The organism is Hymenobacter sp. UYAg731, from assembly GCF_054061335.1.
In genome coordinates, this window is sequence record NZ_JBSSEC010000008.1 from 57,672 (window position 1) to 114,102 (window position 56,431).

Annotated in this window: 50 protein-coding genes (2 of these 50 only partly in view); 19 read left to right on the forward strand and 31 right to left on the reverse strand. The window is 63.1% G+C overall.

Going from position 1 to position 56,431, the window contains the following annotated elements; all coding sequences use genetic code 11:
* Positions 1–348 carry the 3' portion of a TPM domain-containing protein gene (locus tag ACVWYF_RS20900; protein ID WP_457071766.1) on the forward strand. 510 nt of this gene lie to the left of the window's left edge, so the window shows 348 of its 858 coding nt (coding positions 511–858); the start codon falls outside the window, past its left edge; it ends in the stop codon at positions 346–348.
* A gap of 193 nt (positions 349–541) precedes the next feature.
* Positions 542–721: a hypothetical protein gene (locus tag ACVWYF_RS20905; protein WP_457071768.1), complete on the forward strand. Its 180-nt coding sequence runs from the start codon at positions 542–544 to the stop codon at positions 719–721.
* Positions 722–799: 78 nt separating this feature from the next.
* On the opposite strand, the gene ACVWYF_RS20910 is transcribed toward ACVWYF_RS20905, so the two are convergent.
* The 5 genes from ACVWYF_RS20910 to ACVWYF_RS20930 all read right to left on the reverse strand — a co-directional run bounded on the left by ACVWYF_RS20910 (position 800) and on the right by ACVWYF_RS20930 (position 5,174).
* Entirely contained in the window at positions 800–1,474 is a 675-nt protein-coding gene (locus tag ACVWYF_RS20910; RefSeq protein ID WP_457071770.1) for a sterol desaturase family protein, read from the reverse strand.
* Between the two features lie 36 nt (positions 1,475–1,510).
* Positions 1,511–2,095 carry a shikimate kinase gene (locus ACVWYF_RS20915; RefSeq protein WP_457071772.1) on the reverse strand — a complete coding sequence of 195 codons (585 nt, stop codon included), beginning with the start codon at positions 2,093–2,095 and terminating at the stop codon, positions 1,511–1,513.
* A 141-nt stretch (positions 2,096–2,236) separates the two neighbouring features.
* Complete coding sequence (locus tag ACVWYF_RS20920) at positions 2,237–3,295, reverse strand: ABC transporter permease (protein ID WP_457071775.1); 1,059 nt, start codon at positions 3,293–3,295, stop codon at positions 2,237–2,239.
* Between the two features lie 3 nt (positions 3,296–3,298).
* A complete protein-coding gene (locus tag ACVWYF_RS20925; RefSeq protein ID WP_457071777.1) occupies positions 3,299–4,468 on the reverse strand; it encodes a BT_3928 family protein in 1,170 nt (389 codons plus the stop codon).
* A 169-nt stretch (positions 4,469–4,637) separates the two neighbouring features.
* On the reverse strand, positions 4,638–5,174 hold the full coding sequence (locus ACVWYF_RS20930; protein ID WP_457071779.1) for a DUF1599 domain-containing protein: 537 nt from the start codon (positions 5,172–5,174) through the stop codon (positions 4,638–4,640).
* A gap of 137 nt (positions 5,175–5,311) precedes the next feature.
* On the opposite strand from ACVWYF_RS20930, the gene folP reads away from it, so the two are divergent.
* From folP to ACVWYF_RS20945, 3 genes are all read left to right on the forward strand, one after another.
* Positions 5,312–6,187 carry a dihydropteroate synthase gene (folP, locus tag ACVWYF_RS20935; protein WP_457071781.1) on the forward strand — a complete coding sequence of 292 codons (876 nt, stop codon included), beginning with the start codon at positions 5,312–5,314 and terminating at the stop codon, positions 6,185–6,187.
* Positions 6,188–6,295: 108 nt separating this feature from the next.
* The gene (gene cdaA, locus ACVWYF_RS20940; protein WP_457071783.1) at positions 6,296–7,129 is read left to right on the forward strand and encodes a diadenylate cyclase CdaA; all 834 of its coding nucleotides are present in this window, start codon (positions 6,296–6,298) and stop codon (positions 7,127–7,129) included.
* 348 nt (positions 7,130–7,477) lie between these two features.
* Positions 7,478–11,878 carry a beta strand repeat-containing protein gene (locus ACVWYF_RS20945; protein WP_457071786.1) on the forward strand — a complete coding sequence of 1,467 codons (4,401 nt, stop codon included), beginning with the start codon at positions 7,478–7,480 and terminating at the stop codon, positions 11,876–11,878.
* Positions 11,879–11,977: 99 nt separating this feature from the next.
* Here ACVWYF_RS20945 and kbl read toward each other — a convergent pair whose 3' ends face one another.
* Positions 11,978–13,174: a glycine C-acetyltransferase gene (gene kbl / locus ACVWYF_RS20950; protein WP_457071788.1), complete on the reverse strand. Its 1,197-nt coding sequence runs from the start codon at positions 13,172–13,174 to the stop codon at positions 11,978–11,980.
* 209 nt (positions 13,175–13,383) lie between these two features.
* Here kbl and ACVWYF_RS20955 point away from each other — a divergent pair, with 209 nt between their 5' ends.
* Entirely contained in the window at positions 13,384–13,746 is a 363-nt protein-coding gene (locus ACVWYF_RS20955; RefSeq protein ID WP_457071790.1) for a hypothetical protein, read from the forward strand.
* A gap of 69 nt (positions 13,747–13,815) precedes the next feature.
* On the opposite strand, the gene ACVWYF_RS20960 is transcribed toward ACVWYF_RS20955, so the two are convergent.
* Both ACVWYF_RS20960 and ACVWYF_RS20965 read right to left on the reverse strand, forming a co-directional pair.
* On the reverse strand, positions 13,816–14,904 hold the full coding sequence (locus ACVWYF_RS20960) for a patatin-like phospholipase family protein (RefSeq protein WP_457071792.1): 1,089 nt from the start codon (positions 14,902–14,904) through the stop codon (positions 13,816–13,818).
* Between the two features lie 42 nt (positions 14,905–14,946).
* Complete coding sequence (locus ACVWYF_RS20965) at positions 14,947–15,384, reverse strand: BLUF domain-containing protein (protein WP_457071794.1); 438 nt, start codon at positions 15,382–15,384, stop codon at positions 14,947–14,949.
* 142 nt (positions 15,385–15,526) lie between these two features.
* On the opposite strand from ACVWYF_RS20965, the gene ACVWYF_RS20970 reads away from it, so the two are divergent.
* Positions 15,527–16,519, forward strand: coding sequence for an NAD-dependent epimerase/dehydratase family protein (locus tag ACVWYF_RS20970; protein ID WP_457071796.1), 993 nt, complete (start codon positions 15,527–15,529; stop codon positions 16,517–16,519).
* A gap of 61 nt (positions 16,520–16,580) precedes the next feature.
* On the opposite strand, the gene ACVWYF_RS20975 is transcribed toward ACVWYF_RS20970, so the two are convergent.
* The 4 genes from ACVWYF_RS20975 to ACVWYF_RS20990 form a co-directional block, all read right to left on the reverse strand.
* On the reverse strand, positions 16,581–17,807 hold the full coding sequence (locus ACVWYF_RS20975) for an MFS transporter (protein WP_457071798.1): 1,227 nt from the start codon (positions 17,805–17,807) through the stop codon (positions 16,581–16,583).
* A 3-nt stretch (positions 17,808–17,810) separates the two neighbouring features.
* Positions 17,811–18,626 (reverse strand): DUF475 domain-containing protein, encoded by an 816-nt coding sequence (locus ACVWYF_RS20980; RefSeq protein WP_457071800.1) that lies wholly within the window; start codon positions 18,624–18,626, stop codon positions 17,811–17,813.
* A gap of 161 nt (positions 18,627–18,787) precedes the next feature.
* On the reverse strand, positions 18,788–20,140 hold the full coding sequence (locus ACVWYF_RS20985) for a CitMHS family transporter (protein ID WP_457071802.1): 1,353 nt from the start codon (positions 20,138–20,140) through the stop codon (positions 18,788–18,790).
* Positions 20,141–20,351: 211 nt separating this feature from the next.
* On the reverse strand, positions 20,352–23,081 hold the full coding sequence (locus ACVWYF_RS20990; protein ID WP_457071804.1) for a TonB-dependent receptor: 2,730 nt from the start codon (positions 23,079–23,081) through the stop codon (positions 20,352–20,354).
* 312 nt (positions 23,082–23,393) lie between these two features.
* Here ACVWYF_RS20990 and ACVWYF_RS20995 point away from each other — a divergent pair, with 312 nt between their 5' ends.
* Both ACVWYF_RS20995 and ACVWYF_RS21000 read left to right on the forward strand, forming a co-directional pair.
* Positions 23,394–24,071 carry a response regulator transcription factor gene (locus tag ACVWYF_RS20995; RefSeq protein WP_457071806.1) on the forward strand — a complete coding sequence of 226 codons (678 nt, stop codon included), beginning with the start codon at positions 23,394–23,396 and terminating at the stop codon, positions 24,069–24,071.
* Between the two features lie 198 nt (positions 24,072–24,269).
* Positions 24,270–25,541, forward strand: a complete 1,272-nt coding sequence (locus tag ACVWYF_RS21000; RefSeq protein WP_457071808.1) for a sensor histidine kinase — start codon at positions 24,270–24,272, stop codon at positions 25,539–25,541.
* A gap of 72 nt (positions 25,542–25,613) precedes the next feature.
* Here the strand turns inward: ACVWYF_RS21000 and ACVWYF_RS21005 are convergent, their stop codons facing one another.
* The 5 genes from ACVWYF_RS21005 to ACVWYF_RS21025 form a co-directional block, all read right to left on the reverse strand.
* The gene (locus ACVWYF_RS21005; RefSeq protein ID WP_457071810.1) at positions 25,614–26,501 is read right to left on the reverse strand and encodes an alpha/beta fold hydrolase; all 888 of its coding nucleotides are present in this window, start codon (positions 26,499–26,501) and stop codon (positions 25,614–25,616) included.
* A gap of 31 nt (positions 26,502–26,532) precedes the next feature.
* Positions 26,533–28,179: a hypothetical protein gene (locus ACVWYF_RS21010; protein ID WP_457071812.1), complete on the reverse strand. Its 1,647-nt coding sequence runs from the start codon at positions 28,177–28,179 to the stop codon at positions 26,533–26,535.
* Between the two features lie 302 nt (positions 28,180–28,481).
* Positions 28,482–29,192 carry a hypothetical protein gene (locus ACVWYF_RS21015; RefSeq protein WP_457071814.1) on the reverse strand — a complete coding sequence of 237 codons (711 nt, stop codon included), beginning with the start codon at positions 29,190–29,192 and terminating at the stop codon, positions 28,482–28,484.
* Between the two features lie 84 nt (positions 29,193–29,276).
* Complete coding sequence (locus tag ACVWYF_RS21020) at positions 29,277–31,139, reverse strand: T9SS type B sorting domain-containing protein (RefSeq protein WP_457071816.1); 1,863 nt, start codon at positions 31,137–31,139, stop codon at positions 29,277–29,279.
* 67 nt (positions 31,140–31,206) lie between these two features.
* Positions 31,207–33,162 carry a T9SS type A sorting domain-containing protein gene (locus tag ACVWYF_RS21025; protein WP_457071818.1) on the reverse strand — a complete coding sequence of 652 codons (1,956 nt, stop codon included), beginning with the start codon at positions 33,160–33,162 and terminating at the stop codon, positions 31,207–31,209.
* Between the two features lie 322 nt (positions 33,163–33,484).
* Between ACVWYF_RS21025 and ACVWYF_RS21030 the strand changes: the two genes are divergently transcribed.
* Positions 33,485–34,225 carry a DUF3891 family protein gene (locus tag ACVWYF_RS21030; protein WP_457071820.1) on the forward strand — a complete coding sequence of 247 codons (741 nt, stop codon included), beginning with the start codon at positions 33,485–33,487 and terminating at the stop codon, positions 34,223–34,225.
* On the opposite strand, the gene ACVWYF_RS21035 is transcribed toward ACVWYF_RS21030, so the two are convergent.
* Positions 34,222–35,049 (reverse strand): hypothetical protein, encoded by an 828-nt coding sequence (locus ACVWYF_RS21035; protein WP_457071822.1) that lies wholly within the window; start codon positions 35,047–35,049, stop codon positions 34,222–34,224. The genes ACVWYF_RS21030 and ACVWYF_RS21035 overlap by 4 nt on opposite strands.
* A 171-nt stretch (positions 35,050–35,220) precedes the next feature.
* Here ACVWYF_RS21035 and ACVWYF_RS21040 point away from each other — a divergent pair, with 171 nt between their 5' ends.
* Complete coding sequence (locus tag ACVWYF_RS21040; protein ID WP_457071827.1) at positions 35,221–36,192, forward strand: YihY/virulence factor BrkB family protein; 972 nt, start codon at positions 35,221–35,223, stop codon at positions 36,190–36,192.
* Positions 36,193–36,255: 63 nt separating this feature from the next.
* A complete protein-coding gene (locus tag ACVWYF_RS21045) occupies positions 36,256–37,284 on the forward strand; it encodes a hypothetical protein (RefSeq protein WP_457071829.1) in 1,029 nt (342 codons plus the stop codon).
* A 76-nt stretch (positions 37,285–37,360) separates the two neighbouring features.
* Here the strand turns inward: ACVWYF_RS21045 and rlmN are convergent, their stop codons facing one another.
* A complete protein-coding gene (gene rlmN, locus ACVWYF_RS21050) occupies positions 37,361–38,440 on the reverse strand; it encodes a 23S rRNA (adenine(2503)-C(2))-methyltransferase RlmN (protein WP_457071832.1) in 1,080 nt (359 codons plus the stop codon).
* Positions 38,441–38,553: 113 nt separating this feature from the next.
* Positions 38,554–38,994 carry a thioesterase family protein gene (locus ACVWYF_RS21055; RefSeq protein ID WP_457071834.1) on the reverse strand — a complete coding sequence of 147 codons (441 nt, stop codon included), beginning with the start codon at positions 38,992–38,994 and terminating at the stop codon, positions 38,554–38,556.
* Between the two features lie 21 nt (positions 38,995–39,015).
* Between ACVWYF_RS21055 and mnmD the strand changes: the two genes are divergently transcribed.
* On the forward strand, positions 39,016–39,723 hold the full coding sequence (mnmD, locus tag ACVWYF_RS21060; RefSeq protein ID WP_457071836.1) for a tRNA (5-methylaminomethyl-2-thiouridine)(34)-methyltransferase MnmD: 708 nt from the start codon (positions 39,016–39,018) through the stop codon (positions 39,721–39,723).
* Positions 39,724–39,804: 81 nt separating this feature from the next.
* Here mnmD and ACVWYF_RS21065 read toward each other — a convergent pair whose 3' ends face one another.
* From ACVWYF_RS21065 to ACVWYF_RS21075, 3 genes are read right to left on the reverse strand one after another with little or no spacing between them, the layout of a single operon-like run.
* Positions 39,805–40,587 carry a LytR/AlgR family response regulator transcription factor gene (locus ACVWYF_RS21065; RefSeq protein ID WP_457071838.1) on the reverse strand — a complete coding sequence of 261 codons (783 nt, stop codon included), beginning with the start codon at positions 40,585–40,587 and terminating at the stop codon, positions 39,805–39,807.
* The gene (locus ACVWYF_RS21070) at positions 40,584–41,633 is read right to left on the reverse strand and encodes a sensor histidine kinase (RefSeq protein ID WP_457071841.1); all 1,050 of its coding nucleotides are present in this window, start codon (positions 41,631–41,633) and stop codon (positions 40,584–40,586) included. Before ACVWYF_RS21070 ends, ACVWYF_RS21065 begins: the two co-directional genes overlap by 4 nt.
* A 49-nt stretch (positions 41,634–41,682) precedes the next feature.
* On the reverse strand, positions 41,683–43,005 hold the full coding sequence (locus ACVWYF_RS21075; RefSeq protein ID WP_457071843.1) for an erythromycin esterase family protein: 1,323 nt from the start codon (positions 43,003–43,005) through the stop codon (positions 41,683–41,685).
* A 278-nt stretch (positions 43,006–43,283) separates the two neighbouring features.
* On the opposite strand from ACVWYF_RS21075, the gene ACVWYF_RS21080 reads away from it, so the two are divergent.
* Both ACVWYF_RS21080 and ACVWYF_RS21085 read left to right on the forward strand, forming a co-directional pair.
* Complete coding sequence (locus ACVWYF_RS21080; protein ID WP_457071845.1) at positions 43,284–44,570, forward strand: DUF2157 domain-containing protein; 1,287 nt, start codon at positions 43,284–43,286, stop codon at positions 44,568–44,570.
* Between the two features lie 21 nt (positions 44,571–44,591).
* Positions 44,592–45,140 carry a GDYXXLXY domain-containing protein gene (locus ACVWYF_RS21085; protein WP_457071847.1) on the forward strand — a complete coding sequence of 183 codons (549 nt, stop codon included), beginning with the start codon at positions 44,592–44,594 and terminating at the stop codon, positions 45,138–45,140.
* A gap of 73 nt (positions 45,141–45,213) precedes the next feature.
* Here ACVWYF_RS21085 and ACVWYF_RS21090 read toward each other — a convergent pair whose 3' ends face one another.
* The 8 genes from ACVWYF_RS21090 to pheS form a co-directional block, all read right to left on the reverse strand.
* Entirely contained in the window at positions 45,214–46,056 is an 843-nt protein-coding gene (locus ACVWYF_RS21090) for a TonB family protein (RefSeq protein ID WP_457071849.1), read from the reverse strand.
* Between the two features lie 133 nt (positions 46,057–46,189).
* Positions 46,190–46,783 carry a 5-formyltetrahydrofolate cyclo-ligase gene (locus ACVWYF_RS21095; protein WP_457071852.1) on the reverse strand — a complete coding sequence of 198 codons (594 nt, stop codon included), beginning with the start codon at positions 46,781–46,783 and terminating at the stop codon, positions 46,190–46,192.
* 34 nt (positions 46,784–46,817) lie between these two features.
* On the reverse strand, positions 46,818–47,681 hold the full coding sequence (locus ACVWYF_RS21100; RefSeq protein ID WP_457071854.1) for a carboxypeptidase-like regulatory domain-containing protein: 864 nt from the start codon (positions 47,679–47,681) through the stop codon (positions 46,818–46,820).
* Positions 47,682–47,762: 81 nt separating this feature from the next.
* Positions 47,763–49,364, reverse strand: a complete 1,602-nt coding sequence (gene bshC, locus ACVWYF_RS21105; protein WP_457071857.1) for a bacillithiol biosynthesis cysteine-adding enzyme BshC — start codon at positions 49,362–49,364, stop codon at positions 47,763–47,765.
* Between the two features lie 98 nt (positions 49,365–49,462).
* Positions 49,463–50,275 carry a hypothetical protein gene (locus tag ACVWYF_RS21110; RefSeq protein ID WP_457071859.1) on the reverse strand — a complete coding sequence of 271 codons (813 nt, stop codon included), beginning with the start codon at positions 50,273–50,275 and terminating at the stop codon, positions 49,463–49,465.
* An 18-nt stretch (positions 50,276–50,293) separates the two neighbouring features.
* Positions 50,294–51,607 (reverse strand): 30S ribosomal protein S12 methylthiotransferase RimO, encoded by a 1,314-nt coding sequence (rimO, locus tag ACVWYF_RS21115; RefSeq protein ID WP_457071861.1) that lies wholly within the window; start codon positions 51,605–51,607, stop codon positions 50,294–50,296.
* A 130-nt stretch (positions 51,608–51,737) separates the two neighbouring features.
* Complete coding sequence (locus ACVWYF_RS21120) at positions 51,738–52,895, reverse strand: acyltransferase family protein (RefSeq protein ID WP_457071863.1); 1,158 nt, start codon at positions 52,893–52,895, stop codon at positions 51,738–51,740.
* A 178-nt stretch (positions 52,896–53,073) separates the two neighbouring features.
* A complete protein-coding gene (gene pheS, locus ACVWYF_RS21125) occupies positions 53,074–54,162 on the reverse strand; it encodes a phenylalanine--tRNA ligase subunit alpha (protein ID WP_457071996.1) in 1,089 nt (362 codons plus the stop codon).
* 100 nt (positions 54,163–54,262) lie between these two features.
* Here pheS and ACVWYF_RS21130 point away from each other — a divergent pair, with 100 nt between their 5' ends.
* From ACVWYF_RS21130 to ACVWYF_RS21145, 4 genes are all read left to right on the forward strand, one after another.
* Positions 54,263–54,907, forward strand: a complete 645-nt coding sequence (locus ACVWYF_RS21130) for a hypothetical protein (protein ID WP_457071865.1) — start codon at positions 54,263–54,265, stop codon at positions 54,905–54,907.
* 272 nt (positions 54,908–55,179) lie between these two features.
* Positions 55,180–55,545 (forward strand): hypothetical protein, encoded by a 366-nt coding sequence (locus ACVWYF_RS21135; protein WP_457071867.1) that lies wholly within the window; start codon positions 55,180–55,182, stop codon positions 55,543–55,545.
* A gap of 169 nt (positions 55,546–55,714) precedes the next feature.
* Entirely contained in the window at positions 55,715–56,134 is a 420-nt protein-coding gene (locus ACVWYF_RS21140; RefSeq protein WP_457071869.1) for a hypothetical protein, read from the forward strand.
* A gap of 182 nt (positions 56,135–56,316) precedes the next feature.
* Positions 56,317–56,431: the 5' portion of a hypothetical protein gene (locus ACVWYF_RS21145; RefSeq protein ID WP_457071871.1), read on the forward strand. It continues 260 nt past the right edge of the window; 115 of the gene's 375 nt are visible here — the first part of the coding sequence; the start codon lies at positions 56,317–56,319; the stop codon falls past the right edge of the window.

Genomic DNA, 56,431 nt, shown 5'->3' on the forward strand with positions numbered 1-56,431 from the left:
GGCCTCGACCGGGGCACCGACCAGCTCATTGCCCTCGCCAAAGGCGAGTACCCCGCCGACCCCGCCGATGCCCGGCCCCAGGGCCGCGGTGATAACACGGGCTCCGGCTTTCCCTTCTGGATTATTATTCTCGTGATGGTCATCATCTTCACCATGCTGCGCAACCGGGGCGGGGGCGGCGGGCGCGGCAACCGAGGCTTCGGGGGCGGCTTTATTCCGCCCATCATCTTCGGCGGCGGCGGCTTCGGAGGTGGCGGCGGCGGTGGTTTTGGCGGCGGCGGCGGGGGCGGCTTCGGTGGCTTTGGTGGTGGCAGCAGCGGTGGCGGCGGGGCCAGCGGCAGTTGGTAAAGCCTCACTGCTCATAAGTAAGTTGAAAGCAAAACAGCCCGGTCGAGCCAGTCTCAGCCGGGCTGTTTTGCTTGAATAACCACCGTTGACGAGGGGGTGATGCTAACCTTTTTGGCGCAGGCACAGTATCAGCCCTAACCCCGTAGCCAGCGTGCTAAGCGGCTTTCACCTCCCTTCTTTATTCTTTCACGCCATGAATACTTCCCGTTTTACCCTGTTTCTGTTTCTCAGTTTCCTGGCGACTTCGCTCACTGGCTGCGCAGCCATTGGCGATATTTTCAAAGCCGGGGCCTACACGGGCATCATTGCCGTGTTTATCGTGGTAGCGCTGCTGTTCTTTATCGTGAACAAAATGCGCGGCCCACGTCCCTAATCCGACGCGTAGCAACAACAAAAAAGCGCGGCTCCTATGAAGGAGCAGCGCTTTTTTATGCCTCAGCCGGCCGAAAAGCTAGGCGCTTTTCTTGCTGGGCATGGTGCCGATGATGTGGTCCCAGAGCGTGCTGCTCACGCCAAAGGCCACTTCGTCCTGCCGGTAGTGGTGCTGGCTGTGGTGCGTCCACCATACTTTTAGGAAGTTTTTGGGTGGCGAGTACGCGTGAATGGCATAGTGTACAAACAGGTACATCGCGTAGCCAAACGTGAAGCCCGACAGCAGCCCAAACGCATAAGAGCCGAAGCTGAAGCGGAAAATGAAGAACAGCAGCGACGCCACAAATACCGTGATGATGGGCGGCATAGCCAGCCGGGTTTTATCCTTGGGGTACTCGTGATGCACGCCGTGCATGGTGTACTGGAACTTGGCCCGGCCCGCCGTAGTGGCCGGAATGTGGTACACGTAGCGGTGTACCAGATATTCCACGAACGTGAAAGCCAGCAGGCCCACCAGGAAAAGCCCCAGTGCGGCCACGCCCGTCATGAAGCCGTGCGTGAGGCCGTAATACATGCTGATAATGCCCGTGATGGCAAAAATGCCCACCGGCAGCGCGATGTGCGTGTGCGAAAGCCGCTCCAGCACCGGGTTCTGAAAGAGCTGCGCCGAGCCTTTGTGCTTGGGCCGTAGGGGGGCTGTAGTGGGTGTGGGAGCCTCGTTTACAGTCGGTTCTTCGGTGGATACTGATTGCATAGGGGTAACGAACGTCGAACGAATCAATTGACAAAATTACGATGCGGGCGGCAATGTCGCGGGCAGGGCAAAACCGGCTCCCGCCAGCTGGGCCACCACGGCCGGCAGCGTGCAGGCGGCCGAGCAGCGCAGCCGCGCTTGGGTATAAAACTGACTTCGGGCGGCAAGAGTTTCGCGCAGCCAGGCTTCGGCCCCGCCGGCAGCGGCCAGCAGGGGGCGTTTGGCTACTTCCTCGGGGGGCAGGCGGGCGGCCAGTACTTCGATGGGAACATCGAGCCAGAGCGTGGGGCCGGCGTGGTTGAGCAACGCCATATTATTGTGAAAGCAGGGGGTGCCGCCGCCCGTGGCCAGCACCAGCGGCGGCCCGGCGTGGGCCAGCGCGTCGCGCAGTACCGCCGCCTCCACAGCCCGGAAGCTGACTTCGCCATCCTCGGCAAAAATGGCGCGTACGCTACGGCCGGTGCGGGCCTCAATGGCCACATCAAGGTCCAGGAACGGGCGGTTGAAGTGAGCGGCCAGCTGGCGGCCGAGGGTGGTTTTGCCCGCGCCGGGCAGGCCCACAAGGCTCAGGTGGCCGGAGCCGCCGGGCGAAACAATAGTATCGGGGAGAAGCTGCTTCACAAGTCCTGACCTGAGGAGTTAGGGCAATTTTACAAACGGTGTACCGGCAGGGCGTGGCGCGAAGCGGTGCTTCGCGTATTCGTGCGGTTGGGGCGGCATATTGGGTGAGGGCGCGAAGCACCGCTTCGCGTCTACTGCTCGTTAACTCAGCTTCACGCGCGGGTCGAGTACGGCGTAGAGCACGTCAACCACAATATTTATCAGCACAAACAGCGCGGCTACGAATAGCGTGGCGCCCATCACCACCGGGAAATCGAGGTTTTCTACGGCCCGGAGCGTCACGGTGCCTAAGCCTTTCCAGTTGAAGATGTATTCGATGAAAAACGCGCCCGCCATGAGGGAGGCCAGCCAGCCCGATACGGCCGTGACCACCGGGTTCAGGGCGTTGCGCAGGGCGTGGTGCAGCACGGTGGCCGTGCGACTCAGGCCCTTGGCGCGGGCCGTGCGGATGTAGTCCTGGCTCAGCACATCGAGCATGCTGGAACGCGTGAGCTGCGTGATGATGGCCAGCGGCCGGATGCCCAGCGCCACCGCCGGCAGCAGCAGATTGCGCAGCACTAAGTGCCGCTCGCCCGTGAACGGGTCGGTTTCATACAGCTGCCCGGTGAGGCTTAGGCCCGTGAAGTGGCTCCAGTAAAAGCCGAAGGTGACGGCAATGAGGATGGCCGCCACGAACGACGGCACCGAAATGCCCAGCACCGACGTGCTCACCAGTACCCTATCGAGCCACGACTGGGGCCGGAGTGCCGCCACCACGCCAAAGGCCACGCCGCCCACGCTGGCAATGAGCATGGCCGCCAGCGCCAGCCACATGGTGCCGGGGAAATAATCGAGCAGAATGCGCAGCACGTCTTTATTGCTCTGGAAGGAGCGGCGCAGGTAGGGCGTTTTCAGCACCAGCGCCTTGCTACCCAGGGGCAGCACTGCGAAGCCGCCGTAGCGGGCGCGGCCGGCCGAGTCGGCGGGGTGCAGGCCGAGCGGCGAAATATCGTTGAGGTAGCCCACCAGGCGGGCGGGCAGGGGCTGGTCGAGGCCGAGGTCGGCGGTGATGGCGGCTTTGGTGGCCAGGTCGCTGCGCTGGCCGGCGAGCAGGGCGGCGGGGTCGCCGGGCAGCACGTTGAAGAGCAAAAACACCGTGCAGGCCACCCCCACCAGCACGAGCAGGCCCTGGGCTAAACGGCGGAGGATGAAGGCGAGCATAACTTACTCCTTCAGTGCTTTTTCCAGCTGCCACAGCGCTGGAATGTCGTGGTAGTGGTACTTGGCTTTCACCACGCCGTTTTGCAGCAGCATGAGGCCGGGGTTGGAGCGAATGATTGATTTGAGCACCGTGGCATCGGCGAAATAGTAGGCACCGGGCAGGTTCACGTCGTGGCGGAACGAGTCGAACTTGGCCGCGCTGGTACTCGTGATGGTGAGCGGCGTGATGCCGCGCCGCGACTTGGCGGCATCTTCCATCAGCTTGTTGATGGCCACGAACCGGTCGCGGTCCGTCTTGTTGGTGTTCTGGATGATGAGCACCAGCTTGCTGCCTTTCAGCAGCTCCTGGGTGTAGGAATTGCCATCGACGTCCGAAACCTCAAAATCGGTGATGACCGGGCTGGAGGTTTTGGGGTTCAGCGATTCCATGGCCTGGTATTTCCAGGTGGTATCGGTGGGGTAGGCGTCGAAGGTTTTGGTTTCGCCGTTGCGCGTCATGGTGTAGCGGTAGCGGGCGGGCTCGGCGGGCTTCATCAGCTTGCCGATGTCGTTGCCCACTTTGTAGGGCAGAAAATCGAAGTAGGGCAGGTGGCCCAGCGCCCGCACCCCAATGCCGATGGCAATGGCCGTGGCAAACGTCATGACCATAATCCCGAACGTGCCGGTGACGAAGGAATGCCGCAAAAACCGCTGGTGCGTGAACACCACCCCCCACAGCACCAGCAAGAACATGTCCTTGGCAAACGACGTCCAGGGCGTGAGCTTGATGAAATCGCCGAAGCAGCCGCAGTCCGTCACCTTATTGAAGGCCGCCGAATAGAAGGTGAGGAAGGCGAAGAACGTGAGCAGCCCCAGTAGCACCCAGAGCGTAATTTTCAGGTGCCAACGTAACAGCAGGGCCACGCCCAGAATGACTTCGAGCGAGCTGAGCACGATGGACAGCGTGCGCGAAAGATTCTTGAACCACAGAAAAAAGCCCTCCAGCGGCGGCACCGAAATGGCAAACACCTCGAAGTATTCTTCCAGCTTGTAAGCCGTGCCCACCGGGTCGTTCAGCTTAATCAGGCCCGAAAAAATGAACAGCGCGCCCAGCAAAAACCAGCACACGCGGGTGATGGTGCGCAACAAATGAGGGGCCGGCGCAACGGCCGGAGCAGAGCTAGTTGGAGACATAAGATAAAGGTAAGCCGGGGGCAGAACGCAGGGGCAACGTCCAAAGTTGGGGTAAAGGTCGGGCCGGCGGGGCAGAACGTCATGCAGAGCGCAGCGAAGCATCTTTACCGCAATAGTAATCTGATTACTTACTGCGGTAAAGATGCTTCGCTGCGCTCTGCATGACGTTCTACTCTTCCCCCCGCAGAATCAGCGCAAACACGGCGTAGTTCAGCATGTCGCGGTAGCTGCCTTCCACGCTCTCACTCACCAGGGCCGCCCCGCCGATGTCCTCGAGCTGCTTCACGCGGTGCAGCTTCATCAGAATCAGGTCGGTGATGCTGGCTACGCGCATTTGCCGCCAGGCTTCGCCGTAGTCGTGGTTTTTGGCCAGCAGCAGGCGGCGGTTTTCGGCGGCTTCGTGGTCGTAGGCCAGGGCCACGGCATCGGGGGCCATGTCGAGCGGTGTGTCTTTCGGCAGGTGCAGCTGCATCAGAGCAATGAGGCAGTAGTTGATGATGGCCACGAACTCCTCGTTCACATCATCGGCCACCAGCTGCACGCCGGTTTCCTGAATGGTCCGGATGCGGTTGGCTTTGATAAAAATCTGGTCCGTGACCGAGGGCAGGCGCAAAATGCGCCACGCCGTGCCATAGTCGTGGGTTTTGGCCAGAAACAGGGTGCGGCAGCGGGCCAGCAGCAGGTCGTAGTGTTCGGGAGTAGTCAAGCGGTGCGCGACAACTTAATATTGTCATCCTGAGCAGCGCGAAGGACCTTACCACGTCCGCTCTGCTTGAGTAAATGATTCCAAAAACACGCAGCCGTGATAAGGTGCTTCGTGCCTCAGCATGACAAAGTAAATCCATGCATACTCAGCATCCGTCTATTCACTCCGCCGCTCAGTCACTCCTGAGCCCCCACGGCCGCCTGCTCGATTTGCGCCGGCCGCAGGTTATGGGCATCCTCAACCTCACGCCCGACTCGTTCTTCGCCGGCAGCCGCGTGGCCTCCGAAAAAGACCTGCTGAACCGCGCCGGAGCCATGCTACAGGCCGGGGCTGCCGTGCTCGACCTCGGGGCCTACAGTACCCGCCCCGGGGCCGAGGACATATCCGAAGCCAAAGAAACCCAGCGTCTGCTGCCCGCCGTGGCGGCCCTGCGCAAAGAATTCCCGCAGGCCTTTCTCTCCGCCGATACCTTCCGGGCCGGCGTGGCCGAAGCCGCCGTGCAGGCCGGGGCCGACCTGGTGAACGATGTGGGCGGCGGTACCCTCGATGCCGCCATGATTGCCACCGTGGGCCGCCTGCGCGTGCCCTACGTGCTGATGCACCTGCGCGGCACGCCTCAAACCATGAGCAAGCTCACGCACTACGAAGATGACCTGGTGCTCACGCTGCTGCGCCACTTCCGCGCCGGCGTGGCCGCCCTGCGCACCGCCGGCGCGGTCGATGTGCTGCTCGACCCCGGCTTCGGCTTTGCCAAAACCGCTGCCCAAAGCCACGAGCTGCTGCGCCGCCTGCCCGAGCTGCGGGCGCTGGGCCTGCCCGTGCTGGCCGCCCTCTCGCGCAAACGAATGGTGTACGGCCCCCTCGGCCTCGGCCCCGAAACGGCCCTCAACGGTACCACCGCCCTGCACATGGTGGCCCTGCAAGGCGGAGCCCGGCTCTTGCGCGCTCACGACGTGGCCGAAGCCCGCCAAACCGTACAATTATTTGCCAATACCTTTCCGATGGCGGAATAAAGGCCGTAATTTGAATGCGGGAAGGCCTGCCGTGCAACGGCCGCTGCCCTGCGCGCCTCTTTTGTAGCGGGCGTGCTATTGCCCGCCCTCCCCTTTTTAGCCCCGCCCATGACCGGCCCATTCCCCATCAATTTCCTGCATTTCGGCTGGATTGACGCGGCCGATGTGTTGCTGGTGACGGTGCTGCTGTACCAGCTCTACAAGCTGTTGCGCGGCTCGGTGGCCCTGAATGTAGCACTGGGGCTGGTGTCGTTTTACCTGCTGTACTTGGTCGTGAAGGCGACGGGTATGGAGCTGCTCACCAAGATTCTGGGGCAGTTTATGAGCGTGGGCGTGCTGGCCAGCATCATCCTGTTTCAGCAGGAAATCCGGCGGTTTTTGTTGAGTGTGGGCAAGGCCACGGCCCTGGAGCGCGTGCGCGGCTGGACCTGGGGCCGCCCCGCCGAGGCCGTGCCGCTGGCCGTCGGCCCCTTCGTGGAAGCCGCCAAAAGCCTTTCCAACAAATACACCGGCGCGCTCATCTGCTTCACCCAAGCGTCTGACCTCACGCCCTTCGCCGAGTCTGGCGACCGGCTCGATGCCGAAATCAGCAAGCGCCTGCTGCTTTCCATCTTCAACAAAACCTCACCCCTGCACGACGGGGCCGTGATTGTGGCCAACGGCCGCCTGCGGGCCGCCCGCTGCATTCTGCCCGTGAGCGAGAATCCCGACGTGCCCGCCTCGCTGGGCCTGCGCCACCGCGCCGCCATCGGCCTGAGCGAAATCACCGACGCCGTGGTGCTGGTAGTAAGCGAAGAAACCGGGGCCATGAGCCTCGTGCGCCACGGCGAAGTGCATCGCAACCTGGGCACCAGCGAGCTGCGTGCCCGCCTGAACGAATGGCTCTTAGCGCCGGCCGCCAACGCCGCCAGTGCTTCGCGCAAAGCCGAAGCTGCCGCTTGATGGCCCTGCCCGGTGGCGGGGGAGGAGCAACCGGGGAAAATCATTTTATTGAGAGTTATGCCTGTGTTAATCAATGATTAACGCAGTGGTTTGGGCTGGCGTGATGCGGGTGGCAGTAGGGGGCGGATTAGGATTCTGAGCTTTTCGTTTTTACTTTTCTCGGAGCGTTCTGTGCTATGCCTCTCAGGCAGTTGCCTTTTGGTGCGATTCACCCATCGCCTTTGTCAGCCAAATCCGACTGCCGGCCAGGTCCGGAACGGTTTCGATTTGTTGCGCTACCACCCAGTTGTTTTTTCGTTCATTCCCCTTTTTCACCCCCGTATTCATCCATATTTACTCTTTTGTCTTATGCACAAAAAAATACTCCGCGAGCAGCAGGGGTTGTTGCTCCGTGCCCTGTCATCACCAAAGCGGTTCACGCGCCTGTTTGGGGCCGGGCTCCTGCTCCTGGGTGGCGTAGGGGCGCAGGCCCAAACCACCACGGTCTTCAACGAAACCTTTGAAGGCGCAACCAATAGCTTCACGCTCGTTAACGGGGCCGCGACCAACATCAACCAGTGGTTTGTGGGCACGGTGGGCGGCAACGGCCCCACCACCACGGGCACCAAGTCGGCTTACATCAGCAATGATGGGGGCGTGAGCAATGCGTACACCGTGAGCACGGCCTCGGTTTCGCACATGTACCGCGACGTGACCGTGGCCGCCGGCCAGGGCAATATCCAGTTGGGTTTCGACTGGAAAGCGGCGGGCGAAAGCACCTACGACTACATTCTGGTGCAGGTGGCCCCCACCTCGTTTACACCGGTGGCGGGCACCATTCCGGCCGGCGTGACGGTGCTGGCCCAAATCAACCTGCAAACCACCTTTGGCCGGACTACGCTCCAGCTGCCGGGCAATTTCAGCGGCAGCACCCAGCGCCTGATTTTTACCTGGCGCAACGATGGTTCGCTGGGCGCGCAGCCGCCGGCCACGATTGACAACATCACGGTGACCAGCCAGACCGCTAACCCCATCAGCGGGGCATACACCATCAACAGCGCACTGCCCACGGCGGGCACCAACTTCATCAGCTTCACCGATGCCGCTGCCCGCCTGAACCAGGACGGCGTCAACGGCCCGGTGACCCTGACGGTGACGGGCGGCCCTTACACCGAGCAGTTTCTGCTGGGTGATGTGGCTGGCGTAAGCGCCACCAACACCATTGTGGTGAACGGCGGCGGACGCACCATCCGGTACGCCTCGGCCAATACCAACCAGCGGGCAGTCGTGCAGCTCAACGGCACCGACTACACCACCATCAACAACCTGAACATTGATGCCACTGGCGGCAGCGGCACCAGCGGCACCTACGGCTACGGCGTGCTGCTGACCAATGCGGCTGATAACGACCGTGTTACCAACAACACCATCAACGCGGATATCGCCACCACGTCGAGCAACTTCGCGGGCATTGTGGTGAACGGTTCACTGGCCAGCGCTACCACCAGCGGCAACTCGGCCAACAACCTCACCATTGAGGGCAACACCGTGAACGGGGGCTATTACGGCATCACGCTGTACGGCAACAGCACGACTTCGCTGAATACGGGCAACATCGTGCGCAACAACAACGTGCGCGACTTCTATACCTACGGGATTTACTCGGGGTATCAGGACGGGGCGCAGTTCATCGGCAACGACGTGAGCCGCCCGCTGCGTACGGCGGTCAGTTCGTTCTACGGCATTTATTTGTCCGGCTCGTCGCGCAGCCAAGCCATTGAGAAAAACCGCCTGCACGACCCGTTCACGGGCAACCCGGCTTCCACCAGCACCCTGTACGGCATTTACCTGACCACTGGCACCGGGGCCACGGCCACAACCACCAACGACGTGGTGAACAACGTGCTGTACAACATCAACGGGGTGGGCACGCAGTACCTTATCTACAATTCGGGCGCTGCGTTCAGCCGCATCTACAACAACACCATCAACGCCGACGACCAGTCGGCCAACACCAGCACGACCTACGGCATCTACAACTCCGGGGCCAGCGCCGATGTGAAGAACAACGTGGTGAGCATCACCCGGCCCAGCGCAGGCACCAAATATGGCCTGTACTATTCGACGGCCCCTACCAGTAGCAACTACAACGACATTTACGTGCCCAACGGCAACGTGGGCTACTTCAGCACCGCGCTGGTCACGCTGGCCAACCTGCAGGCCGCCAACAGCAACGCGTTCGACCAGAACAGCATCTCGGCCGACCCGGTATTTGTGGGGGCTGGCACCGGCAACCTGCTGCCCAGCAACGTGCTGCTCAACAACGCCGGCACGCCGCTCACCCGCGTCACCGAGGACATCACGGGCGCGACCCGGGGCGCGGCTCCCGACCTGGGCGCTTATGAGTTTACGCCGGTAGCCGTGGATGTGGCCCCGGTGGCCCTGCTAGGCCCCGCCACGGGCACGAGCTGCTACAGCGCCGCCGAGGCCGTGATTGTGCAGATTCGCAACGCGGGTACTTCGACCCTCAACTTCGCTACTACCCCGGCCACCATTGCCGTAGTAGTGACGCTGCCCGGCGGCACCACGCAAACCTTCCCCGGCACCGTGAGCACGGGCACCCTGGCTAGCGGCGCTACCCTGAGCGTAACCCTGACCGGCACCCTGAACATGACCACGCTGGGCACGTACGCCTTTGCCGTGACGGCCACGGTGGTGGGCGATGCCAACACCTCCAACAACGTGCTGACCCCCGCCGCTACCCGCACGGTGGTAGCCCCGGTGGCCGGCGTATTGTCGCCCGCCACCTTCAATATCTGCGTGAGCGGCAGCGCTTCGCTGGCCCTAACCGGCGCTGCCAACGGCAGCATCCAGTACCAGAGCAGCACCAGCGCCACCGGTATTTTCACGGACATTGCCGGCGCTACGGCGGCCACCTACACCACGCCCGTGCTCAACAGCACCACCTACTACCGCGTGCGCAGCACCTGCAACACCAACACGACCTACAGCAATGTGGCCGCCATCTCGGTGAACAACCCCGTGATTTCGGCGGCTCCCACGCCGGTCAGCACCTGCGCGGGCGGCACGGCTACGCTGTCGGCCACGGTGCCCACGGGCATTTCGGTGCGTTACTTCACGGCGGCCACCGGCGGCACGGCCATCGGTACCGGCAACCCCTTCGTGACGCCGGCCCTCACGGCTAACACCACTTACTACGCCGAAGCCTTCGCGGGCGGCACCGAGAACGTGGGCAAAGCCCTGACGAACGGCGTGGATGGCACCAATACGGGCGGTGGTCTGTATTTCACCACCACCGGCCCCACCACCATTGCGAACGTGACGGTGTACCGCACGGCCAACGCGGCGGCCGGCACGGCCACCATTAACCTGCTGACGGGCAGCACCACCAGCACCACGGGGGCTCTGGCCACCATCACGGTGCCGGTGCCGGCCAACACCACGGCCGCCGTATCGCCCACGGTGCTCGCGCTGAATTTTGCCGTGCCCGCCGCCGGTAGCTACACCTTGTACCTGAGCTCGGCTACGCCGGCCCTGGTGCGGGACTACACTGCGGCCGCCCCGGCCACCACGTACCCCTACACCTCGCCCAGCGGCACGGTGAGCATCACGGGCGCTACGCTGTCCTCGTACTATTATTTCTTCTACAACTGGCAGATTGGCTCGGAATGCGTGGGTGCTTCGCGTACCCCGATTGCGGTGACCGTGACGCCGGGTCTGGTGGCTTCGCTGCCGGTGGCCGCCGCTAATAGCTGCGGCCGCAACCCGTACCAGCTGGCCGGCACCATTGCCGGCACGGCCACGGGCGCTACATACACCACCAGCGGCACGGGCACGTTCTCGCCCAATGCCACTACGCTCAACGCAACCTACACGCCTTCGGCCGCCGATGTAACCGCTGGTACCGTGACCCTCACGCTGACGCCCACCGGCCCCACGGCTTCGTGTACCTCGACGGGCCGCGTGGTGCTGACGCTGGTGACGCCGCCGAACGCGGCCTTCAGCTACCCCGCCGGCACGTATTGCACGGGCTCGACTACTACGGTAGCACCGGTGCTGGCCCCCGGTGCGGTGGCCGGCACGTTCTCGACCACGGGCCTGGGCCTGACGGTGAATCCGACCACGGGGGTTATCAGCTTGGCCAACGCCACCAGCGACGGTACCTACACCATCCTCAACACGGTGGCTACCTCGGGCGCGTGCAGCGGCTCGTCGTCCAGCACCACCATCACCATCAACTTCGGAGTGGTGACGCCCACGCTCACCTCCTCACCCCAGGCGGGCGGGGTGCTGCTGACTACGCCGGCCCTGGCCGGCGTTATCTACCAGTTCTTTGTCAACGGTGTGGCCGTGGCTCCCGCTGGCACTAGCAACACGCTGTCGCTCCCGGTGGGCTCGCAGAATGGCAGCTACACGGTGGTCGTGACTTCGACCTCGGGTTGCGCTTCGGCGCCGTCCAACGCGGTGGCGGTAGTGGTGACGGCTACGCAAACGGCTTCGCTCACCGGCGTGAGCCTGCTGGTGTACCCCAACCCCACGCCCAACGGCAGCCTCACGCTGGAACTGCGCGGCCCCCGTGCCACGGCCTCGCAGCTGGTGGTACTAAACTCGCTGGGCCAGGTGGTGCATACCAGCACCATTGCCGCCGGCTCGGCCTCGCTGAACCTGGCCAACTTGGCTTCGGGCGTGTACACCTTCCGGGTGAAAACGACCGAAGGCGTGCTGACCCAGCGCGTGGTACGCGAATAACGTAGCGCCTCGCGCCAAGCAAAAAGCCCCGCTGGCAGTTGCCAGCGGGGCTTTTTTGTACCTGCTAAAATGAGCTCAGTGGCTGGCTGTGCCGGACCTTTACTTCAACACCTCCAGCTCTTTGCCCACTTTGGTGAAGGCGGCAATAGCCTTGTCCAGGTGCTCGCGGGTATGGCCGGCGCTCAGCTGCACCCGGATGCGGGCCTTGCCCTGGGGCACCACGGGGTAGTAGAATCCCACCACGTAAATGCCTTCGGTGAGCATGCGGGCCGCGAATTCCTGGGCCAGCTTGGCATCGTACAGCATGACGGGCACGATGGGGTGCTCGCCGGGCGTGATGTCGAAGCCGGCGGCGGTCATCTTTTCGCGGAAGTAGGTGGTGTTCGCTTCGAGCTTATCGCGCAGCTCGGTGCTTTCCGTGAGCAGCTCCAGCACGCGGAGCGACGCGCCCACGATGGCCGGGGCCAGGGTGTTGCTGAACAGGTACGGCCGGCTGCGCTGGCGCAGCATGTCCACAATTTCCTTGCGGCCCGATGTGAAGCCGCCCATGGCCCCGCCCAGGGCCTTGCCCAGCGTGCCAGTGATGATGTCGACGCGGCCCATCACGCCGCGCATTTCGTGGGTGCCCCGGCCGGTCTTGCCCAGGAAGCCGCTGCTATGGCATTCGTCCACCATTACTAGGGCCTGGTATTTATCGGCGAGGTCGCAGATTTTGTCGAGCTGCGCGATGGTGCCATCCATCGAAAACGAGCCGTCCGTCACGATGATGCGGTGGCGCGTGCCCTTGGCCTGAGCATCCTGGAGCTGCTTTTCCAGGTCGGCCATATCGTTGTGGGCGTAGCGGTAGCGCTGGGCCTTGCACAGCCGCACCCCGTCGATGATGCTGGCGTGGTTCAGGGCATCGGAAATAATGGCGTCCTGCTCATTGAACAGCGGCTCGAACACCCCGCCGTTGGCATCGAAAGCGGCGGCGTAGAGAATGGTGTCCTCGGTGCCCAAGAACTCGGCCAGCTTGGCCTCCAGCTCCTTGTGAATATCCTGGGTGCCGCAGATGAAGCGCACCGAGCTCATGCCGTAGCCGTGCGTATCAATGGCTTCTTTGGCGGCCTTGATGACCTCGGGGTGTGAGCTCAGGCCCAGGTAGTTGTTGGCGCAGAAGTTCAGCACTTCGCCGGCTTCGTCGGTTTCAATTTCGGCCCCCTGGGGCGAGGTGATGATGCGCTCCTTCTTGAAAAGGCCGGCATCCTTGATTTCCTGGAGCTGCTGGGTGAGGTCGGGCTGGAGAGTGGCGTACATATGGTGGGAGTTGGTGTAATAAATCAAAATTACGTGCCAGAAGCCGGCCGCTACAGTTGAGCAACGGTTAGCTTGCCGGGCGGCCTGTTTAAAGCATTACGGTACGATGAGCTGAAGAACCAATTTTTTGGGGTTGGAAATGAAACCTTGAATCAATACGTTCGTTAAGCTAATAAATTTAGTTTAAATTTCCCAATAAATTTAGTTATATGAAAATCGCAGTTGATAAAGGGCAGGACAAAGGTTTCCTCCCCGACGGCCGCCACACGGTCGAAATTACCGCCATCGAAGAAGGCGTGAGCGAGCACCAGAGCGTGCCGTTTTTTGCGGCGCATATGGAAAACGAAGACGGATTTGTATCCCAGCGCTTCTATAATTCTGAGGCCGGCCACCCCATTATTCTCCAGCTGTATTCCGCCGTGGGCATCAAGCCCGAAGCCGGCAAAGACCTCGACACCAAGCAGCTGGTAGGTAAGCGCCTGTCGGTGGAAGTGGGTGACCACTCCTACGCTGACCCCGCCACCGGCAACGAGCGCAGCATCCGGCAGGCCACCGGCTTCCGCACGGCATAGTCGAACTTTTGCAACCGCAAAGCCGCTGCTTAATTCGTTGGGCAGCGGCTTTCGGCCTTACAACTGCCGCTACTTCTGCCCCATCTGCCGCGCCAGAAACGCCTGCGCCCCCTTCCTCCCGCTGTCCATCAGCTGCTTTTTCTGCGCGTCCGAAATCCGCTTGATTTTGGGGCTGAAGTTCAGGAAGTCGATGCTGATGGTGCGCTGCCAGTCGTTGGGCTGCACGGGGTTGAGGTTTTCGAGGGCCACGGTGTAGAGCGCGCCCATGTAGGTGGTGAAATCGGTGATGGCGTAGGGGGCCAGCTGCTGGCGGCCGGCGGGCGCGCCATCCAGCGGAATCTGCTCGGCGCGGTCGAGGCGCAGGCCCAGGGTTTCGGGGTTGAAGATGTGGCCGTGGGCATCGGGAAGGGCGGCCGGGACGGCGGGCAGGTAGCGCGGGTAGTCGAATAAATCGACGGGGTAGTTGGCCAGCAGGCCGCCATCGACGAGCACCTGCACGGGCTGGCCGGGCGCGGGCGTGCCGGTTATTACCTTGTTATCCGCATCGAGCAGCACCGCCCGGAAGTAGAGCGGAATGCTCATGCTGATGCGGACGGCATCGGCCACGCGCATGGTAGGCGTGGTTTCGTGGCTGAATACCTGTACACGCTGGGTGGTGAGATTGGTGCCCGTGGTGTAGAGGTCGCGGAAGCGGATGGGCTCCTGTAGGGCCAGCGCGTGCAGCTCGCCCAGGGTGAGGTGGGCATTCTGGGTTTTGCGGGCCACCAGCTCGCCGAGGTAGGTGCTGAACTCGTCGCCCCGGTACCAGCCGTACTCCTTCACCAGCCGGTGCGTGCCGCCGAAGAAGATGAACCGGCCGTCGTTGAGCCGCTGCACGGGCGTGGCATTCACCACGTCAATTATTTCCTGGGCCGAGTAGCCCACCGCCAGCAGCGCCGCCTGAATGGCCCCGGCCGAGGTGCCGCCCACCCGCGTGAGGCCGGCCAGCACGCCGCGCTGCTCCAGCTCCAGCAAGGCCCCGCCGTAGGCAATGCCCCGGATGCCGCCGCCTTCCATCACGAGGTTGCGGTAGCGCGGCGGCGCGGGTGCCTGGGCACGGGCCGCCGCGCTTCCCAGCAGCCAGATTCCAAAACACAATAGCAGCAAGCGCACCTTCATGGCCCCAAAGATACCGCCGGCCGCCAGCCGAACCCGCCGATGCTATTGGTCCTGAGCACGGCCCTGGGCGAAGTGGTGCAGCAGCTGCGCCACTTCCTGGGGCGGGTGCGGCGCGTGGCCGGGGGCCGCCGCCAGCGGCAGGAAGCCGGTGATTTTTTCCAGGGCCCGGGCATCGGCCGGGGCGTAGGCCATGCGCCAGTCGGGGAAGGCCCGCTCGGCAATGGGGCCGTAGGCGAGGGTACGCACGGCGTAGTGGCGCGGGTCGGCCTGAATGCGGGCATAGAGCTGGCTCAGGGCGGGCTCGGGGCCTTCGATTACCTGCATAAATTCGCCGTTGGCGTACAGCAGCAGGCCGCCGAGGCGGCTGCGCTCGTTGTGCAGGCGGGCTTTGCGCAGCAGCGGCGGCAGCGTCACTTCATGCACCGCCCGCGAGGCCTGGCTGCGATAAATTAAGGTGTAAAGCGTGGGTTGCGGGGGCATGGATGGGTCAAAATTGGTGTAACTAAGGCGCTCCAACACCGTTGGGGGCAAAACGGTGCCCGCGCCGGCGGTCCGGCCACGGCGGCCCCGGTATCTTTGCGGCCCAACTCCCACTCTCCCCATCTCAACCTGACCCCCGCGCATGGCCCTCACTCCCGGCGACCCTGACACTTCTGTATTACCCGGCTCGGTGCTGGTTATCGGCGCCTGCGGCCAGCTGGGCCTGGAGCTGGTGGCGGCATTGCGCCAGCGCTACGAGCCCCACCTGGTAGTGGCCGCCGACGTGCGCCCGCCCAAAAACCCGGACCTGCTGGCCGGCGGCCCCTTCGAGCTGCTCGATGTGCTCGACCGCTCGCGCCTCGACAAGCTCATCCGCCAGTATCGCCCCAAGCAGATTTATCACCTCGCCGCGCTGCTCTCCGCCACGGCGGAGAAGAATCCGCTCTTCGGCTGGCAGCTGAACATGGACGGCCTGCTCATCGTGCTCGAAGCGGCCGTGGCCCACGGCGTGGCGCAGGTGTACTGGCCCAGCTCCATTGCCGTGTTCGGCCCCGACACCCCGCGCGACAACACCCCGCAGGTCACCATCATGAACCCGAATACGGTGTACGGCATCAGCAAGCTGGCCGGCGAACAGTGGTGCGAGTGGTACCACCGCAAGCACGGCCTGGACGTGCGCAGCCTGCGCTACCCCGGCCTCATCGGCTACAAGAGCCTGCCCGGCGGCGGCACCACCGACTACGCCGTCGACATTTACCACCGCGCCGTGGCCGGCGAGAACTACGAGTGCTTCCTCGAAGAAGACACGTATTTGCCGATGATGTACATGCCCGACGCGCTGAAAGCCACCCTGGACCTAATGCACGCCCCGGCCGAGCAAATCAAAGTCCGGACCTCGTATAATTTGGGCGCAATGAGCTTCTCGCCGGCCGAAATCACGGCCAGCATCCAGCAGCACGTCCCCGGTTTCGAAGTCACCTACAAGCCCGACGGCCGCCAGCAAATCGCCAATTCCTGGCCCGCCAGCATCGACGACTCGAAGGCCCGTCAGGACTGGGGCTGGCAGCCCGATTTCGACCTCGATAAAATGACGGCCGATATGCTGCTGCATTTGAAGCAGATGCAGCCAGCGTAAGAGCTGGTTAAAAGAACGTCATGCTGAGCGCAGCCGAAGCATGACGTTCTGGTGTTCGCCGTTAAGCTCTTATCATCGGCTCTGGCAGCGCAGCCTCCCGGCCCGTCCACCAAAAGGCCAGCCCGACCAGCAGGCCCGCCGCGCCCTGCACCGCCACCGTGTGCGGCGCTCCGATGTGCCGTGCCAGCCAGCCCACCAGCAGCGCCCCCAGCGGCTGAATGCCCTGAAACGCCATCACGTAGTAGCTCAGCACCCGGCCGCGCATGTGGTCGGCCACGTTGGTCTGGATGGCCGTGTTGGTGCCCGCGATGAAGAGCATCATGCCCGTGCCGCCCAGCGTGATGAACACCAGCGCCAGCCCGAACATGGGGCTGAGGGCAAAGGCCATGACGCTGGCGCTGAACACCAGCGCCGCGTAGGTGATGAGCTGCGGCCGGCGGCCCCCCGCCGGCTGCGCGGCCAGGTAGAACGCTCCCACCAGCGAGCCCAGCCCCGAGAGGCTGTTGAGCCAGCCAAAAGTGCCCGCCGACCCGTGAAACACGTCCTGGGCAAACACCGGCAGCAGCGTGCCAAATGGCATCACGCAGAAGCTGATGCCCGCCATGAGCAGAATCTGGCGGCGCAGAATGGGGGCCTGGCGCAGGTAGGCCCAGCCCTCGCGCAGCCCTTCCCAGGCGCCGGGGCGGTGGGTCCGCACGGGGCGGGGCGCTATTCGCATGAGCAGCAGCGACGCTACCACGGCTACGAAACTCACGGCATTCACCACGAAGCACGGTCCCTCGCCGAAGCGGGCCAGCAGCAGGCCGGCCACGGCCGGCCCCACCAAGCGGGCCAGGTTCACCATGGTCGAGTTCAGGGCGATGGCGTTGGGCAGGTGGGCGCGGTCGTCCACCAGCTCCACGATGAGCGACTGCCGGGCCGGAATGTCGAAGGCATTGATGGTGCCCAGCAGCAGGCTCAGGCCGGCGACGGCCCAGGTGTGGTAGTGGCCGCTAAGCACCAGCCAGGCCAATACGCAGGCCTGCACCAGCGAGGCAATCTGGGTGATGAGCAGTACGCGGTAGCGGCTGTAGCGGTCGGCCACGGTGCCACCGTAGGGCGAGAGTAGCAGCGTGGGAATCTGGCCGCAAAACGACACCAGCCCGAGCAGAAAGGCCGAATGCGTAGCCTGGTACACCAGCCAGCCCACGGCCAGCCGCTGCATCCAAGTGCCAATGAGCGAGACGGACTGCCCGGCGTAGTACAGCCGGAAATTGCGGTGCTGTAGCGAGCGGAAAACTTCGGCCACGCCCTATGCCTGCTGTTGCTGCTGAGCGGCTTCGGCGGCTTTGGATTCGGCGATGCGGTTGCCGCCCGGCCGCTGGGGCACGTTGAACAGCAGCGACGTAGCCCACGGCACCGCGAACGATGCCACCGTGACCACGGTAATCACCACGTCGGCGGCCTCGCTTTCCAGAGCTTCGCTCAGCGGGTGGCCGGGCAGGAAGTGCGCCATCAGCGACAGCATCAGCTTGATGCCCAGGATGCCGATGACCACGAAGGCCGCCGTTTCCAGAAACGGGTATTTGCCCATGAGCAGCACGAAGCCCTGCGCCACCAGCCGCATGGCCAGAATACCGATGAACACGCCCACGCAAATCAGAATCAGGTTGTCGGTGAAAGCCACCACGGCAAATACGTTGTCGATGGAAAAGGCCAAATCCATCAGCTCAATCAGGGCCACCGTGGCCCAGAACTTGCCGAACAGGCCCAGCGTGTGGCGGTAAATCCAGCTTTTCTGCTTGTCGATGGTTTCGTCGTCGTGCGCCGGCTTGGCCTTGAAATGGTCGTAGACCAGGTACAGCAGGTAGAGCCCACCGAGCGGTTTCAAAAACCAGAACTTGATAAGAAACGAGGCAAACAGAATGCACAGTCCCCGGAAGATGTAGGCCCCGAAAATGCCGTAGCGCAGAGCCTTGTGGCGCTGGTCTTTGGGCAAATCGCCCACCATGGTGGCCAGCACGGCGGCATTGTCCACCGAAAGCAGGCTTTCGATGATGACCAGGTTGCCCACGATGGCCAGCGAGGCCAGCGGGTTTTGCAGAATTTGCTCGATGTATTGATTCACGGGCTAAAGCTAGAGAGTAGAATAAATGCCGGGGATGAGGTAGAGACGCATATTTGCGTCTTGTCGTTGAACAACCAGGCCCACGCCAAACTCCACAGACCAAACAACGCTGGTAAAACGCAGTTCAAACGCCGCCAACGACGAGACGCAAATATGCGTCTCTACAACCTAATGATGCCCAGCAGCAGCGCCACGGCCAGCATCACCAGCACCGTGCCGCCGGCCCATTTTAGGGTGAAGCGTTGGTGCGCTCCGATATCGACCCCGGCCAGGCCCACCAGCAAATACGTGGAAGGCACCAGCGGGCTCAGCAAATGCACCGGCTGGCCCAGCAGCGAGGCCTTGCCCATGCTGGCGGCCGAAATGCCAAACTGCGCCGCCGCCTTGGTGAAAAACGGCAGGATGCCGAAGTAAAATGCGTCGTTCGACATGAAGAACGTGAGCGGCGCGCTCACCAGCCCCGTCAGCACCGGGAAGTGGGGGCCGAGCGAAGGTGGCACCAGCTGCGTGAACGTCTGGGCCATAGCGTCCACCATGTGCGTGCCGTTGAGGATGCCCGTGAAAATGCCCGCCGCAAACACCATCGCCGCCACCGACAGCGCATTGCCCGCGTGGGCCGCAAACCGTTGCCGCTGCTGCGCCAGATTGGGGTAATTCAGCACGGCGGCCAGTGCGAAGGCCAGCATGAACAGTACCGGCAGCGGCAGCAGCTCACGCACCAGCGCCACCATCAGCCCGATGGTGAGCAGGGCATTTACCCAGAGTAACTTGGGCCGGCGCAGAGCTTTGTCTTCGGCCGAAATCTCGAAATCCGGGCCGTCGGGCAGGGGCTGGGGCAGGCCGGCGGCGAGGTTGAAAACCACGGCTTTTTTCTTCGCATCGGCCTCGTTGAGATGCTCCAGACCCAGCCGTTTCCGCTCGCGCTTACCGAAGCGCCAGGCCACGAAAAACACCCAGACCAGCCCCGCGCCCATGGCCGGAATCAGCGGGTTGAAAAGCTGTGTGCTGTCGAGGTGCAGCACGCTCATGGCGCGGGCCGTGGGGCCGCCCCAGGGCAGAATGTTCATCACGCCACCCACCAGCATGTTCATACAGGTCAATATCAGTGGGTTGATGCCGAGCTGGCGGTAGAGCGGCAGCATGGCCGTGACCACGATGATATAAGTAGTAGCCCCGTCGCCGTCCAGCGACACCAGCAGGGCCAGCAACGCCGTGCCGATGATGATTTTGAGCGGGTCGCCGTGGGCCACGCGCTGGATGCGGCTGATGACCGGGTCGAACAGTCCCGCGTCCGTCATCAATCCGAAATAGAGGATGGCGAACACCAGCATGATGCCCGTGGGCGCAATGTTCTTGATGCCGTCGAGCATCATCGGCCCCATCTGCGCGCCGAAGCCGGTGAGCACCGCAAACGCCACCGGCACCAGCAGCAGTGCCGTAATGGCCGAAAGACGATTCGTCATAATCAGCACCATGAAGGTGAGAATCATGGCAAAGCCAGCGAGTGCGAGCATGGTGGTGGATGGGTGGGTTGGTGGATGGGTGGATTAAAAAGAACGGTCATGCTGAGCGAAGCCGAAGCATCTCTACCGCTTCGTTGCGCGGCTCACCATCCACAAGCAACGAATTTGTCCCACCTCATTCGTTGCAGCAAACGAGTTACTAACGCGGTAGAGATGCTTCGACAAGCTCAGCATGACGTTCTGTTTTCTCTGTTCTTGCCTACTAGAAGCTGAACCGCAGCGAGGTGAAATAATACGCTCCCATGAAGCCGAACTGCGAGGTGAAGCGCGTGTAGGGCGTCTGGCCCGAGGCCGTGAGCGAGGGGAAGGCAATTTCGTCGGGGTACACGTTGAAGAGGTTGTTGGCGCCCACGGTGAAGCCCAGGCGGGGCGTGAAGCCGTAGGTGAGCGAGGCATCGGTGATGATTTTGGCCGAGAACGTCTGGTCCAGCTCGGGGGTGCTTTGGATGGCGGTGACTTCGCCGAAGCGGGTGGCGCGCACCAGGCCTTCGATTTTCTTGAACCGATAGTTGGCCGAGCCGATGAACTTGGAGCGCGGCTGGGCTTTTTCAATCAGGCCAATCATCACGCGGTCGACGAGCGGCACGCCGAGGTTGACGAGCGAAGCCGGGGTGCGGACTTCGCCCTGCACGGTGGTTTCGTTGAGGGCCATGGCCAGGTTGACGCCCATTTCCTGGTCGCGGTCCATCTTTTTGCGGTAGCTGGCCACCACGTCGAGGCCGCGGGTGCGGGTGTCGAGGGCGTTGGAGAAGAACTGCACTTGGGCGTAGCCGGAGCCGGCGAAGGTCGATTTTAGCGCCGGGCTGGCGGCATCGAGCTGGCCCGAAATCACCACCCGGTCGGTGATATCAATCTGGTAGGCATCGGCCGTGAACACGAGGTCGGGCGTGACCTGGGCGGTGAAGCCGAGGTTGTAGTCGAGCGTGGTTTCGGCCTTGAGCTGGCTCACGCCCAGCTTCTGCACGTAAGGGTTGTCGTTGCGCAGGTGGGCAATGGGGTAGGAATCGAACACGCCGTTGAGCGTCAGCCACTGGGCGTCGGCGTAGTTGGAGTAGTAGAGTTGGTGCATGGATGGCGCCCGGAAGCCCCGGTTGAGCGAGCCGCGCACCGAAAACAGGTCCGTGAACTTGTAGCGCGTCGAGAGCTTGCCGCTCACGTTCGAGCCAAAATCGGAGTAGCGCTCGAAACGGCCAGCCACGCCCACCAGGAATTTATCGGTGATGTCGCTCAGCACGTCCACGTACACGCCCACGTTGTTGCGGGTGCGGTCCACGGCGTTCACGGCCGCGATGCCCTCGCGGCCGCTGCTGCCCACGTCGGGGTTGTTGAGGGTGACGGGGCCTTTTTTCCAGGAGGCTTCGTCGCCGGCCAGCAGCTGGTAGTTTTCCACCCGGAACTCGCCGCCGTAGCTAAAGCTGAACGATTTCAGCCCGCCGATTTCGAACGATTTCGATACGTTCACATCTGCCAGGGCCTGCCCGAATTTGAAAGTGCCCGCGTAGAACTCGGTGGGCGAAGCGCTGCCGTACGAGGGGTTTACCGTGTGGTTGGCGTAGGTCTTGATGGTGTTCTGGCCGCCGCCGAGGCTGAAATCGAGGTTCCAGCCGCTGGCCGTTTTGCGGCGCAGGCCTACCGTGGAGGCGAGGTCGTGTACCTGGGCCGGGAACACGGGGTTGTAGCCGTTCGGGAACAGCGAGAGCACCGCCCGCGCCTTGTTGCTGGGGTTGCGGTAGAAGCCGTAAGCCGTGATGTCCTTATACGAATACCCGCCGAAGGAATACAGGCGCCAGTTTTCGCCCAGCGCCACCTCGCCGTTGTAAAAAAACTGGCCCATGGTGTTCTTGGCCGTGCCGTAAGTCGTAACGTGGCGGTTGAAGCCGTTCTGGGCCACCAAAACATCGTCAGTGGCTTGGTTCGAGTTGTAGACCCGGCCGTTGTAGTCGCCCGAGCGGTCGGTGGGGTTGTTGTGGTGGCCCTGCGCGGTCAGGTTCAGGAAGCCGTCGCGCTTGCCCACGGGCAGGCCCAGGTTCAGGCCAGTATCGTAGGTCGCCCCGTCGCCCTTGTCGGTGATGCCGTAGTTGCCAGTCACCACGCCGCCGCGCGGGTTTTTCTTCAGCACAATGTTGATGATGCCCGCAATGGCGTCGGAGCCGTATTGGGCCGCCGCGCCGTCGCGCAGAATCTCCACCCGCTCGATGGCCGCCGTCGGGATGGCGTTCAAATCGGTGCCCACCGAGCCGCGGCCCACCACGTTGTTAACGTTCAGAGCGGACGACTGGTGGCGGCGCTTGCCGTTCACGAGCACCAGCGTCTGGTCGGGGCCGAGGCCGCGCAGGGTGGCCGGGTCCACGTACGAAGTCACGTTGCTGATGGCGTGCTTGGTGGAGTTGAACGAGGGCGCGGTGAAGTGAATCATCTGGCCCAATTCCGTCTGGCCGGTTTTGGTGATTTCCTTGGCCGTGAGCACGTCCACGGGCACGGGCAGGTCCACGTTGGTGCGGGCCTCGGAGGCGCGGTTGCCCACCACAATCACGTCGGCCGTGGTGTGGGTGGCGGTTTTCATGGGCACGTTCAGGGTGTTGGCCCCGGCGGGCACGGGCATTTCGCGCAGCTCGTAGCCCACGTAGGAAATCACCAGCACGTCGCCATCGTCCACGTCCAGCTTGAAGCCGCCGTCGGCATCGGTCGTGGTGCCGCGGTTGGTGCCTTTAATGGCCACCGACGCAAAGGCCAGCGGCTTCTGGTCGTTGCCATCGAGAATGCGGCCGGTGAGGGGCCGCCGGGCCAGCGGCGCGGAATCGTTCATGGCGTTGGCCACGAAAGCAGCCGGCGAAGCGGCGGCGGCCGGGCCGGACACCGCGCAGGCAGCCAGCAGCAGCGCCGCGCCCGCCGTCCGGGCCGAAAGGGGAGAGGAGGGTAAGTTTCGCTTCATGGGAATTTTGAGAAAGAGGGGATGGATTCGCAATTGATGCAGCGAAGTAGCGCGGCGATTTAGAATACATTTGGAAGATTTGGCGTTTTGTGAAAAATAAGTGAGTGGGCGCTTACTTATTTGATTGGGTTGTCGCCATAGAGGGTGAAAAAGAACGTCATGCTGAGCGCAGTCGAAGCATCTCTACCGCGCCACTAACCCAATTGACAGGATTTACTATTGCGGTAGAGATGCTTCGACTGCGCTCAGCATGACGTTCTTTGATTTGGTAATCCATCCCGCTTTCCCTACCTGACCTGTACCGACCGCCCCATGAAACTGCTGCTCGTTGAAGACGAACCGGCCCTGCTGGCCAGCGTGGTGAGCTACCTGCAAGCCCAGCACTACGTGTGCGAAACGGCCACCACCTACGCCCAGGCGCAGGAAAAAATGCTGCTCCACGATTACGAGTGCATCGTGCTCGACCTCACCCTGCCCGGCGGCGATGGACTCGAACTGCTCCGCGAGCTGCAGCGCCACCATAAGGCGGCCGGCGTCATCATCACCAGCGCCCGCGCCGGGGTCGATGACCGCATCACCGGCCTGGAGCTGGGGGCCGACGACTACCTGCCCAAGCCCTTCTACCTGCCCGAGCTCAGCGCCCGCATCGCGGCGCTGGTGCGACGCCGCCACTACCAGGGCACCAACTTATTGCAAGCCGGCGAGCTGAATGTGGACGTGCCCGCCCGCCGCGCCGCTGTGGCCGGCAAGCCATTGACCTTGACTCGTACTGAGTTCGACCTGCTGCTTCTGCTACTGGCGAATCAAGGGCGCGTCATCACCAAAGGGGCCATTGCCGAGCATCTCTCCGGCGACGCGGCCGAGCAGTTCGATACGTTTGAAAACGTGTATGCCCACGTCAAAAACCTCAAGCGCAAGCTCACCGAGGCGGGGGCGCCGAACTACATTCGGATGGTTTACGGGCTGGGGTATCGGTTTGAGCCGAACTGAGGGCAGAACAACAACTCCCCTCCTTATCTAAGGAGAGGATATTTTAGCGTAGCTAAAATTGGGGTGGTTTGATTCGTTGAACGACTCGCGCCTGGTTCGTTTGGGTGTCGTTCAACAACGCAACCACCCCCGTTCGAGCCCTTGGCTCGAACATCCCCTCCTCGTCTGAGGAGGGGAGTTTGATATTCAATGCTCCCAATGAAGCTCCTGGCCCGCACCACCGTTTACTTTCTCATCTACGCCAGCGTGGTGGCGGCGGCGGGCACGTTCGTGTACTTCCATTTCATCCGCAAAATCTATTACGGTTACGTGGACCGGACCCTGAGCCGGCGCAAGCTGCGTGTGGATAACGACCTGCGCCTATACCTGCGCTCGCCGGCCGATTTGGCCTTCTGGCACCGGCTCGACCACAACGTGGAATTTGTGCCCCTGGCCGCGCCGGGGCCGCCGGCTGCCTTCAGCGTGCGGATGATGTATAACCAGCTGGTTAAAAAGACCGTGCCCTACCGGCAGCTGGCCGCGTCGGTGATGTTTCAGGGGCGGCCCTACCGGCTGGAGTTGCGCACCACCATGCTCGATAGCCAGGAGCTGCTGGCGCGCATCGGGCAGGCGGGGGCGCTGTTGTTTGGGGCGCTGCTGGTGGGGCTGCTGGTGCTGCAGCACGTGCTGGCCCGGCGGCTGTGGGCACCTTTTTACCAGACGCTGGGCGAACTGCAACGATACAAGCTCGACCAGCCCGAGCCGGTACACCTCGCGCCCACGCGCATCCCCGAATTCAAGGCGCTGAACGCAGCCATCGGCCGGCTGCTGAACCGCAATCAGCGCATCTACCACCGGCAGAAGGAATTCACCGAAAATGCGGCCCACGAGTTGCAAACGCCCCTGGCCATCCTGCGTACCAAGCTCGATATGCTGGTGCAGGTCCCCGGCCTCACGGAGGAGCAAGCCGGCCATATCGAGCCGCTGCTGGACGTGACGCAGCGCCTCACCCACCTCAGCCGGAGCCTGCTGCTGCTGGCCCACCTCGACCAGCAGCTATTCTTCCCCCCCGCAACCGTGGACCTGACGGCCATCATCCGCACCCAGCTGGGGCAGTTGCGCGAGCAGCTGGCCGGGGCCGGCCTCACCCTCGCCACCGATTTGGCTCCCACGCTGCCCGTGGCAGCCAACCGCTCCCTGATTGACATTCTGGTGAGCAACCTGCTCAGCAACGCCATCCGGCACAACGTGCCCGGCGGGCAGGTGCGCGTGGTGCTCACGCCGCAGCTGCTGACGGTGGAAAACACCGGCCGCCCCCGCGCCCTGCCCGCCGACCAGCTTTTTGTGCGCTTCCGGCCCGGCCCCGAGCGCGCGCCTGGTAGCGTGGGTCTGGGCCTGGCCATTGCCCGCCAGATTTGCGAAACCAGCGGGTTTCTTCTCAGCTACCACTATGAGGAACCCGGCCGGCACCAGCTGCGGGTGCGGATGTAGCGCGAACTTTTAGTTCGCGTCCCCGAACGATAATCGTTGCAATGGCGTGGGAACGCGAACTAAAAGTTCGCGCTACAGCAGCCCTGCCATCTCCTCCAGAATCGCCATCCAGTTTTCCAAATACAGCATATGGCCCTGGCCCGGTAGCAACCGCACGGGCACACCGCCCAGCCGCTGGGCCAGGTAGGGAATATTCCCAGGAGCCCACACGCCATCGGCCTGGCCGTGCCAGAGGCGCACGGGGCAGCGCACGTCCTCAATGCGGAAGCCAGGCGGGCGGCACCAGGCTTGCGCATCATCATACACGCCCCGGCCGTGGTTGGCAAAGCCCTGTACGGCGGCATCGCGCAGCAGCGCCCGGTGGCGGGCGGTGGCGTGCGCCTCGGCCGGGCGCATGCCGCGAATAAACCAGTCGATGGTGCGGTTGGGGTGGCGCTGCCACTGCCGGCTAAGCCAGAGAAACGTGGTGCGGTTCAGCCACGGGAAGGCCAGCTGGCCCCACAGCAGGCCCTTCCAAACCCAGGAGAGGTGACGGTAGGCAGCCCGCTCGCCCAGCGGCAGGCAGGTGCTAAGCAGCTGCCCGGCTGCCACCCGCGCCGGGTGCCGCGCCACCAGCGCCAGCGCATGCACCCCGCCCACGGACCAGCCCATCACCCCCACCGGACCCGGTATTTCCAGGGCATCGAGCATGGCCACCACGTCATCGGCAAAGGAGGGGAACGTGAGCCGCCGGTACACGCTGGACTGCCCCACGCCGGGACGGTCGGGGGCCAGAATCTGAAGCTGCAAACGGTTCAGCAGGGCCGCATCATTAGGCAATTCCAGTCCCGAGGAGCCGAAACCGTGGTGAAACACCACCGCCCGGTGCGCGGGGTTGCCGTAGCGGGTGAGGCCCAGCCGTCGGCCATCGGGCAGGGGGACGGTGAGCGGGACGGGGCTTCCGGCGGTGGGTTCGGGCATGGCCGAAAGTACGGCCGGGGCGGCGGGTGGTTTACTCCACCACCAGCCGGGTGGTGGCCGCGCCGCAGCGCACGAGGTAGAGGCCGGGCACGAGGCCCTGCACCTCCAGCGTGGCCGTGGTGGCGCGGGCGGGCAGCAGCTGGCGGCGCACCTCGCGGCCCAGGCCGTCGAGCAGCAGCAGGAGGCGGGGTGCGGCGGCGGCTTCGGGCCAGCTCAGGCGCACCTGGGCGGTGGCGGGACCGTGCCCGGCAGGGTTGGGGGCCAGGGTGAAGATTTCGGCGGGCGCGGCTGCGCGGGTGGCCAGGGGGAGGCCAGTGAGCCGGGCTACAAAGGCACCTCCATTGCTACTGGTGAGGAAATAAGGGCCGAACATGGTTGATGGTGCAGCGTAAATCCCGGAAATGATAGCTCCAGTTGGTTCTATCGTCACGGCAGTAGCATAATCATCGCCCAATCCGCCGGCCCGGAGGGCTTGAGTCCAAGTACCTGCTGCACTCAGGGTGGCAATTACAATATCGCCCCCCCCAATACTGGTCAGTGTTGTTGCCCCAAAAACAGCGCTATTAGTGAAGAAACCGCCCATAATGGCATTCCCATTGCCATCAACAGCAATGTCGTTGGGAACATCCAAATCAGCGCCGCCTGCTCGCACGGCCTGTGTCCATGTTCCGGCAGTGCTAAGGCGGGCCACCGCTATATCGGCGGAGCCGGCACTGGTAAGCGAAGTGTTGCCGAACGTGCAGGTACCACGAAAATCGCCGATTAGGGTAGCGGTGCCCGCCGCATCGAGCGCTATTCGCCTGCCATAATCACTGTCTGGGCCGCCTGCCCGAACTGCCTGTACCCAGCTGCCGGCCCCATTGAGCCGGGCCACAAACATATCGGTGTTACCGGCGCTGGAAAAAGTAGTGTTACCGAAAGTGGCCGTACTGTTGAAATACCCTGCTATCGTGGCATTACCTGTCGCGTCCAGCACAATTGATGAGGAAGATTCATTCCCGGAGCCCCTACTCTGTACGGCCTGGGTCCAAGTACCTGCCGTGTTGAGCCGGGCCACAAATGCATCTGACGAGCCAACACTGGTGAGCGTGAAAGGTCCAAAAGTAGCAGTGCCCGAAAAGGTGCCCGTCACAACGGCATTGCCCATTGGGTCCAAGGCAATGGCTTGGCCATAATCCGCACCGGTTCCACCGGCTCGCACCGCTTGGGTCCACACCCCCGCCGGATTTAGGCGGGCAACAAATAAGTCGTTCGCCCCGGCACTGGTTAGTGTGATAGCGCCAAAAGTAGCGGTAGTAAAATTAGAGAGAAAGGCTCCGAAATAGCCCACGATAACAACATTGCCCGTCCCATCCACTTGCAGGCCGTAGGCAAAATCATCCGCCAGCCCGCCGGCGCGCACTGCTTGCGTCCACTGACCATTCTGATTAAGCCGTGCCACAAATAAGTCTTGTCCGCCCACGCTGTTGAGGGTGAAGCTGCCAAGGGTAAGGGTGCCCGCAAAACTTCCGGCCACTACTGTGTTGCCTGCGCCATCCAGTGTGGTTTGAACGTTGGTGCCGCCTGCTCCACTGGCACCGGCCGCCCACTGCCAGGCCGGCTGCTGCGCCCAGGCCGGCCCGGCCAGCAATAACAGAAGAATCAACAGCGCCCGCAGGCGGAGGGTAAAAGGTTGCATCACCAAACGTGGAAAGAAAAGGTGGATTTTTTTCAAAAGTACCCCAGCGGCCGGGGGGCTGCGCACACGTCTGCGAAGGGCTCCTGACTTGGCCGGGGCCCTTCGCAGACGTGTGCGCAGCCCCCCGGCCGGGTCCGGAGTTCTCGGCAGAGCTCTGCGAAGGGTTCCGGCCAAGTCCGGGACTCAAAAAAGAGCTCTGCGAAGCCGGCCGGTATCGGCCGGAGTGCTGCGCAGAGTTCTGCGAAGAGGTCAGGCCGATACCGGACTAAAAAACAGATAACGTTTTCCCGCTTCCGTGCAAACTACTTCGCCGGATGGGGCGGTGCGGGCAGTTGGGGCAGGTTGCCATCGGCGGCGGTGCCGGTGGTTTGGGGGAAGGGGAAATAGGTATATGCCTTTTCGGGGTGCTCAAAATGCTGCCGGAGCAGGCCGGTGTAGGCGAAATACAGGCCCCGGCACACGGCTTCTTCCTGGGCATCGACGGCGGCAGCCCCCTCCTTTTTGTCGGCCGAATCGGTGCGTCGGCCCTGGAGCGCGTCGTCCAGCTTCTGGTACTCGGCGGCGGCCTCGTTGGCGGTTACTTTGGTAAGGCTGCCGTAAGTGGTGCCAATCTTGTCGGTGTAGTACTTGGCCCGTTCCAGAATATTGCTGTTTTTGGCTTGGTAGAGGGCCTCCATGCCGCCGGGAAAAATGTCGATGCGCTCCTGCTGGGCCGCGTTCGGAAAGGCCGGAAACACCTTGGTCGTGTTCGTGAGCTTGGCCCAGGCCAGGAAGTTTTTCACGGCATCGCGCAGCGTGGCCGCCGTGGCCGACTTGCCCTGCGGCCCGCGCTGCTCGTGGGCCTTGCGCAGGTTTTCTACCAGGGGCGTGAGATAGGCCAGGTCCTCGGCGTGGGCGTGGGCGTCGCGGCCCAGGTTGGCCAGCACGGTTTCGGCGAAGGCCAGAAACTCGTCGTCGCTCAGGGCAGCGCACAGCGGCACGAAGAAATTCTGGAAGTAGGTTTTGTGGGTCATCCGAAATTGGGGAGAAAAGATGATGAAAAAGGAATTTGCAGGGGCCAAGGTAGGGGAAAGGTCCGGTAGTGGAGCGGGGGTTGGTCAGCGCACCAGCGTGAGGGGGCCGCGCTGCCGGCGCAGGGTGCCGCGGCAGTCGGGGTAGTCGAGCTGGTAGAGGTACTCACCGGCCGCCGCGCCGGCCCCGTCCCAGCGCAGGGCGGGGTCGTCGGAGCTGAACACCAGGGCACCCCAGCGCGAGTACACCCGCAGCCGCCCGCCGGGCAGGGGCTGGCGCACGGGCCGGAACGCGTCGTTGAGCCCGTCGGCGTTGGGCGTGAACACGTTTTGGTGGGTGAAATCGGCGGCGGCCCCGGCCACGGTCACGGCCTGGGTGAGCACGCGGCCGTCGGCCAGGGTCAGGCGCACGGGGTAGGTGCCGTCCTGCTGGTAGCGGTGGGCCGCCAGCCGGCCGGTGGCCTGGTTGGCCGCGCCGCTGGCGGGCTCGCCAAAGTCCCAGCGCAGGGCGGCGGGGGCGCCGGCGCTGCTGGCCCAGAACTGCACCGAGTCCTCGGGGCAGGCGGCCTCGTAGTTGAGGGCCGCCGGGGCGTAGAGCATATTGGTGATGACATTGGGCAGGGCCACGCCGGGAAACTGACCGGGCAGGTAAGGGTAGTGCTGGGCAATGAAGCGACAACCCGCGCCGGCCACGTTGGGGTAGCGTACCAGCGCCGCCGTTATCGGCCGCCACTGGCTGGTGGGGGCCGATGGGTTTTGGTATGAGTAGTAGAACTGGCCCACCCACAGGGTGCCGTCGGGGGCCAGCTGCAGGCCCATGCAGTAAACGATGTCGCGGGGGTCGGCCGGCAAGGGCGCGTTGGACACCCAGAACCGGGAGGCCGCGATGGCGTCCGGGCTGGCTTGGCTCACATCGTATTGCCACACGTCGCCGAGGCGGCGGGGAGTGGCGGCGGCATACTCCACGGTGTAGAGCAGGCGCGAATCGGGCGAGAACGAGCAGTTGTACATCAAAGCATCTTCGAGGCTCAGCGGCCGGCCGTCGGCCGTGGCCGTCATGCGGGCCACTGGCACACGCCGCCCCACCACCTCGTGGCTGACGATGCCAGTCGCGTTGTCGAAATCGTAGAGGCAGAGTAGGGCTTCGCCGGTGCTGCCCGTGCGCCGCAGCCCTCCGCAGGCCAGTCGGCGGCCGTTGGGGGCGGCTTTGAGCTCGCCGAGGCCGGGGTACTGGGCCTGCCCGGCCAGCGACACGACCGGCGTGGCGCTCACCCCCATAGGCGAGAGCAGAAAGGCCACGAAGCCGCGCGTGTCCAGGTCGCGGGTGATGACCCAGTAGTCGCGGTTGTTTTGGTGGCGCACAATGGTCAGTTTGGCGCTACGCGTGAGCGGCAGCAGCTGGCCGCGCTCGGCCACGCCCCCCCGGCCGCCGTTCAGGCGTATGTCGACCCGCACCCAACTCAGGGCGAAGGCCAACTGCCCCTGGTTTTCGGCCTTGTTCCAGTAGAAGGCGTAGTCGTCGTGGTCGTTGCCGGGGGCCGGCGCGATGGCCGTGGATTGCAGGTTGGGGTCACTGAGCCACCACTTTTCGTACCCGATGGGGCTGCCGCTCTGGTAAACGCCATTCAGGTAGCCCCCGGCCATTACGGCTCGGGTCGTGTCCACCAGGCTGAAGCCTGTTGAGGCAAAGCGCAGGTTGCCCTCCGCATCCGAAATCGTGGCGTTGCCGTCATTAAATGCAGGCGTATTCACCCCTTGCCAGTAGACCGGCGGGCCGGGGCCTGCCACCCCAAAAGCAATTTTTATTACCCCAAACCCAACCTGCGGACCGTTGGGTACCAAGGATTGGGTCGGGCCATTCCCGAAGCACCACGTTGCAAACTCGCGTTGCGCCCAAGCAGGCGTTGCCAAACCGCACAGCAAGCCCAGGATTGCAAGTACTATTTTCATGGCAGGAAGAAAAAATCTCCGTGGCCGGCAATGCCGGACCACGGAGATGGAAAAATAACGCAGGAAACTATTCCTTCAACAGTCGCTGTGTAGTCAGGCGCTGACCATCGAAGAGCTGGACCTGATATAAGCCGGTCGGCATGGCCTTAAGGTCGAACATCGTGATGCCCGCCTCATCGCTGCGGTGGCGTTGCGTCACCACCCGGCCCTGGGCATCGGTCACCTTCACCCATTCGTAGCGAACGTTGGGCCGGGCCTCGATGCTGACCACGCCCTTGGTGGGGTTGGGGTAGAGGCCGACGGGCTCAGCGGCGTCGGCTCCGCTGCTCCGGCCGCCGACGCGGCCACACTTGCGCACCGCGCCCACGGCAACGGGAAGCAGGTAAACCTGGCTGGCGGCGCCACCACCGGGGCAGGGGCTGATAACGTTCACGTACAGGTCGAAGCTCGTGGGGAATTGGCCGGCCGAATTGGTGCCAATGGAAATGTCGAAGTCCGGGCTTCCACCAACGGCTTGTGACGCGCCTACCTGCGCCCCCGCTGGCTGAATGTTCTGGGCATAAGCGCCGAAGAAATTGAGCGGGTAATATTCCAGCCCTGGAGTAGCGGCGATGGTGATGCGGTTGGCGTTGGTCCAGCACCAGCTACCTGGGCCGGTGTAGCCGCTGGGAGTGGCAAGCGCCACGTTACCAATCTGGAAGGATTGGGTGAGGGCGGGGCCGTAGCCGCCGCATTCATCGGCTTTTGTTTCGACACTAACGGTCACCGTGCCCGCGTTGGGGGTTCCAATTTGTTGAGTAACCGTCGTTCCTTCAATCGGGGTGTTGGGGGCAGTAATCTGAGTATTCCCATTTCCTACTAAATAAGTGCCAGGGGGATTATTAGCCCCCACCAGTTGCCACCGATATTTAGCGATACTGCTTGACGTTGTGGCGGTCACCCGCAATGTCTTCTCGGTTGTTGCCGGGCAGCGGCCCCCATCTAACTGCAAGCTAGTGGGCTGTGCCGGGGCTTGCTGAATGGGCACCACCAGTTCACGGGTTGCGCTGGTAATGCCGCCGCAGTGGGCATTGTCCTGCGCCGCCACACGCAGGGTGATGCTGTTGGTGCCGGCCGGCACGCCGCTCACGTCCAGGTTGGCGTTGGTGCCGTTCACGCCGGAAATCACGGCCCCGTTCAGGCCGGAGCTGTCCCACACGTAGTTGGTAGCGGCAAACACCGAGCTTACCGAGATAGGGTAGGTCGTGTTGCGGCACAGGGGCGTCGGGCCATTCACGGCAATGGCCCCGGGCTGCCGGCCGTAGTAGCGAATTGTAATGGCATCGTCGTCTTGCCCCCCCGACCAGCCGCAGGAGTAGCCCGTGCATTCCAGCCGCACGCTGGTAATCACGTCCCCCGGCTGCACCGCGTTTGCGGGGGCATTAAGGCAGTAGAGATTCGGATAGGGCATGGCGGAAAACTTCGTGTTGCCCCCCCCCGCTTGCGTCGCATCCCCGCTGGTGGGGGTGGGAGCCGAAGACCCGCCACTCGGATACGGCACCCGGTCGTAGAGGTAGAGGCGGACTTTTGAGAAATCTCCATATGTCATGTCCTGCCATTTTTCCTGGTATTCGCCACCGCCTTCGGTGAAGTACTTGATGGTCCAGATAAAGTTTGGCTTGGCATTGCATGGGTCAGTATAGAGCCAGATTTTGCCGTCGCAGTTACTTTCAAACTCGAACTGGTAGGGCTGGCTCTGAATGCCGTGGGTGGCGGGGTCTACTGCGTTGGGGCACACGTCCAATGGGTTGTACCGCACGTTTAGCTGCGTACCGCCCACCTGCCCGTGGAACTGTATTTTGTTGGAAATAAGCACGTTCAGGGCTGGTTCACTGGTTGGCCCAGTGGTGGTGCCAACGAGCGGCAGGTTGCCCGGTCTGGCGGTGTTGGATTGGCCCTGCGCCCGCGTGCCCGGCGCGGCCAGCAGCAGCAAAGCCAGCACGGCCAGGAACTGATGATAGATGGTTGAGTTGTTGTGTTTCATGCAAACAGGTTGAAAGGATGAATAGATGCACAAAAGTGATAAGGTATCAGCCAGCAAAAGAAGGACAAAGCATTCGTGAAACGGACATAACTTTTAAGTAGATAGAATAAGATTTTGCCGTGCTGTTGAATTTTTCCCCGTCTTGGGTCGTGCAGAGCGGCATTTTATTTCGCTTGCAATCTAAAAAAACGGGAGGTTTGCGACATCAAGGCGCGGGCCAACATGGGGCTGGCGGGTTACGTTATTATGAGCACCACATGCAGCGTAACCCGCTGGCCATTGGCACAGTAGGCAAGTCATCCCCTTTTGTTCCCCCTCATTCATGATAGTCAACTCCACCCCCGCCGGCTGGCAAATCATCTACCAGCAAGCCCACGCCCTGCTGGCCGCGCAGCTTGCCTGGCACTGGCCGCCCACGCTGCCGCCCGCCCGCTGGGTGGGCCTGCTGGCCGCCATCGCGCAGCACGACGACGAGCAGGCCGCCTGGCGTGGGCGCGGCGGCCACCACGGCCTTACGTCCGCCGGGGCCCCGGCCAACTTCACCCAACAGGAATTCTCGATGGAGCAGGCCGCCGGCGTGCTGGCCGCCGCCCGCTACCAGGGCCGCTGGCGCAGCCTCCTCACCAACCTGCACCTGAGCTGCCTCTACGAACACCTGCGGGGCCAGAAAAAGGATATTGACGGGTTTCTGGACGACCTGAAAGCCCGCCAGCAGCAGTGGCAAAAGGAGCTGAAGGTTTCAAAAAAGGAAGCCGACCAGGCCTACGCCCTGCTGCACTGGTGCGACCGGCTCTCGCTCATCCTCTGTCGCCACGAAATTCCGGAGATGGGCCGCGCCGTCGAAATCCATCGCGGGCCGGACGGCACCATCCACACCCTGGCCCAGCCCGAGGCCAGCGGCCCGGTCCTCATCAAGCCCTGGCCGTTTCAGACAAAGGAAATCGAGGTGAGCGTGGAGGCCAGCGTGCTCACCCAACTCCAGTACCGGGACGATGCCGAGCTGGCCGCTGCCCTCCGCGCCGCGCCGGTTGAGGCATTGCGCTGGACGCTGGCCGCCGGTTAGCGGAGCTTCGTGACCGGCATTTTGCTGGTCATCGTACCCTCGGGCAGGGTTTGGGCGGTGGCGATGTCGTCGAGGCGGGCGGGCTTGGTGGCTTCGCTGCGGTCGGCGGCCAGCAGGAGCTGGCCGTGGCGGGTGTAGTCGGCCCAGCGGCGGCGGAAGGCGGGCTGGGCATCGGTGGCGTTGGGGTAGTAGTCCCACTCGTCTACGAGGCCGGTGGTGGGGTTCACCAGCACTTCGTAGCGGTTATCGGGCGTGGTGCCCACGTTTTTGAAGGTGAGCCGGAGGGCTTCAGCGGGCTGGCCGGCCATGGTTTTGGCCGGGCCCTGGTACTTCAGCGTCACGCCCGAATCCTTTAGCTTGAAGGGCATGAGCAGCCACCAGGAGTTATTGTTCCAGATGGGCGTGAGCTTGCCCAGCAGCTCCTGGCCGGCGGGCGTGGCCGAAATATCCTGCCCCAGGCGGTAGACGTGGCCCTGCTTGGTGCCCAGGTTGTAATTGGCCACCAGCGAGTCTTTCTCCCAATGGAAATCGCCGGTTTGCTTGTCCCAAATCTGGTACTGGCCGCCAAAGAAACTCCAGGCAAAATAGCGAGTGTGGTTCCAAGCGTCGTAGCCGCCCATTGCGCGCATCACGGTATCGGCCAGGGCCACGGCCTTGGGGTCAGAGCCGGCCTGGTCGAAGCCTTCGGCGGCGGGATACGCGCCAGAGGCATTGGCCGCCGGAGCCTTTTTTTCGGCCGGGTCTTTAGTGGCCGGGCAGCCCAGCAGCAGGCCGCTGAGTGCCGCCGCGCCGGCCAAACGAAGAGCATAAGGAAAAGAACGCATGGCCGGATACGGGGTTGGTGGGGCCGCCACGGGCAGCGGGCTCTCCTGTTACGCATCTGGCGGCCGGAAGTGTCGGCGCGGGCAAAATTTGCCAACGCTGGCCCGGTCCGGCCGTACTAGCAAGCGCGCCCCGGCTTTTCGGGCGCACTCTTTTCCGCTTTCCAGCTCTGCATGGCCACGCATTACAAATTCTCCGACGTTCTCGCCGTCCTCAAGTCCTCGGCGGGCGAGTTCAGCAACAATAATTCCTTCCGGCACGCGGCGGCGCTGTCGTACTACACCATTTTCTCTCTGCCGCCGCTGCTGCTCATCGTCATCACCATCGCCAGCACTGTGTATGGCGGCGAGGCGATTTCGGGCCAGATATACGGGCAGCTAAAGGGGATTGTGGGGCCGGATTCGGCCAAGTTCCTGCAGGACAGCATCGCCAAGTTTACATTGCAGCAGCGCGGGCCGGTGGCCACCACCATCGGCGTGGCCACGCTCATTTTCGCGGCCACCACCTTCTTCGTCACCCTTCAGGAAAGCATCAACGACATCTGGAATCTGAAGGTGAAAACCACCGGCATCGGCATCGGGGCGTTTGTCAAGCAGCGGTTTCTCTCGTTTGGGCTGATTTTGAGCGTGGCCCTGCTGCTACTCATTTCCTTCGTGGTGAGCGCCGTGCTCAGCGCCTTCACCGGCTGGCTGCAGCAACTGCTGCCCGAGGTGGGCATTATTGCCATCAAAGTGGTCGATTTTGCGCTCTCGTTGGGCGTCACCACGCTGCTGTTTGCGCTCATCTACCGGTATCTGCCCGATGCCATTATTCGTTGGCGCGACGTGGGCGTGGGCGCTTTCATCACGGCCTTGTTGTTCGTGATTGGCAAGTTTCTCATTGCGTTCTACATCGCCAAGTCCGACCCCGGCTCGGCCTTTGGGGCGGCGGGCTCGGCCATCGTGCTGCTGCTGTGGGTCAACTATTCGTCGCTCATTATTTTTTTTGGAGCCGAATTCACGCAGGAATTTGCCGATGCCTTCGGCCAGAAAGTGCAGCCCAAAGCCCACGCCGTGCGCGTGCGCTTGGAGGAAGTGGCCCCCGGCGAGTCGGACGAGGAACGGGCCACCGGCCGCCCGCGCAGCACGGGCAAGTGGCAGAAATAAACAGGATTGCAACGGTTTGGCCGCGAGGGGACATCTTTGGGGATTATTTCATCTCCACTTCCTATGACCCCAGCTTTCCGCACGCTTCTCTGCAGCCTCGCGCTGGCGCTGCCCGCCGCCGCCCAGGCCCAAACCCCGGCCCCGCCCCCGGGCGCGCCGCCCGCCGCCACCGCCCCCAACGAATACCTGCTGGGCCGCACCTACCGCGTCGAAACCACCAAAGGCACCACCTTCACCGGCAGCCTGGTGGGCCTGAGCCTGAACGGCCTGGAGTTTGAGAGCACGGAGCTGGGTCACATCAGCCTGCAGCGCGACCAGGTACGCCGCGCCGAGCTGCAAGGCCCGCTGAACGCGGGCCTCAAGCCTGGCTACTACGACATTGGCAACGGCAACCGCCTCTTTTTTGCGCCCACCGGCCGGGGCCTGCGCCGGGGCGAAAACAGCCTGCAAACCGTGAACCTCTTTTTGCTGGGGGCCAACTTTGGCATCACCGACAACTTCTCGATGGGCGGCTACATTACCCTCATTCCCGGCCTGGGCCTCGGCAACCAGTTTCTGGTCCTAACCCCCAAAGTCAGCTTCCCCGTCAGCGAGAAGCTGCACGTCGGGGCCGGGGCTCTGTACCTGCGCATTCCCGATTTCGACGGCCTGCTCAACCGTTCGTACGGGGCGGGCATTCTCTACGGCGCGGCCACCTACGGCTCGGCCGACGACAACGTGACCCTGGGGCTGGGCTACGGCTTTTTTGAAGGCGAGATTGGGTCAACGCCCATTGTCGAAATCGGGGGGCAGAAGCGCATCTCCCGCCGTATTTCCCTCATCAGCGAAAACTACATCATTGCCGATTCGCACGCTGGCCTGGGCGGCCTCTACGGCGTTAAGATTAACTGGCGCCGGACCAGCCTCGGCCTCGGCGCTTTCTACACCTACGGGTTCGGCTACAACGAAACGAACACGTCCACTTACTACCCGCCCTCGGGGCCGCCCGTCACTACCACTCAAACCAGCTACTCCCGCGGCAGTGGCCAATCCTCGTATATCCTGCCGGTATACTACGATTTTACCTTCCGCTTCGGCAAAGCGGGTCGATAGTTTCGAATCAGAGTTGCCACAACAAAAAAGCCCCGGACAGCGCGTCCGAGGCTTTTTTGTTGGTTGTGGGCGCAGCCTACGCGGCCGTTTTCTCCTCCTTCACCGCCAGCTGTCCGCAGGCCGCGTCAATGTCCTTGCCGCGCGAGCGGCGGATGTTGGTTTGCACGCCGCGGTCGGCCAGGTACTTGTGGAAGGCCGTGATTTTGTCGGCCTCGGCGTTCTGGTAGTCGGCGTTTTCGATGGGGTTGTACTCAATCAGGTTGATTTTGCAGGGCAGCCACTTCGCAATTTTGGAGAGGTGTTCGGCATCATCGATGCCGTCGTTGAAGCCGTCGAACACGATGTATTCATACGTGACTTTGCGGCCGGTTTTCTGGTGGTAATACTGCAACGCCTCTTTCAGCGCGGCCAGGGAGTTGGCCTCGTTGATAGGCATTATTTCGTTGCGCTTGGCATCGGTGGGCGCGTGCAGCGAGAGGGCCAGGTTGGCCTTCACGTCGTCGTCGGCCAGCTTTTTTATCATCTTGGCAATACCGGCCGTGCTGATGGTGATGCGGCGCGGGGCCATGTTCAGCCCATCGGGCGCGGTGATGCGGCGCACGCTTTCCACCACGTTGGCGTAGTTGAGCAGCGGCTCGCCCATGCCCATGTACACGATGTTGGTGAGCGGCGTGCCGTACTGGCTTTCGCACTGCTCCCGAATGCGCACCACCTGGTCGTAAATCTCGGCCGCGTCCAGGTTGCGCTTGCGGTCCATGTAGCCCGTGGCGCAGAACTTGCACGTCAGCGAGCAGCCCACTTGGCTGCTGATGCAGGCCGTCATCCGCGTATCGTGCGGGATGAGCACGCCTTCTACGATATTGCCATCGTAGAGCTTGAAGGCTGATTTGATGGTGCCATCGTTGCTGAGCTGCTTGTTCTGCACCGTCACGCCGTTGATGACAAAATGCTGGTCGAGCAGCTCGCGGGTGGCCACCGAGATGTTGTTCATTTCCTCAAACGTGGCGGCAGTATTCTTCCACAGCCACTCCGTTACCTGCTTGGCGCGGAAGGGCTTTTCGCCGTGCTCCACCATAAAGGCCTTGAGCTCATCGGACGAGGTTTTGCGGATATCACGCTTTTTAACGGTGGGGGCGAGGGGCAATTCTAGCAGCATAGGGCAAAGATACAAGCCGACAGGGCGTTGGGTTCCCGGGCGGCAGTAGCGCGAACTTTTAGTTCGCGCATTCGCGCCACGTCCCAACTGCTCTAATGGCGCGGGGACGCGAACTATAAAGTTCGCGCTACGTTCAACTGCGCCGCCAGCTCTGCCGGCAGCAGGCGCAGCTTGTGGGTGTTGTAGTCGAAGCAGAGCATGCCGGTTTTGGCGCGGGCCACTTCCTTGCCGGCCTGGTTGTGGACGTGGTACACCACGTCGAAACCGTACTTGTTGAGGTCGTTGCCGGCCATCTGTACGCGCAGCACGTCACCGTGAAAAGCCTCGCCCTTGTACTCCACGGCCACATCCACCATGATAAGGCCGAGTTTGGTGACGGCATCATAATCATTCGGCACGCCGATGGAGCGCAGGAAATGCACCCGCGCCTCGTGCAGGATTCCCAGCATGGCATCGTTGCCCACATGCCCGCCGTAGTTGAGGTCGGTGATGCGGACCGGAATTTCGGTGACGAAGGAGAAGGTATCGGGCAGGGCTACTTTTACGCGGGGCATGTTTTCAATGAAGAATTACGAATGAAGAACGAGGAATTCGCCGGCGGGCCAAAGGTAGAGGTGCGCCGCACGGCCGACGGCTCGGCCACGCTCTTCGTGCCCGCGTTGAATGAGCATTACCACTCGCAGCACGGGGCACGGCAGGAGTCGGCGCACGTCTTCATCTGGCACGGACTGGCCCCGCTGCTGCCCGCCGCCGCCGAAACGGGCCAGCCCCTGCGCATCCTCGAAATTGGCCTCGGCACCGGCCTCAACGCGCTACTGACGCTGGAAACCGCCCAGGCCGCTGGCGCTTTTATCGAGTACGACGGCCTCGAAACCTTCCCGCTGCCGCCCGCCGTAGTGGCCGCCCTGCAACCCGAGTGGGACGAGCGCGGCACCCCCATCAAAGAGCTGTTTGCCGCGCTGCACGCCGTGCCTTGGGATGTGCCGGTGGCGCTGCTGCCCGGCTTCCGGCTACGCAAGCTGCACCAGTCGTTGCAAGCGGCAGTGCTGCCGGCCGCGCATTATCAGCTCATCTACTTCGATGCCTTCGCCCCCGAAAAACAGCCCGAGCTGTGGACGGAAGCTGTATTTGCCCAGCTCTACGCTGCTGCTGCGCCCGGCGCGGTGCTGGTGAGCTACTGCGCCCAGGGCCAGTTCCGGCGCAACCTGCGCGCCGCCGGCTGGCTGACGGAAAAATTGCCCGGCCCCCCCGGCAAGCGCGAAATGACGCGGGCGGTGAAATAGGGCCGTACCGTGGACTCTGTGAGTCCGCGTATTGAGCGAATAACCCGAACCACGCGCGGACTCGCAGAGTCTACGGTACCATTACCCTTCCAGCCAGCGGCGGAACTCGGGCGTTTGGGCGGCGCTGGTGGTGAGGGTGATGCCGGGCGTGCGCAGCTTCACGGCGAGGCGGTTGTTGAAGTACGGCTCGGCCCGCTCGATGAAGGCCACGTTCACCAGCTCGGAGCGGTTGAGGCGGCCGAAGCGGCTGGGGTCCAGTTGGCGCTCCAGCTCGGCCAGCGTGCCGCTGAGGGGGTAGCGCACGCCGGTGCCGTCGATGGCGAAGGTCACACCTTCATCGGCTTGCAGATAGGCAATGTCGGCGGTTTGGAGCAGGTGGAGGCCGTTACGCATCCGCACCGAAAAGCGCTGCTTATAGGCCGGCTGGTGGTGTTGGCGCAGCGCCTGGGTCAGCTCGCGCATCACGTCGGGCGGCAGGCTGGGCGCGGTGGCCGGGGGCGGCGTGAAGCTGGTGCGCAGCTGCTTGTACTTGGCCAGGGCGGCTTGCAGCTGCTCCAGCGTGAAGGGCTTGAGCAGGTAGGCAATGCCGTTGCCCCGGAACGCGGCCAGCAAAAACTGGTCGTAGGCCGTGGTGAAGATGATGGGACAGGCAACGGGAAACTGCTCATAGAGCGAAAAAACGTTGCCGTCCAGCAGCTCAATATCCGACAGAATGAGGTCGGGCAGGGGATGGGTTTGCAGCCAAGCCAGGGCCTTTTCCACGCTGCGGAGCACGGGCGGCGGGGTGGCGTGCCCGGCCTGAGCCAGCAACTGCGCGAGCTGGCGGGCGGCGGGCTCTTCGTCTTCCAGAATCAGAATATTCATGCGCTAACGAGCGGCTGGGCGGCGGTGGCCCGGCGGGCCTGGCGCAGCAGCGGAATGGTGACCGTAAACGTATCGGCGAGGGCTTCGACCCGGATTTCCTGCTGAAATAGCAGCCGGTACCGCTCGCGCAGGTTGGCCAGCCCCGTGCCGGCCGACTCCACCGGCGTGCGCTTGGGGCGGCGGGCGTGGCGCACGGTGAGGGCCGTGGCCGTGGCTTCGAGGCTGATGAGCAGGGGCGCGTCCTCGTTTCCGGCGTTGTGCTTGATGGCGTTTTCGAGCAGCAGCTGAATGGTGCCGGGCACCAGCAGTAGCTCGGCTACCTCGGCCGCCGGGGGCAGCGCCTGCCGGAATTCGTAGGCCGCCCCGAAGCGGTGGCGTAGCAGGAACACGTATTCGTCGGCAAACTGCAGCTCCTCGGCCAGGGGCACCACGTCCTCGTGCTGGTGCCGGATGAGGAAGCGGTAGAGCGCCGCCAGCCGGGTCACAAACTCGTTGGCCGCCGCCGGGTCTTCCTGAATGAGGCCGCGCAGCACGTTGAGGTTATTGAACAGAAAATGCGGGTCGAGCTGGGCCTTGAGGTTGCGCAAGGCGCTTTCGGCCTGGGCTTTTTGCAGCAGCAGCACATGGCGCTGGGCCTCGAAGTAGCGCTTGCCGGTGAGCAGCACGGCCAGCAGGCCGTAGCTTTTGGCGTGGGCCACGGCCCCCAGCACCACCCGCGCCCCGGCCAGGCTGATGGGATGCCCCAGCAGCCAGCTATACAGGCCGAGGTAAGCGCTGCCGCTCAGCACCAGAAACGGCAGCAGCAACCCCAGCCCCAGCCAGGGCCGCCCCCGCAAAAACAAGGGTAGCAACCCGCCCACCAGCAGGGCCACGGTAGCGGTATCGAACAGCACGGTGGCCCCCACCACCGGCAGCACCTGCCCGGCGCTGCCGCCGGTATCGGCCCGGTATTGCAGCAGCAGCACCGGGGCCACCACCAGCCAGTAGGCCGCCACCAGCTGCAGGTCGGAGCGGGAAGTGCGCTGGCTCGAAAACAAGGAATTCATGCGGGGAGGAAAAGGCGGGCCGACTGGCAATATGCACCCGGATGCGTGGTTAGCGGCGGCTGGCGGTGCTGGCGGCGGGCCGCAGCGGCTGCACCGGCCCCGAGTCACGCACCAGCAGCAGGTACTGCGCGTAGGCCGCCGCCGGCACCTGGGCCTGGAACTGCAACTGCTGGTCGGCGGGCATTCCCGGCGCGTAGCGCAGCCGGATGGGCTGGCGCAGGCTGGCCGCGCCCGGCGCATCGAGCCGGAACAGGGTGCTGCTGCCGGGCGCGGTGCGCTGCTTCAGCTCGGCCAGGCCTTCCAATACCACCAGCGGGCCATCGTGGTTGAATTTTTCGGTGATGCTGTAGGGCTGGCCGGCCGTTTGCCAGGGCGCGGGCAAACTAGCGCTCTGATACAGCATCTGGCAGCCGCTGAACACGCACAGCACTGATACCACTTTGTCGTGCAGCGGCAGGGTGCTCTGGCGAATGCGGGCCGCCAGCAGAGCGAAATTGCCCTGCACGGGGCTTTGCAGCACATGGGCCAGGCCCCACATGCCGTAGAGCTTCTCGCCGGCCAGCTGCTTGATGCGGTACTGAGCTTCGAAGTTGGCAAACAGCACCGCCTCGCGGTTCAGGCCCTGCCCGGCGTAGGTAATGTTGCGCAGCAGCAGAGCCAGGTCGGCGTAATTATCAGTGCCAAGGAGTTGCTGGTACCGTGCCGCGGGCTGCTCCAGCTCCCGCACAGTGCGCGCCGTGAGGCCTGCCAGCGGGGCAGCCGCATTGCCCCGTAGCAAAGTCATCACCGAATCGAGCTGGCCGCGTAGTGGGGCGGATAGCGGCCGCCGGGGCAGCAGCGCCCGCACATAGTCGGCCGTCAGGGGCAGGTCCTGCAAGCCATCGATGCCCACGAAGCGGATGCGTCGGGCGGGCGGCAGCGTTTGGTTCAGGGCCCGGATACGCTGGATTTTGTGGTAGAATTCCTGATTGCCCCACTGAGAATTCTCGGCTACCCAGCTCCGAAACACGCGGCGCAGCAGGCTGTCCTGGCCCGTGCGCAGGTACTCGTTCAGGTACCAGGCTTTGGGAGCGTCTACTTCGGCCAGGTAGGTGCGGACGCCGGCGTGCTGGTTGAGGTGTTTGAGCAGGGCAAAATCCAGCTCCTGCGGCCGTTGTACGCCGTGCGCCTCGCCCAGGAAAAACAGTTGGTTGTCGTAGAACTGCGGGTCGAAGAGCTTGAATTCCGGTGCCTCGCCCGTAATATTTTCCTGCGGCACGCCGGCAAATACTGTTTCGGCCGGTGCCGGGGCGGGCGTTTGGGCAAAGCTGGCGAGGGGCAGCCAGAGCAACAGGGCCAGGGCCAGCCCGCAAAGGAAGAGCAGCAGTTTCATAAGCGTGGGGGTTGGGGATTAAGAATGCCCAAAACAACCCCCGCTGCCCACCCGCCGCCGCCGCCGCTGCCCCCAATCCACTGAAATCAGTCCTGAACTCCGGCAGAAATCCGATGAGTTGCCACCCGGTCAGCGCGAAATGATGCGGCTGGCAGGTGGGGGGTATGGTGCGTGCGGAAGCGGGTGTAATGGCAGGAGAGTAGTAACGCTTTGGGTATTCTCCTACCTTCGCACTTGCCCTTCCGTCTCCACGCCCGCTCACCCCCACAACCTACTCCTTGTCCCGCAAATTTCTCGATACCGAAAGCCCCGGCTGGGTCACCGATGGCCTCATCAGCGAGGCGCAGCGGCAGCTGCTGCTGGCCCGCTACCCGCAGGAGGTGCCCGCCTTGGGCCTGCTCCCCATTCTGGGCAGCGTGCTGGTGGGCCTGAGCGGCCTGAGCGTGGTGGCCGCCAACTGGCAGGGGCTGCCCACCGCCCTGCGGCTGGCGCTGCTGCTGGGCAGCCTCATGGGCAGCTACGGCGCGGGCAGCTACTTCCTGCGGCGCGGCAACCCCGATTTGGGCCACGGCCTCATCGGCCTCGGCTTGCTGCTGTTCGGGGCCAGTATCATTCTCACCAGCCAGCTCTTTCAGCTGGTGGGCTACGATGCCAGCGGCCTGCTGGCCTGGGTGATAGCCGGCGGAGCCCTAAGCTACGTGTACGGCTCGCGGCTGCTGGTGCTGCTCACGGTGCTCATCGGCGCAGCGGTTCAGACGTACTGCGTCGAGTCGCTGGGCATCTTCAGCTACGTCACGGCTTGGCTGGTGGTGGGCGGCATGGGCTACTACTGGTGGCGGCGGCCCGATACCGTGAGCGCCACCGTGCTGGCCGTGGGCCTGCTGTGGCAGGCGGGGCTGTTCATCATTGTGCAGCATTCCAAAATCACCTGGTTTTTCGTGCCCGCCATGCTCGTGTACGCGGCCGGCGACTGGCAGCCCAACCGCGCCGGTGGGCGGGCCTTGCAGGTGCCTTCGCTGGTGGCGGCGTACCTGTTCATGTTCGGGCTGGCCATTTTTGGCGAAGCCGATGCCTACGCTAACATCCTGCGACCGCCGCTACTGCCCTACCTGGGGGCGCTGGCGGCGGTGCTGGCCATCTCCGTGGCCGGGAAGCGGGCGCGGGGCCGCCTCGGCACCCTGCCCGAGTGGTTGTTGCTGCTGCCGGGTTTCTACCTCTCGGGCGGGCTGTCATTGGCCGTGGCTACGCTGGTGGTGCTGTACGCCCACGCCGGCTCGGTGCTGGCCCGCGCCAACCGCGACCATGACCCCGAGCAGCTCACTATCGGCGCGGTGCTGTTTGTGGCTGCCACCGCCGTGGCCTACTTCAAGCTCACTTGGGGCTTCATGGATAAGTCGCTGTTCTTCCTGATTGGCGGCATTCTGCTGCTGGCCCTGAGCTGGTACCTGCGCCGTCGCAATGCCCAGGTGCTGGCTGCCGCGGCCCCCCTCGTGGCGCAGCAGGCCGGCACCCCGCCCGTGTCTGAAGATGCTCCCGCAGCCCCCGAGTCAACTCAACATTCATAACTCAACATTCAACCCTTCTGAATGACGGACCTGCTCTCCTGGTTTTCGGCCCCGGCGCGCCGCCGCCCGCTGCTACGGGCGCTGGTGGCCGCGCAGGTGCTTTACGTGCTGGGCGTGGCCGGCGCGGGCTACGCCACCACGGCCCTGGGCCAGCGCGTGGTGCTGGCCACCACGCCCATCGACCCCAAAGAGATGCTATCGGGCGATTTCGTGCGCCTGCGCTACGCCATCGGCGATAATCCGCTAGCCCGCTGGCACGGCGAAACCGCGCCTACCCGCCGCCAAGCCGTGTTCGTGCTGCTGGCCCCCGGCCCTGATAGCCTCAGCACCGCCGTGGGCGTTTACCCGCAAGCGCCCAAGCCCGGCGCGGGCCAGGCCGTACTGCGCGGCTGGGTCACGGACGTGTACCGGGGCTCGTTCGCCCTGCGCTTCAACCTAGAGCGCTACTACGTGCCCGAAGGCAGCGGCCTGCGCCTCGAAAAAGCCGGCCGCCTGCATCCGTTGCGGGTGCGCGTCAGCATTGCGCCCTGGGGCCAGGCCCGCATTACGGGCGTGGACGCGCAGAAGTAGGCTGAACGGATAGACAAAAAGACCGTCGTGCTGAGCACGACGGTCTTTTTTGCTTTGCGTGAGCTTTGCTCCGCTATTGGATGCGGTAGGTAACGGGCACGGTAAACGCCACGCTCACCTCGCGGCCGTTCTGTTTGCCGGGGATGAAGCGGGGTAGCGTTTTGATGGCCCGCATGGTTTCCTCATCCAGCCCGGAGCCCAGGCCTTTCACGATTTTCACATCAGTTACTTCGCCCTTGGGGTCCACGGTGAAGCTTACGAAAACCTTCCCTTCCACCCCATTGCGCAGGGCCAGGCTGGGGTAGCGCACCGCTTTCTGAATAGCGGCCACGATGGCCGCCGTGCCGCCGCCGCCGGGCAGCTGGGGCATTTGCTCCACGTAAGTGTAGGGCTTGCCGGTGGCTGCGTCGGGAAGCAGGCCGTCCCCATCGCCGGGTTTGGCTTCGATGAGCGGTTCGTCAATTTTGGCGTTTGGGTCGCCTTCCTGAGTTTTGGTACTGGATGTTTTTTCAAGCAACTCGTCCTGATTAGGCACTTCGGTCACGTTCGGCGCATCTTTTTCCTTCACTACTACCGGCACCACGTTTTTTATCGTGGACGGCTGCGGAGGCATGCTGGGCGGCTTTACGGCAGTGGCAGGCGGCGGAGCAATTATTGGTTGGTCCACCTTCAGGTTTACATCAATTGGGGTGAGGATTACCGGCCCGGCAGGTGCCACCACCACATCCTCCTTCAGTAGTTGCGCCACCAGCGGAAAAATCATCAGCAAGGCCAGCATGGCCGTGGCGATAACCAATGCCCGCGTCATGTGGCGCTGGTAGAGGGCGCGAAGCTCGTAGGCCCCGTAGTGGCGGTTGCGACCATCGAACACGATGTCGTCGAGGCTGGCCGTGGCCAGCTGGGCATTGGTCATCATAAGTTGGCGGGTATTAGGTGAAAGACACTCGACCAACGCAACCCGTTATTGCCTTATTGTGAGAATATTATGAATAATAATTTATTCTCAACCCGTATACTAAGGAGCTTGATAATACGTTTTTTCTGAATGCTCAAAACCGCCACACCCCGCCCGGCGTGAGGCAGGCCGTGAGCGGCACATCGGTGGGCAGCACATCGGCAATGGCGGCCACTGGAACCTCATCCAACACATTCAGCCCGATAAACTGTGTGCCCGGCCGGCACTGCGCCAAAAACCGGTCATAAAAGCCGCCGCCGTAGCCCACGCGGCGGCCGACGCGGTCTACGGCCAGCAACGGCACCAGCACGGCATCGAAAGCAGCGGCGGGCACTTCCGTTTCGGAAGTAGCGGCGGGCTCCGGGATGCCCCATCGGTTGGTGTGCAACGGCGTGGCCGGCATTAGTTCGTAATGCCGCAACGAAATACCATCGGCCTGCACCACGGGCGCGGCCAGGCGCACGGCCAGTTCCTCGGCCCAAATGCGATGGATAATCGGCCAGGTATCCGGCTCATTGCGCTTGGCCAGCGGCAGAAACAAGTGCAGCCAGCGCCACTGCGCCACCGGGAAATGCTGGAATAGCTGGTCGCACAACGGCTGGCTGCGCTGCGCAATTTCGGCGGCCAGCAGGGCCTGGCGGCGGGCGAGGGCGACGCGGCGCAGTTCGGCTTTCGTGAAATCTTCCATCAAACGAATGGTTTCAGCGGAATAGGGCTACCCATCAGTCGTTCACCGTCACGTAGAAGCTGAGGCGGGGCTGTATGCCAGCCATCAGCGCTACGCTCGAACTCTTTGTCCAGGTTGCCTGACTGGTGGAGCGTCTGTACACTCCGTTGTTAAGGTAGCCGAAGGATGAAGAAAATGCATATGGCTCCTCTGGGCTCCCTATGCCACTTCGGTCCAGAAGCTCAACTGCTAACAAAAAGTCCTCGTCCAGCACCAGATTCTCGGCCCGCAAATCAATGGTCATTGGTCCCGTTAACAAGGGCCGGGTTACGATGAGGTCGTGAGTAAGGAGCTTGGTTTCCGTGGGGAGGCCATTGGCATCCAAGCGATATAGATTGACACGGAAAGTAGCGTGGGCCGGCGTATTGTATTTGATAACAAAATTTGCATCGACTAAAAGAGAAGGCCTGCGACGGAGCCTGATAACCGTGCCCACCTGCCACCCTAGGTTGGCTGCGCTGAAGCGACAGTCGGACAATCCGCTTTGCGTGGTATTGCCCAGCGTGTGCGTATGGCGAAATTCCGCTCGGCTCTTCACCTGCACCTCCGCCAGCGGCACGGCCTCTGGCGTGAGGGCAACATTGGGCTGGACGGCCAGTTCGGCCAGCGTAAGGGTGCGCGGCGCGTATCCCAGACTGGAAATGCGCACCGTCTCGGCTGCCAAAGACTTCTGAAAAGCCAGCGTGTAGTGGCCCTGTTCGTCGGCCACGGTGCCCAAGTCCTTGCCTATCACGCCAATGTTCACGTAAGGCAGTGCCGCGTGAGTACGGCTATCGGCGATGCGGCCCGTAATGGGTTGGGCTACTGCCGAAGCAATAAGTAGCAGGAGAAGCAGTGGGGTCAGGAAAAGATATTTCACGCGGAAAGGCAGGTAGAATCGTCGGCAAAGATGCCGCCTGCCTGACAGATGTGTAGAGATGCCCGGAAGTTGCCCGGAGCCTTACTCTTCCTCCAGCACCGTGAACTCCAGCGCCAGCGGCTCAAACGCCTCAATGAGTTGCTCGATGAAGCCGGGGTTATTAATCAAAATGCTGAGCACGTTTTCGCTGCGCTCCTGCAAGCCGCCGCCGGGAAAGAGCTTGTCCTTGAGCGCGGCCAACTGCGTGTAAGCGGTTTCGTGCTTCATTTCGGCGGCTTTGCTCAGGCGCTTTTCGAGGCCGGCGAGGCTGCCGGCGGCTTTCTGAGCTTCGGCAGCCACGGTTTTTACCAGCGTGGGGTCGAGGCGCTGGGCCAGGTCCTGCACCTGTTGGAAGGCGGCGGCCAGCGCCTGCTGTTGGGCTGAAAGGCTGATTTCTTCCTGCCCGAGGGCGGCTCCGACTTGCTTCTTGAGCTCCGGTAGCGGCCGGAAAATTTCGGGCGTAGTCAGCCCCAGCTTCTTGAGCTTGCCCGCGTTGGCCCGGCTGATGTACTCGGCCGAATTGCGCGGCAGCACAATGGGGAACGGCACCATAAACGCCGCAAACACGTCCTTCAGCTGGAACCAGTAGGCCACCTCGGCCCCGCCGCCGATGTAAACCAGGTTCGGCAGTAGAATTTCCTGGTACACCGGCCGCAGCACCACGTTGGGGCTGAACTGCTCGGGGTGCGCCTTCGCCAGCGCCAGCAGCTCGGCTTGGCTGTGGCATTTGGCGGTGTTGCGGATGGTCACCTCCACGCAGTCGGCTCCGCTGGCGTCGGGCTCCAGGCGCTCGCGCTTGCCTTCGTCGGTGATGAAAAACAGGTTCACGGGCCGCGAATACACCTGCGGCTTGTAACCGGCGGCGGTCAGGCGGGCGTTGGTGGCTTGCACGGCGGCGTTGGAAGCGTGCGTCCCGATTTCTTTTTCCAAAAGTGGCACCAAGGCGTGTTTCAGGGCCGGGCGGTCGGCGTCCAGCGTCACCAAGCCGAACTCGCCAAAGAGGGAATCGGCCAGCTTGCGGGTGGCTTCGGCCAGGTTTTTCGATTCGGAATAGGCCTTGTGAAAAGCCGCCGGGACCTCGGGCGGCAGTTGACTCAGTAGCTGCTCCTCGAAGCCATCCAAAGCAAGCCGTCCCACCGGGCCACCGGTGCCGGCCGCGTCCCAGGCGTAGGTTTTGCCGAAGAGCGAGAAGTGATTGATTTCGGCAAAGTCGTGGTCTTCCGTGGCCATCCAGTACACAGGCACGAAGTCGTACTGCGGGTATTTCGCCTTCAATTCCCGGCTCAGCTTGATGGCCGACACGATTTTATAGATGAAATACAGCGGCCCCGTGAGCAGGTTGAGCTGGTGCCCGGTCGTCACGGTGAAGGTGGTGGGCTCGGCCAGCAGGAGCAGGCTGGCTTCAATGGCCGGCTCCGGCTCAGGGGCCAGGCCATATTGGTCGCGCAGGGCGCTTACCAGGCGCTTGCGGGCTGCGAGCGAGTAAGCAGCCTTCTTTTCCTCAATTTGGGCGGCGAAGTTTTCGAGCGCCGGAAAGCGGTTGTAAAACGGGGCCAGGGCCGGGTTTTGGGCAATGTAATCGGTTAGCAGGCCCGAGAAAGCGCCGGTTTCGGCGTAGGGCAGCGTGGTACAACGAGTAGGCATGGGGGAAATACGAGCGAAGGCCGGATTCGATATGAACCCTGGCCAATGGCAAAAGTCCGCACAAAACCCGGCCCCGGCCGAAAAGTTAAATCAGAGCCTTACTCAGCCGCCCAAAACCGCATCTCCAGCGAAAGGCGCGTTTCGTCCTCGTTCAGATTCACGGCCCCGCCGTGCAGCAGGTAAGGGGAGAAAAGCAGTACCTCATCCGGCCCCGGATTGGGGCGCAGCAGGTGCAGCGGCTGGGCCGACGCCACCACGCCGGGCACGCTGTATTGCGCGCCGTTGTACACGGCCCCGGCGTGGGTGCGCGTCAGCTGGTCCTCGGGCCACCAGTGCGAGCCGGGCAGCAGAGCCAGCGACGAATCGGCGGTGCTGCCCGCCAGCGGAAAGTAGATGTTGATGCCGTTGCGCAACCGGTCCAGCCACACGTCGCGGTGCAGCGGGTTGTTGTCGGAGCGCCGGGGCCGCACGATGCGTAGGTGAAACTGCGCCCGGCCGATGGCCGGGTTGTGCGCCGTCACCGCCTGCCTGCACAGCGCCGAAACCCGCGCTTCGAGCGTGGCCACCGGCAGGGGCAGGGCTGCCAGCGGGTAGCTGCCGGTTTGCTGCACCACGGCCAAGTGGCGGGCCTCGTCGTTGCCAATCAGCAGGTGATAATCCGTCACGGGCCAGTCGGCCGCGACATCAAAACCTGCGCCGCGCACGGCCGTGCGGACCAACTCAATCAGGCCTTCTCGCAGGGTAGCGTTCTCGGTCGGCGTGAGCCAGGGGGCCACCGTGTAGCCCGCTGCCGCCCAGGGCTGCCCGGCCGTGAGGTCGGTATCAGCCGCCAGCAGGATTTCGGCCGCGCCGGGGCCGGCAGGGCCTTCCACGCGGTATTCGATATCCTGCTGGTTGAGGCGGGCTTTCATCTGAATAACGAACTGAGCTTAAGCCAAGTGGCCGTACAAATCGAAATCGGAAGCCGAGTCAATCTTCACGTTCGCAAAATCGCCGAGGCGCACGAACGTGTCTTTCTCCACGGCCACCAGCACTTCGTTGTCCACTTCGGGCGAGTCAAACTCCGTCCGGCCCACGAAATGGCCGCTTTCCTTACGGTCGAACAGCACCTTGTAGGTCTGGCCCACGCGGGCTTCGTTCAGCTCCATCGAAATGCCCTGCTGCAGCTCCATGATGGCGTCGGCGCGCTCCTGTTTCAGCTCGGCCGGCACGTCGTCCACCAGCGTGTGGGAATGCGTGTTTTCCTCGTGCGAGTAGGTGAAGATGCCCAGGCGCTCGAAGCGGGTTTGCTCCACGAAGTCATACATTTCCTGGAAGTCCTTTTCCGTCTCGCCGGGGTGGCCGGCGATGAGCGTGGTGCGCAACGCGATGCCCGGCACCCGCTGCCGAATGGTATCCACCAACTCGATGGTGCGGCGCTTGGTGATGCCCCGGCGCATGCTTTTCAGCATGGCATCGGAGCCGTGCTGCAAGGGCATGTCGAGGTATTTGCAGATGTTTTCGCGCTCGGCCATCACGTCCAGCGCATCCAATGGGAATTGCGAGGGGTAGGCGTATTGCAGGCGAATCCAGTCGATGCCGTTCACGTCCGACAGGTTGCGAAGCAGGTCGGCCAGCTTGCGCTCGCCGTAGGCCTCCAGGCCGTAGTAAGTTAGGTCCTGAGCGATGAGAATCAGCTCCTTGGTGCCCATGCTGGCGAGGCGCTTGGCTTCTTTCACCAAGTCCTCCATCTTGCGGTCGACGTGCTTGCCGCGCATCAGCGGGATGGCGCAGAATGAGCAGGGGCGGTTGCAGCCCTCCGCGATTTTGAAGTAGGCGTAGTGCTTGGGCGTCGTAATCAGGCGCTCGCCGATAAGCTCGTGCTTGTAGTCGGCGTTGAGCACCTTCAGCATCTGGGGCAGCTCCAGGGTGCCAAAATAGGCATCTACCTGCGGGATTTCCACTTCCAGCTCGTCCTTGTAGCGCTGCGAGAGGCAGCCCGTCACATAAAGCTTGTCCAGCCGGCCGGCCTCTTTTTCATCCGCGTAGCGCAGGATGGTATCGATGCTTTCCTGCTTGGCGTTATCGATAAAGCCGCAGGTGTTGATGATGACGATGTTGGCGTCGGACTTCTCGGCCTCATGGGTCACATCGAAGTCGTTGGCCACGAGCTGGCCCATCAGCACTTCGCTGTCCACGATGTTCTTCGAGCAGCCGAGGGTGATGACGTTTACTTTATTGGTGGTCTGGTTTCTAACTTTCATGAATGCGGAATGGGTCGCCTGGCGTGCAGATTAGGCAGGTTTCGCAGGATAGCGGCGCGGATAATGACTTGAATAAAAGCGGGTAATTCGGAGTGCGAAAAGGATAGGCAGTCCGCTTAGGATGACAAATTTACGACGTAGCCAGTCCCCGCCCACCAGTCAGCACCGCATACACTCCCGGTAACGCCCGGCGCAGCAGTGCGCCCAGGCCGGCACTGACGGCCACAATCAGCAGCGGCAGCAACAGGTAAGTGAGCAGGTGAATGTGCGGAATGCTGCGCCCATACCGCAACGCCAGTTCCGTGGCATAGTTCACCAGTGGCACGTGCAGCACATAAATCATGAACGAAAAGCCCGTCAGCCAGCGAAACCAGGCCCGGGCCATGCACCCGCGCACAAGGCCGTTCATTCCAAACCACGCCACGAGCATGCCGCTGGCTTCGCCCATTTTGTGTAGGGCCAACATTCCCACCGCCAAGGGCATCGAAAACGACGGCCCGACGCAGAACGCCAGCCCGGTTTTGAGCAGGCACACCCCCAGCCACAGCGCCGCCAGCGGCAGCAGCCGGAGCCAGCGCGGCGGCGTCAGCACGTCCACGTTGCGCAACGCCAGCCACGTCCCTAGTCCGAAAAACAGCAACCCTTCGCCCTCAATCAGCGGCAGCGGCACCATAAAAAACCACAGTACTCCGGCTACCCAGAAGTATGCTTTGGGCCAGCGTAATAGCGCCTTTTTCAGCCATGGATACACCAGATTATACACCATTAGGCTGCGCAAAAACCACAGCTGAAACGGGGCCGGTTCCACCAGCCAGCGCACCAGCAGCTCGCCGGCGCTGAGCTGACTCAGCAGCTGCCGGGGCCAGAATGGGCTGATTTCAGCATCGATAACTGCCTGCCTGGTAACCGGAAATTGCTCCAGCGCCCACAGCGCCAGTAGCCATAGCCCGCTCCAGAGCAGGTAGGGGATGCCCAGCGTGCGCAGGCGGCGGCGCACCCGCTGGCCGTGCGGCTCGGCCCCATCGCGCCGGGCAAACAGGTAGCCCGAAATGGCAAATAGAATGGGAATGCGGAAGCGCAGCAGCCCGTTAGCCAGTAAATACTGGAGCCAGGTACCCGGCCCGAGTGGCTCCTGCACCGGCGTGAAGGGCTGCAGGTAGCGCGGGTGCAGGTTGTAGCCATGCACGTAAATCAGCAGCACCATGGCCACCAGCGACCAAAAGCGCAGCTTCTGGCTCAGGAATGGGTCGAGGCGGGTGGGCGCGGGCAGGGCATCGGGTGGCAGCATACCCGCAAGGATGCAAAAAAGCAGCGAACGGTTGTGCTAAAGAAAAAACAGAAACAAGCGGTGGTCATGCTGAGCTTGCCGAAGCATCTCTCCCGCGCAACTATTGAATTTAGTGTTGTGGGAGAGATGCTTCGGCAAGCTCAACATGACCGCCTTTATAATCGAAGCGCTGAAACTCTTACAGCGCCTCAAACTGCCGCAAAAACCGCATGTCATTCTCCGTGAAAAGCCGCAAATCCTTAATCTGATACTTGAGCATGGCGATGCGCTCGATGCCCATGCCCCAGGCGTAGCCGGAGTATTTCTCGGGGTCGATGCCGGCGTTTTCGAGCACGGCGGGGTCCACCATGCCGCAGCCGCCAATTTCAACCCAGCCCGAGTACTTGCAGATGTTGCAGCCCGCGCCCTTGCAAATCAGGCAGGTGATGTCAATTTCGGCACTGGGCTCGGTGAAAGGGAAGAAGCTGGGGCGAAACCGAATATTGATGTCGGCTCCGAACAGTTCCTGCACGAAGTAGTACACCGTCTGCTTGAGGTCGGCGAAGCTCACGCCCTCGTCAATGAAAATGCCCTCCACCTGATGAAACATCATGTGGGCGCGGGCCGAAATGGCCTCGTTGCGGAACACCCGGCCCGGCATCACCCGGCGGATGGGCAGCGGCTCGGTTTCCATCACGCGCACCTGCACGGTGCTGGTGTGGGTGCGCAGCAGGTGGGGCAGGTCGGGCGCACCGGTGGCGGCTTCGCCAGTTGTGCCAGCGTTGGCCGCGCCGGCCGCGTGCGACACCGGGGCCACGAAGAACGTGTCCTGCATATCCCGCGCCGGGTGGTTTTCGGGGAAGTTGAGGGCGGTGAAATTGTGCCAGTCGTCCTCAATCTCCGGACCTTCGGCCACGGCGAAGCCGATGCGGCCGAAGATGCGCAGCATCTCCTCGCGCACCAGGCTCAGGGGGTGGCGGGTGCCCAGGGCATTGGGCACGGGCGGCAGGGTATAGTCGAAATCAGGGTTGGCGGGGGCGTTGTCGGCGGCGGCTTCGGCGGCCGTCTGGGCCTCGTCGAAGCGGGCCTGGGCCTGCTGTTTCAGGGCGTTGAGCTGCTGGCCCACAGCGCGTTTGTCTTCGGCGGGCACGGTCTTGAGCTGGTCGAACAGGTCGGCGAGCCGGCCCTTGCGGCCGAGGTAGCTGATGCGAAAAGCATCGAGTTCGGCGGGATTATTTAGTTCGGCCGTCGTAATTTCGGCCGTCAGCGCGGTAATGGATTCCTGCATCATAGCCCGCAAAGTTACGGCAAGGGCCCGGCCCCTGCCGAACGATTCGCAAACACATTCAGTTACGCCGTTTATAAATCATCTACAAAAATCCCCAGCCATGAAGCGTGCCCTATTCTTTTTACTTATCAGCGGAGGCTTAGCTACTTCCGCCGCCGCCCAAAGCGGTGGCTGGGACGCTCCCAGTGGCTGGGATACCCCCAAAAAAGCTCCGGCTAAGAAGTCCACCAAGAGCAGCTCGTCGTCGGCCGCCGGCCAAAAAGCCGCGCAGAACGGCGGTGCTGCCGCAGTAGCCCCCGAAGCTCCGGCCGCGATGCCCACCCCCGAGGCAGCGGCTCCGGCCCCGGCCGACAAAGGTGGCTTTGGCGGTGGTGGTGCGGCAGCCGGTGGTGGCGGCGTGGCCAGTGGCCAGGGCATTTCAGTGGCGCCCGGGGCTCCGGTAATCATGCGCGGCGGCCGCAGCGTGATGGCCGATGATGCCGCCGCCATGCGCGAGCGTCGCCTCAACCGCAAGCCGCGCCGCGACAAGCCGTGGCCCCCGCGCCCGGTTACGGCCACCGCCCTCGCGCCCGTTCCCGCCGCTGCCACTCCGGTAGCCGCTGAGGCGGCCACCGGTGCCAGCAATGCCGCCAACGGGGCCGAAATGGCTCCCATGGCTGCTGCCCCCAAAGCCGGCACGCCTGCCAAGGCTCCCGCCAAAGCCGCCGCGCCCAAGAAAAAAGCGCCCGAGCCGATGGGCTGGTAGTCGCCTTGCGGTGCAAGCCCTGACCGGCTTTGATACCCATTGAAACCCTCAAATAGCAAGCCCGGTAGTGTCCTGAAACGGAACAGCCGGGCTTTTTTGTGTTCCAAATCTTCTCTGAATGGGGTTTGAGCCATTGCGCGGCTGGCGGCAAGGTAGCGGCGGGAAGCGGGCGTGGACCTCGTGGCAGGGTTTCGCGTATGCCCGGAGCCGGGCTGCTTTGCGGTGATGGCGTTCTGAATCCCTTTTCCCTCACCACCCCCAATTCACTCCTTATGATTCGCTCTGTCCTTGCCCTGCTGCTGGCGCTAACCGTTGCGGCGGGAGCATCGGCCCAAACGGCCCCTGCTACCAAAACCGCCACCCGCAAAACCACGATTACCCGCAAAACCACTCCGAAAAGAGCGGTAGTGCGCAACACCACCGCCAGCCCCGCGCCCGCCGAAACGGGTGGCCGTACCAAAACCGGCCCCGCTGGCAATGGCTCGGTAGGCTCCACGGAAAGCGCCGACGGCAAGGGCCAGGGCGTGTACGCCGCCCCCGGCATGCCCGTGAATGTGAGCGACCCCAAGAAGGTGAAAAGCTACGATGGACCCGCTTCTAGCCGCACCAAAAGCCGCACCACACTCACGCCCCGGTAATATCCTGGCTTCGGTCGATGAAACGGCCCGGTTGGTACGCATTCGCGGGCCAGCCGGGCCGTTTTGCGTGGGCCGGGTAGGAAGTAGCAGAAGTTGGCACGCTTTTCGAAATACACCCTGACAGCTAAACGAACCAACTTTTACTTCACCGCTTCTTTTTTCTTCAGCCATGTTCCGCTCCATCCTTACCCTCGCCTTGTCGGTGTTCCTGCTGGCTGAAGCCAGCGCCCAGACCACGCCCGTCGCCGCCAAAAAGAAGACGACCAAAACGGTAAAAGCCTCGGCCCGCGCCGCCAAAAAAGCCCGCCGCGTCGCCCTCAAAACCACCCCCACCACGCCCGTGATGAACGACGGCTGGCCTCCCCTCGAAACCACGCCGTCCGCCGTGGCCGCCACCAACCCCGCCACCGATGGCGGCTGGGGCTCGGTTAATCCGGCCGCCAGCACCTCGCGCGGCGAAATCGACAACGCCAACGTGTATGCCGCCCCCGGCATGCCGGTGCATATGCGCACCAGCAACGGCATGGTGCCCTACAGCGTGCGCCCGCTCCGCAAGTCGGCCGCTACGCAAACCACGCTCGGCAACTAATTCGGTCCGGTGGTGGCCCGGTGGGGTCAATCCCGGCCGGGCCGTTTTGCGTATTGCCAGTCGGCTTCCGTCGTTCGACCTCACCCGCTACGGGCCGTGGTGCGTATGACGGGAGCCGGCGCGCTTTCGGCCCCTCGGGGCAACTAGTTTCGTGTCAACTCACTTATTTAAGTCCTTCATCGATGTTTCGCTACTTTTTCGCCACGCTGCTGCTGGTCACGTTTGCCGTAACCGGGGCTAATGCGCAAACCAAAACCCGCGCCGCCCGCAAAAAAATCGCGCCCTACTCGGCCCGGG

Excerpts from the sequence above, each read along its gene's own strand:
- ACVWYF_RS21040 (WP_457071827.1), top strand. The coding sequence starts at position 35,221 with ATGGCCACGCATTACAAATTCTCCGACGTTCTCGCCGTCCTCAAGTCC.
- ACVWYF_RS21030 (WP_457071820.1), top strand. The coding sequence starts at position 33,485 with ATGATAGTCAACTCCACCCCCGCCGGCTGGCAAATCATCTACCAGCAA.
- ACVWYF_RS20995 (WP_457071806.1), top strand. The coding sequence starts at position 23,394 with ATGAAACTGCTGCTCGTTGAAGACGAACCGGCCCTGCTGGCCAGCGTG.
- ACVWYF_RS20955 (WP_457071790.1), top strand. The coding sequence starts at position 13,384 with ATGAAAATCGCAGTTGATAAAGGGCAGGACAAAGGTTTCCTCCCCGAC.
- ACVWYF_RS21130 (WP_457071865.1), top strand. The coding sequence starts at position 54,263 with ATGAAGCGTGCCCTATTCTTTTTACTTATCAGCGGAGGCTTAGCTACT.
- ACVWYF_RS20965 (WP_457071794.1), bottom strand. The coding sequence starts at position 15,384 with ATGCCCCCGCAACCCACGCTTTACACCTTAATTTATCGCAGCCAGGCC.
- ACVWYF_RS21135 (WP_457071867.1), top strand. The coding sequence starts at position 55,180 with ATGATTCGCTCTGTCCTTGCCCTGCTGCTGGCGCTAACCGTTGCGGCG.
- ACVWYF_RS21090 (WP_457071849.1), bottom strand. The coding sequence starts at position 46,056 with ATGATGACCAATGCCCAGCTGGCCACGGCCAGCCTCGACGACATCGTG.
- ACVWYF_RS21005 (WP_457071810.1), bottom strand. The coding sequence starts at position 26,501 with ATGCCCGAACCCACCGCCGGAAGCCCCGTCCCGCTCACCGTCCCCCTG.
- ACVWYF_RS21010 (WP_457071812.1), bottom strand. The coding sequence starts at position 28,179 with ATGCAACCTTTTACCCTCCGCCTGCGGGCGCTGTTGATTCTTCTGTTA.
- ACVWYF_RS20905 (WP_457071768.1), top strand. The coding sequence starts at position 542 with ATGAATACTTCCCGTTTTACCCTGTTTCTGTTTCTCAGTTTCCTGGCG.
- ACVWYF_RS21075 (WP_457071843.1), bottom strand. The coding sequence starts at position 43,005 with ATGAAACTGCTGCTCTTCCTTTGCGGGCTGGCCCTGGCCCTGTTGCTC.
- ACVWYF_RS20925 (WP_457071777.1), bottom strand. The coding sequence starts at position 4,468 with ATGTCTCCAACTAGCTCTGCTCCGGCCGTTGCGCCGGCCCCTCATTTG.
- ACVWYF_RS20910 (WP_457071770.1), bottom strand. The coding sequence starts at position 1,474 with ATGCAATCAGTATCCACCGAAGAACCGACTGTAAACGAGGCTCCCACA.
- ACVWYF_RS21025 (WP_457071818.1), bottom strand. The coding sequence starts at position 33,162 with ATGAAACACAACAACTCAACCATCTATCATCAGTTCCTGGCCGTGCTG.
- rimO (WP_457071861.1), bottom strand. The coding sequence starts at position 51,607 with ATGAAAGTTAGAAACCAGACCACCAATAAAGTAAACGTCATCACCCTC.
- ACVWYF_RS20945 (WP_457071786.1), top strand. The coding sequence starts at position 7,478 with ATGCACAAAAAAATACTCCGCGAGCAGCAGGGGTTGTTGCTCCGTGCC.
- rlmN (WP_457071832.1), bottom strand. The coding sequence starts at position 38,440 with ATGCTGCTAGAATTGCCCCTCGCCCCCACCGTTAAAAAGCGTGATATC.
- ACVWYF_RS20970 (WP_457071796.1), top strand. The coding sequence starts at position 15,527 with ATGGCCCTCACTCCCGGCGACCCTGACACTTCTGTATTACCCGGCTCG.
- folP (WP_457071781.1), top strand. The coding sequence starts at position 5,312 with ATGCATACTCAGCATCCGTCTATTCACTCCGCCGCTCAGTCACTCCTG.
- ACVWYF_RS21140 (WP_457071869.1), top strand. The coding sequence starts at position 55,715 with ATGTTCCGCTCCATCCTTACCCTCGCCTTGTCGGTGTTCCTGCTGGCT.
- ACVWYF_RS21045 (WP_457071829.1), top strand. The coding sequence starts at position 36,256 with ATGACCCCAGCTTTCCGCACGCTTCTCTGCAGCCTCGCGCTGGCGCTG.
- ACVWYF_RS21015 (WP_457071814.1), bottom strand. The coding sequence starts at position 29,192 with ATGACCCACAAAACCTACTTCCAGAATTTCTTCGTGCCGCTGTGCGCT.
- ACVWYF_RS20990 (WP_457071804.1), bottom strand. The coding sequence starts at position 23,081 with ATGAAGCGAAACTTACCCTCCTCTCCCCTTTCGGCCCGGACGGCGGGC.
- bshC (WP_457071857.1), bottom strand. The coding sequence starts at position 49,364 with ATGCCTACTCGTTGTACCACGCTGCCCTACGCCGAAACCGGCGCTTTC.
- mnmD (WP_457071836.1), top strand. The coding sequence starts at position 39,016 with ATGAAGAACGAGGAATTCGCCGGCGGGCCAAAGGTAGAGGTGCGCCGC.
- ACVWYF_RS21035 (WP_457071822.1), bottom strand. The coding sequence starts at position 35,049 with ATGCGTTCTTTTCCTTATGCTCTTCGTTTGGCCGGCGCGGCGGCACTC.
- cdaA (WP_457071783.1), top strand. The coding sequence starts at position 6,296 with ATGACCGGCCCATTCCCCATCAATTTCCTGCATTTCGGCTGGATTGAC.
- ACVWYF_RS20920 (WP_457071775.1), bottom strand. The coding sequence starts at position 3,295 with ATGCTCGCCTTCATCCTCCGCCGTTTAGCCCAGGGCCTGCTCGTGCTG.
- ACVWYF_RS21070 (WP_457071841.1), bottom strand. The coding sequence starts at position 41,633 with ATGAATTCCTTGTTTTCGAGCCAGCGCACTTCCCGCTCCGACCTGCAG.
- ACVWYF_RS21085 (WP_457071847.1), top strand. The coding sequence starts at position 44,592 with ATGACGGACCTGCTCTCCTGGTTTTCGGCCCCGGCGCGCCGCCGCCCG.
- ACVWYF_RS21065 (WP_457071838.1), bottom strand. The coding sequence starts at position 40,587 with ATGAATATTCTGATTCTGGAAGACGAAGAGCCCGCCGCCCGCCAGCTC.
- ACVWYF_RS21000 (WP_457071808.1), top strand. The coding sequence starts at position 24,270 with ATGAAGCTCCTGGCCCGCACCACCGTTTACTTTCTCATCTACGCCAGC.
- ACVWYF_RS21020 (WP_457071816.1), bottom strand. The coding sequence starts at position 31,139 with ATGAAAATAGTACTTGCAATCCTGGGCTTGCTGTGCGGTTTGGCAACG.
- ACVWYF_RS21095 (WP_457071852.1), bottom strand. The coding sequence starts at position 46,783 with ATGGAAGATTTCACGAAAGCCGAACTGCGCCGCGTCGCCCTCGCCCGC.
- kbl (WP_457071788.1), bottom strand. The coding sequence starts at position 13,174 with ATGTACGCCACTCTCCAGCCCGACCTCACCCAGCAGCTCCAGGAAATC.
- pheS (WP_457071996.1), bottom strand. The coding sequence starts at position 54,162 with ATGCAGGAATCCATTACCGCGCTGACGGCCGAAATTACGACGGCCGAA.
- ACVWYF_RS21055 (WP_457071834.1), bottom strand. The coding sequence starts at position 38,994 with ATGCCCCGCGTAAAAGTAGCCCTGCCCGATACCTTCTCCTTCGTCACC.
- ACVWYF_RS21120 (WP_457071863.1), bottom strand. The coding sequence starts at position 52,895 with ATGCTGCCACCCGATGCCCTGCCCGCGCCCACCCGCCTCGACCCATTC.
- ACVWYF_RS20985 (WP_457071802.1), bottom strand. The coding sequence starts at position 20,140 with ATGCTCGCACTCGCTGGCTTTGCCATGATTCTCACCTTCATGGTGCTG.
- ACVWYF_RS20960 (WP_457071792.1), bottom strand. The coding sequence starts at position 14,904 with ATGAAGGTGCGCTTGCTGCTATTGTGTTTTGGAATCTGGCTGCTGGGA.
- ACVWYF_RS21110 (WP_457071859.1), bottom strand. The coding sequence starts at position 50,275 with ATGAAAGCCCGCCTCAACCAGCAGGATATCGAATACCGCGTGGAAGGC.